General features: G+C 46.5%; 37 protein-coding genes. 8 read left to right on the top strand and 29 right to left on the bottom strand.

From position 1 onward, the window contains the following. Window positions 1-420 precede the first annotated feature (420 nt). Entirely contained in the window at window positions 421-3144 is a 2724-nt protein-coding gene (gene secA, locus EKG38_RS23685; protein WP_126523359.1) for a preprotein translocase subunit SecA, read from the bottom strand. Between the two features lie 59 nt (window positions 3145-3203). After that, complete coding sequence (locus EKG38_RS23680) at window positions 3204-4103, bottom strand: M23 family metallopeptidase (protein ID WP_126523358.1); 900 nt, start codon at window positions 4101-4103, stop codon at window positions 3204-3206. A gap of 27 nt (window positions 4104-4130) precedes the next feature. Here EKG38_RS23680 and EKG38_RS23675 point away from each other — a divergent pair, with 27 nt between their 5' ends. Beyond that, entirely contained in the window at window positions 4131-4583 is a 453-nt protein-coding gene (locus EKG38_RS23675) for a DUF721 domain-containing protein (RefSeq protein ID WP_126523357.1), read from the top strand. Window positions 4584-4624: 41 nt separating this feature from the next. Here the strand turns inward: EKG38_RS23675 and lpxC are convergent, their stop codons facing one another. The 15 genes from lpxC to mraZ form a co-directional block, all read right to left on the bottom strand. Then, window positions 4625-5542, bottom strand: a complete 918-nt coding sequence (lpxC, locus tag EKG38_RS23670; RefSeq protein ID WP_126523356.1) for a UDP-3-O-acyl-N-acetylglucosamine deacetylase — start codon at window positions 5540-5542, stop codon at window positions 4625-4627. 201 nt (window positions 5543-5743) lie between these two features. Then, window positions 5744-6913 (bottom strand): cell division protein FtsZ, encoded by a 1170-nt coding sequence (gene ftsZ / locus EKG38_RS23665; RefSeq protein ID WP_126523355.1) that lies wholly within the window; start codon window positions 6911-6913, stop codon window positions 5744-5746. Between the two features lie 76 nt (window positions 6914-6989). Continuing rightward, entirely contained in the window at window positions 6990-8225 is a 1236-nt protein-coding gene (ftsA, locus tag EKG38_RS23660) for a cell division protein FtsA (protein ID WP_126523354.1), read from the bottom strand. 3 nt (window positions 8226-8228) lie between these two features. Next, the gene (locus tag EKG38_RS23655; RefSeq protein ID WP_126523353.1) at window positions 8229-8993 is read right to left on the bottom strand and encodes a cell division protein FtsQ/DivIB; all 765 of its coding nucleotides are present in this window, start codon (window positions 8991-8993) and stop codon (window positions 8229-8231) included. A 131-nt stretch (window positions 8994-9124) separates the two neighbouring features. Then, window positions 9125-10594 (bottom strand): UDP-N-acetylmuramate--L-alanine ligase, encoded by a 1470-nt coding sequence (murC, locus tag EKG38_RS23650; RefSeq protein WP_126523352.1) that lies wholly within the window; start codon window positions 10592-10594, stop codon window positions 9125-9127. Between the two features lies 1 nt (window position 10595). Beyond that, entirely contained in the window at window positions 10596-11693 is a 1098-nt protein-coding gene (murG, locus tag EKG38_RS23645) for an undecaprenyldiphospho-muramoylpentapeptide beta-N-acetylglucosaminyltransferase (RefSeq protein ID WP_126523351.1), read from the bottom strand. After that, window positions 11693-12907: a cell division protein FtsW gene (gene ftsW, locus EKG38_RS23640; protein WP_126523350.1), complete on the bottom strand. Its 1215-nt coding sequence runs from the start codon at window positions 12905-12907 to the stop codon at window positions 11693-11695. The genes murG and ftsW overlap by 1 nt, the downstream gene beginning before the upstream one ends. Next, a complete protein-coding gene (gene murD, locus EKG38_RS23635) occupies window positions 12900-14231 on the bottom strand; it encodes a UDP-N-acetylmuramoyl-L-alanine--D-glutamate ligase (RefSeq protein ID WP_126523349.1) in 1332 nt (443 codons plus the stop codon). Before murD ends, ftsW begins: the two co-directional genes overlap by 8 nt. 72 nt (window positions 14232-14303) lie before the next feature. Further along, window positions 14304-15386 carry a phospho-N-acetylmuramoyl-pentapeptide-transferase gene (gene mraY, locus EKG38_RS23630; protein WP_126523348.1) on the bottom strand — a complete coding sequence of 361 codons (1083 nt, stop codon included), beginning with the start codon at window positions 15384-15386 and terminating at the stop codon, window positions 14304-14306. Further along, entirely contained in the window at window positions 15386-16753 is a 1368-nt protein-coding gene (locus EKG38_RS23625) for a UDP-N-acetylmuramoyl-tripeptide--D-alanyl-D-alanine ligase (protein ID WP_126523347.1), read from the bottom strand. Before EKG38_RS23625 ends, mraY begins: the two co-directional genes overlap by 1 nt. Beyond that, window positions 16750-18231 (bottom strand): UDP-N-acetylmuramoyl-L-alanyl-D-glutamate--2,6-diaminopimelate ligase, encoded by a 1482-nt coding sequence (gene murE / locus EKG38_RS23620; RefSeq protein ID WP_126523361.1) that lies wholly within the window; start codon window positions 18229-18231, stop codon window positions 16750-16752. The genes EKG38_RS23625 and murE overlap by 4 nt, the downstream gene beginning before the upstream one ends. Further along, a complete protein-coding gene (locus EKG38_RS23615) occupies window positions 18231-19967 on the bottom strand; it encodes a peptidoglycan D,D-transpeptidase FtsI family protein (protein ID WP_126523346.1) in 1737 nt (578 codons plus the stop codon). The genes murE and EKG38_RS23615 overlap by 1 nt, the downstream gene beginning before the upstream one ends. A 79-nt stretch (window positions 19968-20046) precedes the next feature. Continuing rightward, window positions 20047-20361, bottom strand: a complete 315-nt coding sequence (gene ftsL, locus EKG38_RS23610; protein ID WP_012140753.1) for a cell division protein FtsL — start codon at window positions 20359-20361, stop codon at window positions 20047-20049. Window positions 20362-20437: 76 nt separating this feature from the next. Continuing rightward, window positions 20438-21379, bottom strand: a complete 942-nt coding sequence (gene rsmH / locus EKG38_RS23605; RefSeq protein ID WP_126523360.1) for a 16S rRNA (cytosine(1402)-N(4))-methyltransferase RsmH — start codon at window positions 21377-21379, stop codon at window positions 20438-20440. 30 nt (window positions 21380-21409) lie between these two features. Next, the gene (mraZ, locus tag EKG38_RS23600; protein WP_012140751.1) at window positions 21410-21868 is read right to left on the bottom strand and encodes a division/cell wall cluster transcriptional repressor MraZ; all 459 of its coding nucleotides are present in this window, start codon (window positions 21866-21868) and stop codon (window positions 21410-21412) included. Between the two features lie 442 nt (window positions 21869-22310). Between mraZ and EKG38_RS23595 the strand changes: the two genes are divergently transcribed. Beyond that, window positions 22311-22613 carry a hypothetical protein gene (locus EKG38_RS23595; protein ID WP_126523345.1) on the top strand — a complete coding sequence of 101 codons (303 nt, stop codon included), beginning with the start codon at window positions 22311-22313 and terminating at the stop codon, window positions 22611-22613. 69 nt (window positions 22614-22682) lie between these two features. On the opposite strand, the gene glpK is transcribed toward EKG38_RS23595, so the two are convergent. The 7 genes from glpK to leuA form a co-directional block, all read right to left on the bottom strand. After that, window positions 22683-24170 (bottom strand): glycerol kinase GlpK, encoded by a 1488-nt coding sequence (gene glpK / locus EKG38_RS23590; RefSeq protein WP_126523344.1) that lies wholly within the window; start codon window positions 24168-24170, stop codon window positions 22683-22685. 57 nt (window positions 24171-24227) lie between these two features. Next, window positions 24228-24725 (bottom strand): nuclear transport factor 2 family protein, encoded by a 498-nt coding sequence (locus tag EKG38_RS23585; protein ID WP_126523343.1) that lies wholly within the window; start codon window positions 24723-24725, stop codon window positions 24228-24230. A 245-nt stretch (window positions 24726-24970) separates the two neighbouring features. Then, complete coding sequence (locus EKG38_RS23580) at window positions 24971-26284, bottom strand: outer membrane protein transport protein (RefSeq protein WP_126523342.1); 1314 nt, start codon at window positions 26282-26284, stop codon at window positions 24971-24973. A 514-nt stretch (window positions 26285-26798) separates the two neighbouring features. Further along, window positions 26799-27404 (bottom strand): 3-isopropylmalate dehydratase small subunit, encoded by a 606-nt coding sequence (gene leuD / locus EKG38_RS23575; RefSeq protein WP_126523341.1) that lies wholly within the window; start codon window positions 27402-27404, stop codon window positions 26799-26801. A 13-nt stretch (window positions 27405-27417) separates the two neighbouring features. Further along, entirely contained in the window at window positions 27418-28818 is a 1401-nt protein-coding gene (leuC, locus tag EKG38_RS23570) for a 3-isopropylmalate dehydratase large subunit (protein ID WP_126523340.1), read from the bottom strand. Between the two features lie 3 nt (window positions 28819-28821). Further along, window positions 28822-29916, bottom strand: coding sequence for a 3-isopropylmalate dehydrogenase (gene leuB / locus EKG38_RS23565; protein ID WP_126523339.1), 1095 nt, complete (start codon window positions 29914-29916; stop codon window positions 28822-28824). A gap of 56 nt (window positions 29917-29972) precedes the next feature. Further along, window positions 29973-31544, bottom strand: coding sequence for a 2-isopropylmalate synthase (gene leuA / locus EKG38_RS23560; protein ID WP_126523338.1), 1572 nt, complete (start codon window positions 31542-31544; stop codon window positions 29973-29975). A gap of 498 nt (window positions 31545-32042) precedes the next feature. Here leuA and EKG38_RS23555 point away from each other — a divergent pair, with 498 nt between their 5' ends. Further along, a complete protein-coding gene (locus tag EKG38_RS23555; protein ID WP_126523337.1) occupies window positions 32043-33794 on the top strand; it encodes a tetratricopeptide repeat protein in 1752 nt (583 codons plus the stop codon). Between the two features lie 5 nt (window positions 33795-33799). On the opposite strand, the gene recQ is transcribed toward EKG38_RS23555, so the two are convergent. Then, window positions 33800-35623, bottom strand: a complete 1824-nt coding sequence (recQ, locus tag EKG38_RS23550) for a DNA helicase RecQ (RefSeq protein ID WP_126523336.1) — start codon at window positions 35621-35623, stop codon at window positions 33800-33802. 298 nt (window positions 35624-35921) lie between these two features. Between recQ and EKG38_RS23545 the strand changes: the two genes are divergently transcribed. Together EKG38_RS23545 and rarD are read left to right on the top strand one after the other, a co-directional pair. Further along, the gene (locus EKG38_RS23545) at window positions 35922-36386 is read left to right on the top strand and encodes a thioesterase family protein (RefSeq protein ID WP_126523335.1); all 465 of its coding nucleotides are present in this window, start codon (window positions 35922-35924) and stop codon (window positions 36384-36386) included. 232 nt (window positions 36387-36618) lie between these two features. Further along, window positions 36619-37515: an EamA family transporter RarD gene (rarD, locus tag EKG38_RS23540; RefSeq protein WP_126523334.1), complete on the top strand. Its 897-nt coding sequence runs from the start codon at window positions 36619-36621 to the stop codon at window positions 37513-37515. Between the two features lie 163 nt (window positions 37516-37678). Here rarD and argA read toward each other — a convergent pair whose 3' ends face one another. The 4 genes from argA to radC form a co-directional block, all read right to left on the bottom strand. Further along, the gene (argA, locus tag EKG38_RS23535) at window positions 37679-38998 is read right to left on the bottom strand and encodes an amino-acid N-acetyltransferase (RefSeq protein ID WP_126523333.1); all 1320 of its coding nucleotides are present in this window, start codon (window positions 38996-38998) and stop codon (window positions 37679-37681) included. Window positions 38999-39287: 289 nt separating this feature from the next. Further along, window positions 39288-39461: a 50S ribosomal protein L33 gene (gene rpmG, locus EKG38_RS23530; protein ID WP_011494790.1), complete on the bottom strand. Its 174-nt coding sequence runs from the start codon at window positions 39459-39461 to the stop codon at window positions 39288-39290. A 6-nt stretch (window positions 39462-39467) separates the two neighbouring features. Continuing rightward, complete coding sequence (gene rpmB, locus EKG38_RS23525; protein WP_126523332.1) at window positions 39468-39704, bottom strand: 50S ribosomal protein L28; 237 nt, start codon at window positions 39702-39704, stop codon at window positions 39468-39470. A 127-nt stretch (window positions 39705-39831) separates the two neighbouring features. Further along, window positions 39832-40509, bottom strand: a complete 678-nt coding sequence (gene radC / locus EKG38_RS23520; protein WP_126523331.1) for a RadC family protein — start codon at window positions 40507-40509, stop codon at window positions 39832-39834. A gap of 145 nt (window positions 40510-40654) precedes the next feature. Here radC and coaBC point away from each other — a divergent pair, with 145 nt between their 5' ends. The 3 genes from coaBC (at window position 40655) to slmA (ending at window position 43050) form a co-directional block, all read left to right on the top strand. Beyond that, window positions 40655-41857, top strand: coding sequence for a bifunctional phosphopantothenoylcysteine decarboxylase/phosphopantothenate--cysteine ligase CoaBC (coaBC, locus tag EKG38_RS23515; protein WP_126523330.1), 1203 nt, complete (start codon window positions 40655-40657; stop codon window positions 41855-41857). Further along, a complete protein-coding gene (gene dut / locus EKG38_RS23510) occupies window positions 41854-42312 on the top strand; it encodes a dUTP diphosphatase (RefSeq protein ID WP_126523329.1) in 459 nt (152 codons plus the stop codon). The genes coaBC and dut overlap by 4 nt, the downstream gene beginning before the upstream one ends. Before the next feature lie 144 nt (window positions 42313-42456). After that, window positions 42457-43050: a nucleoid occlusion factor SlmA gene (slmA, locus tag EKG38_RS23505; protein WP_126523328.1), complete on the top strand. Its 594-nt coding sequence runs from the start codon at window positions 42457-42459 to the stop codon at window positions 43048-43050. The last annotated feature ends 65 nt before the right edge of the window (window positions 43051-43115 follow it).

The raw sequence follows: 43115 nt of genomic DNA, 5'->3' as shown, positions 1-43115 counted from the left end.
AACTCTTAAAGGGTTTCTGCCTGAGATATCTTTCGTTAAAAAGTTAACTCAACTTCAACTGCACTCTCTTACGAGATGTAGGCTGTATGCCTGCTGTGCCGTGTCAGTGGTTGCGCATTATAGGGATCTCAGAGCAGAGCACAACCCCTTTTTATCGAAAAAATGATATTTTTTCGATCTTTTAAGATAGCCACATAATACCCACCAATTACCCCCAGCCTTATCCACAGAACACCTTGAATAAGTCGAAATAACCAACAAACAAGCAGGATTACAGATACTGTGAAATTCTGGTAAACGGCAGCACATATGGAGCGTGGAGTTAATATTATTCATACATGCCGCTCATGCGCTAGTCTGATAAATGAAAAAGGCCACTCATTGAGTGGCCTTTCATAATCTTCTATCGAATAGAGATGCTTATGTCAGCTTGCCGTGACATTGCTTATACTTACGGCCTGAACCACAAGGACAAGGATCATTACGGCCAACCTTTTCACCTTCCCGTACAACGGGAGTGTGTGCAGACAAAGCTTCCGCTTCCTCAGCTCCGACTATAGCCTCTGCTGAAGCATGTTGGTAATCACGTTGGATTTTGGCATCTTCCTGACGGCGACGCTCCTCCATCTCTTCAACATCTGACTGAGCTTGTACTTGAACCTTAGATAGAACACTGATGACATCGTGTTTCAGCGTTTCTAACATCTGCTGGAACAACTCAAAAGATTCACGCTTGTATTCTTGCTTAGGGTTCTTCTGTGCATAACCACGTAGATGAATACCTTGACGCAGATGATCCATGGCAGCCAAATGCTCTTTCCACAAACCGTCGAGTGTTTGTAGCATGACAGCTTTTTCAAATTGACGCAGAACTGGCTCGCCAACCATCTCTTCTTTAGCCTGGTATGATTTCACCCAAGTATCGACAATTCGCTCACGAAGCGTTTCTTCATGAAGATCATCTTCTTTATCCAGCCATTCCTGTACAGGCATTTTCAACCCATACTCTTGCTCCAGACGCGTTTGTAAGCCAGGGACATCCCATAGCTCCTCAACAGATTGCTGAGGAATATATTGATCGACGAGACCATTAACCACATCGGCCTGAATATTAACGATTGTGTCCTGGATAGTCTCAGCATCCATCAGTTCATTTCGCTGTGCATAAACAACTTGACGCTGATCGTTAGCTACATCATCAAACTCAAGTAACTGCTTACGAATATCGAAGTTACGTGCCTCAACTTTACGTTGTGCATTTTCAATCGCTCGAGAAACCCAAGGGTGCTCTATCGCCTCACCTTTCTCCATACCTAACTTCTTCATCATTGAAGAAACACGGTCCGAAGCAAAGATACGCATCAGGCTATCTTCCATTGAAAGGTAGAAGCGTGAAGAACCGGCATCACCTTGACGACCAGAACGACCACGTAACTGGTTATCGATACGGCGAGACTCATGACGCTCTGTACCTAGGATATGCAATCCCCCAGCATCAACAACTTCATCATGTCGAATCTGCCAATCGGTTTTGATCTTAGCTTTCTGTTCAGCACTAGGATTATCGAGCGCTTCAATCTCCATGTTCCAGTTACCACCTAGCACGATATCGGTACCACGACCCGCCATGTTGGTTGCAATGGTTACCGCACCGGTTCGACCCGCTTGGGCAACAATATCGGCTTCACGTTCATGGAATTTTGCGTTCAATACTTCGTGAGGGATCTTCTCTTGCTGCATTAAGCGTGCAAGTAGTTCCGATTGTTCAATTGAAACGGTACCCACAAGCACTGGCTGACCACGTTCACGACAGCCCCGAATATCCTCAATAATCGCAGTGTATTTTTCATCAGGAGTTAAATACACAAGATCGGCATGGTCTTTACGAACCATAGGTCTGTTGGTCGGAATAACTACCGTATCTAATCCATAGATGTGTTGGAATTCGAACGCTTCAGTATCTGCTGTACCTGTCATTCCCGCTAACTTCTCATATTGGCGAAAGAAGTTCTGGAAAGTAATAGATGCAAGGGTTTGGTTTTCATTTTGAATATGAACGCCTTCCTTCGCTTCTACCGCTTGATGAAGACCTTCAGACCAACGGCGACCCGGCATAGTACGACCGGTATGCTCATCGACAATGATAACTTCGTTATCCTGGACGATATAGTCGACATCTTTTTCAAAAAGAGTATGAGCACGCAGCGCGGCATTCACATGATGCAGTAGAGAGATGTTTGCAGCTGAATAGAGGGAGTCGCCTTCGGCCAACATTCCGCGTTCAGTAAGCAGGACTTCAACTTTCTCTTGCCCACGTTCAGTCATGTGAACTTGTTTAGCTTTCTCGTCGATAGAGTAATCACCATCGCCGATCTCCTCTTCCGTATCTTCTTTGTCTTGACGAATAAGATGCGGAATAAGGGTATTAATTTTGGTATAGAGCTCAGAGCTGTCTTCTGCGGCACCAGAGATGATCAATGGCGTTCTGGCTTCATCGATAAGAATCGAATCGACTTCATCGATCAGCGCATAGTGAAGTGGGCGTTGAACACGCTCTTGTGGCGAAAAGGCCATATTGTCACGGAGATAATCGAAACCAAATTCGTTGTTGGTACCATAAGTAATATCGGAATCATAGGCAGCTTTCTTCTCTTGCTGGCCCAGACCCGCGACATTAATACCAACAGAGAGTCCAAGAAACTCAAAAAGCGGACGGTTATTTTCAGCATCACGACGTGCCAAATAATCATTGACCGTAATAACGTGAACACCTTTACCCGTCAAACCATTCAGGTAAGCCGGTAGTGTTGCGGTAAGAGTTTTACCCTCACCCGTTCTCATCTCAGCAATACGGTTACTATCAAGTACCATACCACCCAGCATTTGAACATCGAAATGACGCATTTCAAAAACACGCTTAGACGCTTCGCGTACAACGGCGAAAGCTTCAGGCATCACATCATCTAAAGTCTCACCAGACTCTAAACGACCACGAAAGGCAGTAGTCTTAGCTTTTAACTCTTCGTCAGTCAGCTTTTCATATTCATCTTCAAGTGCATTAATCTGTGTGACATTTTTGCCAAGAGATTTAAGTGTGCGATCGTTACGACTACCAAATAATTTTGTCAGTATTTTACCAAACATCTGAACCACTTTTTATGTTGTTGGCCAAGTCCCGATTGAGTCAAAAGCCTAATTTTATATTAACCTGCTTTGCGGTAGACAAATTTCTGCGGATCTATCTGCTGTCCACCCCGCAACACTTCATAATGCACATGGGGTCCGGTCGAGCGCCCGGTACTTCCCATTTTGGCGATATTCTCGCCTTTGGCGATGACATCACCTACGGTAACTAACAAAGACTTATTGTGTCCATAGCGAGTTCGTAAACCATTTCCATGATCTATCTCTACAAGCTCACCATAGCCAAACATTCTGCCTGCCCATGTGATCACACCGCCAGCGGTGGCGACCACATTGGTTCCCTCTTTTCCGGCGAAGTCGATGCCTTTATGCACAGTTCTCCGCCCATTAAAAGGGTCATTTCGTAAACCGTAGGGCGATGATAACCATCCTTTTTGGATGGGCCGCCCAGATATATAACGTTCTTCATCTATATGGAGATTAGATGATACTGTTTCAAGTATTGAAAGCTGAACATTATTATTATCTATTCGTGATACTAACTTATCCATGTCTGAGATAAGCTGGTCTAGCTCGATATTGGCGCCTAATTCACTCAGGCCACCCACACCGACTTCGGAAGAGAAATCAAATTGATCTTCTAATTGATTATTTTTTGCAACTTGCTGACCGAGAGCCTCAAGACGCGTCACCTTCGCTTGTATGCGGGCAACATGGGTTACGAGCATAGCCAGTTGGGCTTCAGTCGCACCTTTAAGCTCTATGAGCTCGTCTTTTTGCGCTTCACGCGCAACTCGCTCATTATCGACATTGGTCTGCTGTTGCAGAATTTGTTTGGCACTGTGCTGGTATAGACCTGAACCTGCTGCTATTAATAGAACAGGTAACAACAGCCAACGTTTACCAGGCTGCCATCGAGAGGCGCCATTTCGACCTTGAATAAAAACTGTTACACTCATAGCCTAATTAAGCCATTTTGTTATCATATGAAAAAGCCCCCGCAGGACCTAAGCCAATTACTGCATCAGCAAGGGCAAATGCCTAATCTTGCTGAAAAAGCAGAACTTCTATTACACTTGAATCATTACGTGAAACAGGTGTTAGCAGGTCCGGTGTCGCAGCAACTAAAAGTTGCGAATCTTCGACAGGGTGTTCTTGTTATTGAAACGACTTCAGCTGCATGGGCCGCAAGAATAAACTTCCAGAAAGCCAAAATTTTACAACAGCTACAAGCCGAAACGCTACCCATGCTCTCCGCTATCGAAGTTAAAGTCAACCCGAGTCTGGTTTTGTATGAAACAAAGCCCAAAATCCCTCAACATCACATCAGTGAAACAGCAGCTTCCCATATTGAAGCATTGGCCGAACATACGGAGGGTTCTTTAGCAGAGAAACTAAAACGGCTGGCTGCATTAGCCAGCCGTTCAAGGCAATCTTAGCGTTAGCAATTAAGTAACTCTGAGTTCTTTTAATCTATCGATTAAGCGAACACTGCACCTGCTGGTACAGAGAAGCTCACAGGTGCTTCGTCTTTTTCGAAGCTGACCAGTTCCCAGGCATCTTGCTGCGCTAACAAAGCACGCACTAATTGGTTATTTAACGCATGCCCGGTTTTGAATGCACAGAATTCACCAACAATGGCATAACCAGCAACATAGAGATCACCGAAAGCATCTAAAATCTTATGTTTAACGAATTCATCCTCATAACGCAGACCATCGGGGTTGAGGACACGATATTCGTCAAGCACAACTGCATTTTCCATACTTCCACCCAGGGCTAAATTGTTAGCTCTCAAGTATTCGATATCACGCATAAAGCCGAATGTTCTCGCTCGACTTATATCGCGCACAAATGCTGAAGTAGAAAAATCCATTACCATGTGTTGTTGACTACGGGCGATTTCAGGGTGATTAAAGTCGATTGCAAAATCGACTCTAAAACCTTTAAAGGGTTTTAGTTCAGCCCATTTATCACCATCTTCAACACGCACAGTGTTTTTGATTCTTAGGTATTTCTTAGCCGACGCTTGCTCTTGAATCCCAACTGATTGAAGTAGGAATACCCATGGGCTGGCGCTGCCATCCATGATTGGGATCTCCGGGGCATCGACTTCAATAACAGCGTTATCGATACCTAGGCCCGCAAGTGCTGCGAACAGATGCTCAATTGTTGAGATACGTACACCGTCATCATTGACAAGTGCCGTACACATAGTCGTTTCACGAACTAAATCTGCTTTGGCTGGAATAGTCACTGCAGGTTCAAGGTCGGTACGCACGAGTACAATCCCTGTATTAACGGGTGCGGGTTTGATGCTCAAAGTCACCTTATTGCCGGAATGCAATCCGACTCCAGTGGTTTTAACCATTTCTTTAACAGTTCTTTGAAAAATCATTCTATTACCCGTTCATCTCAACAAAAAAGCTCAAACCTGTAATAGGATAGTTCTCTATATACAGGCGCGGCTGGTCGGATATGCTAACATATCTTTGCAAATTAGCCAAAATTCTACTACCCATCACCATCGCGAAACTGAAAAAAGTCGCCTTAGCAAAACGTAGACTGCTTAATTAAAAGCTGTACACCAAAACTACATTTAATCAGCTTGCTTACGCAAGAATGCAGGAATATCCAGATAATCAGCTTCATTTTTTGGTGCTGGTGCAGTTTGAGCAACTGGCACAACATTTCCTGTCGCCATTGGCTGAGCTATAAATTCTTCAGATACTGTCTCTGGACGAACTTCTGGTGTCACGATAGGCTCTGGACGCGGAGCAGGTTTAGTCACCAACTGAATATCAGCCTTCTTTTCTCCGCCAATTCCGGTAGCAACGACGGTCACACGCAACTCATCGCTCATTTCAGGATCGATTACCGCTCCCACGACGACTGTAGCATTATCAGATGCATAAGCTTTAACGTGGTTACCCACTGTCTCAAACTCTTCAATACTCATGTCCATACCGGCCGTAATGTTAACAAGTACACCACGAGCACCGGCAAGATCGATATCTTCCAGTAGAGGACTGGCAACAGCCGCTTCTGCTGCTTCTTCCGCACGGTCTTCACCACTGGCTACACCCGTACCCATCATGGCATTACCCATCTCAGACATCACGGTTTTCACGTCTGCGAAATCCACGTTGATCAAACCAGGTCGAGTGATCAGCTCTGCGATACCTTGGACTGCACCTAGCAATACGTTATTTGCCGCGGCAAAAGCATCTAACAATGACGTACCACGGCCTAATACTTTAAGTAGTTTCTCATTAGGAATGGTAATTAACGAATCCACAGACTTGGCAAGCTCAGCGATACCTTGATCGGCATACGACATGCGCTTCTTTCCCTCGAATGGGAAAGGCTTAGTTACAACAGCAACGGTTAAGATGCCTTCTTCTTTAGCAACTTCAGCAACAACTGGCGCAGCACCTGTACCCGTACCGCCACCCATACCTGCGGCAATAAAGATCATGTCAGAACCTTTAATGGCATTTCTGATATTTTCTTTATCTTCCTCGGCTGCCAGGCGCCCAATTTCTGGATTTGCCCCTGCTCCCAACCCTTTAGTGATATCACGTCCAAGTTGAATGGTTGATCCTGCTGAAGATTTTCTTAATGCTTGTGCATCTGTATTGGTTGCAACAAACTCAACACCTTCGATGTTGTGTTTAACCATATGTTCGATGGCATTGCCACCGCCGCCACCGACACCGATGACCTTGATCACCGCTTCATCAGTATGACTATCCATGATCTCAAACATGGTCTTCTCTCCGTTTTGCCTGCGTTATATGTAAAATAGTTAATCGATTAAGCCTGTCGCTCATATTCTTAAACTATTAAAACTCACCTTTAAACCAGCTTTGAACCCGATTCCAAAGACTGGTAACCCCTTGACGCTCAGGACGCTCGAACTGTCGCTCGACGACCCTTCTTGCTCCGTAGTGTAACAAGCCTACCCCTGTCGAATAGATAGGTTGATCCACATATTCAAATAACCCTTTCACCGGTAGTGGTGTTGCTACTCTCACTGGCATACCAAATGTGGCTTCAGCCACATCTACCGCCCCTTCAATGGAGGATGTTCCACCTGTTAGGACGATACCAGCTGCGATCTGATCTTCTAATCCTGAATCTCTTAACTCTTTGAGCACTAACTCAAATAACTCTTGATACCTGGGCTCAACCACTTCTGCCAATGTATGTCTGGACATGGTTCTGGATGGCCGTCCACCGACAGAAGGAACTTCAATACTGTCTTCACGGCTAACCATGGAGCTACGAGCACTGGCAAATTGAACCTTAATTTGTTCCGCATGAGAAAGTGGTGTTCTGAAAATTTTTGCGATATCGTTAGTCACCTGATTACCGGCAACTGGCACCACAGCGCAATGACGCAATGCACCGTTGGTATATACCGCCAGATCTGTTGTCCCACCACCGATGTCGACTAGACAGACACCTAAGTCCTTCTCATCATTAGTCAAAACTGAGTCCGCAGAGGCGATGGCAGAAAACACTAAGTCATCCACCTTAAGTCCACATCGCTCGACACTCTTGGTAATATTTTTTGCCATATCATTCGCGCATGTCACGATATGAACCTTCGCCTCCATACGCATGCCTGACATACCGATAGGGCTCTTAATGCCGTCCTGTACATCAATTGCATACTCTTGTGGCAACACGTGCAATATGCGGCGCTCAGTAGGAATTTTTACCGAACGCGCCGTGTGAATCACATTGTCGACGTCATCCTGCGTGACCTCTTCATCATTGATCGAGACCATACCATTTTCATTCTGACAATCGATATGTTTACCAGAAATACCCAAATATACCGATGAAACCTGGCAATCGGCCATCAACTCGGCCTGATCTAACGCTCGCTGTACACTGCGCACAATAGAATCGAGATCGTTTACACCACCTTTGTCCATGCCTCTGGACTGATGATTCCCCAACCCGACAACACTGATCTCACCATCGGGTAGCACTTCACCTATGATCACAGCAACCTTTGAGGTTCCTATGTCTAATCCAACGATCAGATTTCTATCTTGATTCTTGGTCATTATTTACTGGCTCTCTTTCTGTGCATTTTCCCAACCTACGGCTAATCCGGTGTCGTAGCGCAAATCTACCTTGGCAACTGGCTTTGGCTGCTTAACCAGTGTCGGATACACATTGATAAATCTTTGTATCCTTGCCATTTTATCTTCTCTGCCTAATTCGAGCATAATTCCGTTATCTAATGAACCATGCCATGCATGTCTCGGACTCAAACTTAGACTGTCTAACTTGAAACCATTTATCTTCAACAACTCGCTAACTTGCCGATATGTGGTTAATACCACTTTCGATTGCCCTTCCGGGCCAGCAAGCAGAGGCAAAGGCCCAGTATCAGACCTTTTAGGTGCATCAAATACCTGCCCATGAATATTGAGCCAGGCATCTCCATTCCAATGAGCGACGACTTGTTGCTCAACCAGGTAAACCTTTAGCTTTGCAGGCCATTCACGCCGTACCGAAGCCTGGTAAACCCATGGCAACGCCTCTAATGCATCCTGCACTTGATTGACATCTGCCGAGAAAAAGCTTCTCTTCATTAAGTCCTGCAGTGCGACCTGTATCTCTTCATCAGAGGTTCTGGCACGCTCTCCTCTGATTGCCACCGCCTCGATAGGCAATGCCTCGGCGTCATTAACAATCAGATTAAGTTTCCAAGCTCCCATTGATAAACTGAGTACTACCAAGAGCAAAAACAGGAGCCCAAGACACAGATACCAATCGACCTGCACCAGCCTCAATTTCCACCTTTGACCTATCTCAGCCCAAGACACAGATATTCAACCCTAATCTAGATTTTAACGAAAACGTTAATATACTAATGAACCACAGAAAACCGGCCATTATATAGACCTTATTCGTGGGGTCAAAATCCGATACATCGGCAATGAGATATCTTTCAAATTTATTCCTTACCCGTTCCTGAAGCCGCTAAATCGAAACCTAAGCTAGATTGAGATAACTGTTTAGCTATCGTTCCGATATTTCCTGCTCCCTGAGTCAATACAAGATCTCCCGCTTGGAGAACATCCGGTAGTAAACTGAGCAGTTGCTCACTATCGGAGACAAAAATAGGGTCGAGCTGACCTCGTTGACGTATCGACCGACATAATGCACGGCTATCGGCTCCGGGGACAGGAGACTCTCCCGCGGCGTAAACATCCAGTAACAACAAGCAATCCACTTGAGATAAGACTTCGACAAAATCATCGTAGAGATCCCGAGTACGGCTATACCTGTGAGGTTGATAAATCATGACCAAACGTTTATCCGGCCAACCGGATTTAGCCGCTTTAATCGTCGCAGCAACTTCACTCGGATGATGACCATAATCATCAACCAACACCATCTCACCCTTATTGGTATCGAAACAGCCTAATTGTTCAAACCGGCGGCCAATCCCCTGAAAATCTGCGAGTGCCTGTATAATTGCCGCATCTTCAATGTCATCTTCTGTAGCAACGGCAATCGCAGCCAACGCATTGAGCACATTATGTTGGCCGGGTAAGTTCACCACGACTTCAATATCTTCAGTTCCAGCTCTTCTTAGCATGAAACGGCTGCGATACGCTTCTTGCACGAAGTCGAGGGCTTGAATGTCTGCATCATCGCTAAAACCATAAGTCACTATCTTACGGCCTACCCTAGGCAGTAACTCGCGCACAACCGGGTCGTCGATACACATTACTGCTACGCCATAAAAAGGTAGGTTATGCAGGAAATCGATAAAGGTAGATTTCAATTTTTCAAAATCTCCCCCATAGGTGTCCATATGATCCGCTTCAATGTTGGTTACAACGCTAACCATAGGCTGCAGATGTAAGAAACTGGCATCACTCTCATCCGCTTCGGCGATCAAGTAACGGCTGCTACCCAATCTGGCATTGGTACCGGCACTGTTTAGCAGGCCACCAATAACGAATGTAGGATCGCGCTCAGCTTGTCCATAAACACTGGCAATTAAACTGGTCGTCGTGGTTTTACCATGGGTTCCCGCAACGGCGACACCATGACGGTAACGCATTAACTCGGCAAGCATCTCTGCCCGCTGGACAACCGGGATCCTCAACGCCTGAGCCTCTAATAACTCAGGGTTATCGGCGCTAATCGCCGTCGATACCACTACAACGTCTGCGCCATGTACCTGCTCTTCTCGATGCCCTATATGGATCTTGGCACCCAGAGAGACAAGTCTTTGTGTCACAGTATTCTCAGCGATATCGGAACCGGATAGCTTGTACCCCTCATTAACGAGTACCTCAGCAATTCCGCCCATACCCGCACCGCCGATTCCGACGAAGTAGATATGCTTAACTCTTCTCATCTCCGGGATGATGCTTCTTAACTGTGAATACTTCTCTTGATTCTTACTCATCTCAATCCTTTCCAGCTAATCTGATGCAGACGCTCGCAACTTTCTGTGTTGCGTCCAATACCGCTGCACTTTTTGCTCGTAGGCCCATCTGAGCTAATTCGTTTCTATCAGAGGCTAGAATTTGCAACTTTCCAATCAGCTTATTTGCATCTAAAATTGTCTGCGGCAGCAAAAATGCCCCCCCAGCCTGCACCAAAACCTGCGCATTTTTGGTTTGATGATCGTCGACGGCATGTGGATATGGCACTAACAGGCTCGGTAGGCCAACGGCTGCCACCTCTGAGACGGTTAATGCCCCAGAGCGGCACAGCACGACATCGGCCCAGCGGTACGCCGCTTCCATATCATCGATAAATTCGGCAACATTAACACTGCCATCTTGTCCAAGGTGTTGGTACTCACCCTTGACCCCTTGAAGGTTACCCTTACCTACCTGGTGCCATACGGTAATCGAGTGCGTCTTACTCACCGCTGCAGTCACACTCGGCATCAGGTCGTTAAACACTTTAGCGCCTAAGCTTCCACCAACGACTAATACCTTTAATGCGTCATCGGTAACCGGGTCAACATTGCTATCGCCCAAGGCGATCAGCTCTTCTCTTATCGGGTTTCCAACAACCTCAGCCTCTACATTGTCAAACGTATCTTCGAAGGCACATAAAACCTGACTGGCAATTCGAGCAAGAATTTTATTGGTCATTCCCGGTATTGCATTTTGCTCATGCAATACTAAGGGGATCCCCGATAGTCTGGCAGCCACACCACCGGGTCCACTGGCAAAGCCTCCCATGCCTAAGACCACATCAGGCTTGAACTCTTTAATCACAGCCCGGGCTTGCATGATCGAACGTATCACCTTAAAGGGGGCAGCCAGCTTACGCAGCAATCCGTTTCCACGCACCCCTTTGATATCGATAAAATCGATATCAAATCCATGCTTAGGAACTAACCTTGCTTCCATACGCTCAGCGGTTCCTAACCACCTGACTTGCCAGCCTTGCTGGCAAAGGTATTTTGCGACTGCTAGCGCAGGAAATACATGACCTCCAGTACCTCCGGCCATAATCAAAATACGTTTATCAGTATTCACCGTTGTCATTAACTTTTTTTCCCCTGCACAGCTTGAATAGAGCTTAAGCGTCGCTCATGATCGATGCGGATCAATATCATAGCTGCGGCGGTCATAACCCAGAGACTACTGCCTCCATAACTAATAAAAGGTAGAGTGAGTCCCTTCGTTGGTAGCATTCCAATACTTGCACCCACATTCACTACGGTCTGAAAACAGAACCAAATACCGATGGCGTAAGCAAGGTAGCCTTCGAAAGGCTTATCTATCTCAATACACAAATTGCCTAATTTGATCGCTCTAAGGGCAACAAAAAGCAGCACCGACAGCACCACAATGATGCCAATAAAGCCCAATTCTTCGCCGACAACGGCAAAGATAAAGTCCGTATGTGCTTCGGGCAGGTACTCTAACTTCTGAATACTGTTACCTAAACCTTGTCCGAACCAATCGCCGCGTCCATAAGCCATCAAAGATTGGGTTAACTGATAACCGCTACCGAAAGGATCTTGCCAGGGATCCATAAAAGAGGTGACTCGACGCATCCTATAGGGCTCTAAAAGCACCAAGGCCACAAATGCCATCACACCAGTCAATATCAAGGCAAAAAAGTCCAGTAAGCGGGCACCGGCTAAGAAAAGTAAGCCAACCGTTCCCACAAATAACACGACGACAGTACCTAAATCGGGTTGCATCAAGATCAGAAACGCATAAACCGCAAATACGGCAATCGGTTTGTAGAAACCTTTGGCATTTTCCCTGATCTCCTGATGACGTCTGACTAAATAACCTGCCATGTAGATGGTAAAGGCAAATTTAGCGAGTTCAGCCACCTGTATTCTAATCGGTCCCACAGATAACCAACGGGTCGCACCATTCACCGACGTACCAACAAGTAGTACGGCGACTAACATGATGCCAACGATCAATAGCAAGAGCGGACTAAACTGTTGCCAGCGGCACATCTCGATGCGCAATACCACTGCAGCGATAACAATGCAGCCCACAAGGTAAGCAGAGTGCCTGATAACAAAATGGAAAGGGTTACCCGTCAGGCTTTGCGCTTCAGGCATTGAAGCTGACATAACCATCACAAACCCAAAGCAGATCAGAGACAAAACAGCAAACAGCAAGCTGCGGTCATATAACTGCATGCCGGGAGCTTCTCGCTCTTTGAACAAATTTGGCCAACTCCAATTCACACTGGTGCCAAATAAGTTGAGTTGCCTCTCTTCGCTACGCATTTAACGCCTCGGCGCTTAACCCTTCCGCTAGCTGACGGAAATCATCGCCTCTCTCCATAAAATTCTTGTACATATCCAAACTGGCACACGCCGGAGACAACAAAACAATATCTCCGGCTATGGCTAACTGGGCGGCTTTGTTGACCGCATCGGCCATTGAATTAACCCTAATCGAGTGTTCGGACAGGGCGGCGATCTTATCTCCATCTTTACCTAATGTAATGAGATGGCTCACCGCTTTTAACACTGGCACCAAAGGTTTGAAATCCGCTCCTTTCCCATCACCACCGGCAATTAAAATGATATCTCCCAGATGCTGACTCAGCCCCTCAATAGCCGCCACAGTAGCACCGACATTTGTCGCCTTAGAGTCGTTAATGTAAGCAACACCATTGTGGTTAACGACCGTCTCAAACCTATGCTCGAGCCCGGTAAACTTTGAAGCAACCTCAACCATTGCCGCTTTTTCTATATCTGCTTGATAAGCCAGCGCCATAGCCGCAATCAGATTGGCATGATTATGACTGCCAACCAGAGCAACATCCTGAAGACTGATAATCTCGGCATTACCGTGTACTATCTTGCCCTCACAGACTCCCCACTCATCATTGTCAGGTAGAGATAAACCGAAACTGTTCTGGTTCATCGGATCTTTGGGCTCTGTCTGCTCATCTTCACGGTTAAACAAAGCAAACCGGGTTTGTGAGTACAACCTCAGCTTAGCCTGCCGATACGCTTCGATATCGCTGTACCTATCCATATGATCTTCACTGATATTAAGACAAGTAGCCGAAATACAGTTCAGGCTGTGAGTTGTTTCTAATTGAAAACTAGATAGTTCCAATACATACAGCTCAATATCGCTCTGGAGTAGATCTAAAACAGGAATACCAATATTGCCACCAACGGCATAATTGATACCCGCCGCCTTAGCCATCTCAGCCACTAAGGTAGTAACCGTAGACTTTCCATTCGACCCCGTGATACCGATAACGCAAGCGTCCCGCTCTTTGATCGCTCTGGCAAAGAGTTCGACATCGCCGATAACCTCAATATCCATATCTATCGCGGCTCGGATTTCCGGTGTATCGATAGCGATGCCAGGGCTGACAATGATCTGAGTAGCCTGCACCAGATATCGGCAGTCGAAACCACCACTGATCAACTCGACATCGGGAAACTCAGCCGCCAACGTATCCGCACCAGGAGGATTCTGACGACTATCCATAACCAAGGGAGTGATCCCTTGACCATGCAGATAACGCACAACCGAGAGGCCTGTGGCTCCCAATCCCAATATCAGGTGCGACTTGTGGTTAACCATATTCAGCTACCCTTTTCTGACGATGCAAAGTTCAGCAACAAACTGCAATATCTTATCTAAATCCATACCCGACTACCTTAATTTCAGCGTGGCCAGGCCAAGTAAAACTAAAAACAGAGAGATAATCCAAAAACGAACAATCACTCTAGGCTCTGGCCAACCTTTCAACTCATAATGATGATGAATGGGGGCCATACGGAAAATTCTTTGTCCACGTAACTTGTATGAACCAACCTGCAAGATGACCGACACCGTCTCCATAACAAAGACACCCCCCATGATCACCAGCAGGATCTCCTGACGTACCAATACGGCTATCACACCAAGTGCAGCCCCTAACGCCAGAGAGCCTACATCCCCCATAAACACCTGTGCAGGGTAGGTATTAAACCAGAGAAAACCTAAGCCGGCACCGACGATTGCGGTACAGACAATCACCAACTCTCCTGCACCTGGCAGGTACGGCAGGTGTAGGTAATTTGCAAATTGAACATGACCCGAAAGATAGGCAATTAACGCAAAAGCCGCGGCGACCATAACGGTAGGCATGATCGCTAAACCATCAAGCCCGTCGGTTAAATTGACGGCATTACTCGACCCCACTATGGTGAAGTAAGCCAAAACGATAAAGAAGCCACCGAGTTGAGGCATAATATCTTTAAAGAAAGGCACTACAAGCTGGGTTTCTCCGACTAAATCCGCTGATGCATAGAGATAAAATGCGATGATCAATGCGGCAAGTGACTGTAAGATATACTTCCATCTGGCGATCAAACCTTTGGTATCTTTTCGAACCACTTTACGATAATCATCGATAAAGCCAATCAAACCAAAGCTTGCAAGCACGAATAGCACGACCCACACGTAACGGCTGGCAAGGTCTCCCCAAAGCAGCACACTAATAAATACACCGGCTAAGATCAGAATACCGCCCATCGTCGGCGTGCCACGTTTACTGAAATGAGATTCCGGACCATCATTTCGTACAACTTGGCCGATCTGTAGCATCTGCAGACGTTCAATCATCTTCGGTCCCCACCAAAGACTAAATATCAAGGCAGTCATCAGGCCTAGAATGGCTCTAAACGTTACATAAGAAAAAACGTTAAACCCAGAATAAAACTGAGTTAAATACTCCGCCAGATAAACCAGCATTAAACAAACTCCCCGCGCCCATAGGCAACTATTAAGGCCTCAACCACGCGTTCCATTCCGGCACTGCGTGAGCCCTTGACTAAAACCGTCACATTACCTTGCAACCGATTAATATTATTAACTAAATTACCCACTACTTGCTCAAACTCTTGATGATGAACACCACCAAAGGCGGTACTGGCATTTTCGCTTAGTTCACCCAATGAAAACAGCGCATCTATCCCGCTATTTTTTGCAAGCTCACCCAGCTCAGTATGCAAAAGGGACGCATTGTCGCCTAATTCTCCCAAATCACCCAGCACTAAACAGCGATATCCATCAATTTCTTGAAGCCAGTCAATTGCAGCGCTAACCGATGCAGGATTTGCGTTATAACTATCGTCAATCACTCGCACCCGACCGAGCTGAGTTGGTAACATTCTACCTTTCACCGGCTCGAGCAAAGACAAGCCTGAAACGATCTCACTCAGAGGTAGGCCCAAGGTTAAACAGATCCCTGCGGCGGCAAGTGCATTGCTCACTTGATGGCGACCAGACAAGGGCAATGTCACTGAAACTTGTTGGGTCAGGTAATTCATCTTGAAGCAATAGCGACCCAGCAGATCGGGTTCGAGCTCGCTTCCTTGCAGATCGGCTGCAGCTTCAATAGCAAAACTTAGCTGCTTATGTTCACTTGCCGCCTCTTTCATCACCTGAGCGAATGAATCATCGGCATTAATCACTGCCGTCCCGTCACAACTGAGATGATTAAATATCTCAGACTTGGCAGCAGCGACTCCGGCTAATGAACCAAAGCCTTCGAGGTGAGCCGAGGCAACATTATTGACTAAAGCAACATCGGGCTTAACCAGTGACGAGGTGTAGTCGATCTCGCCGCGATGATTCGCCCCAAGTTCGAAAACACCAAACTCATCTCCCTCCTCCAAACGGAGCAGGGTAAGGGGAACACCAATTTCATTATTAAAATTGCCGGCAGTGTAGAGCACCTTGTGTCTCTGGGATAGGATGGTCGCAACCATCTCCTTCACACTCGTTTTTCCATTTGAACCAGTGAGCGCTATCGACTTAGGCTGAATCACCTCTCGAAGGTATGCCCCTATCTCTCCCAAGGCTTTCTGAGTGTCTTTCACTATCAGTTGGGGGAGATCCAGAGGTAATTCATGAGTCACAAGAAGCGCATCAGCGCCATTTTCGACCGCTAGATGTGCGAAGTTGTGACCGTCGAATCTCTCGCCTTTCAGTGCAACAAACAAAGTCTGGGACGGAATGGTTCTGCTATCACTGCAAACATGGGCAATTTCGGTATCGGGACCGATGAGGCGCGCATCTAATCGATGACTCAATTGCGATAACGTTAACGGGATCATACTTGAGCCTCGGCAAGTTCACGTGCCAGCGCACGCTCATCATATTCCCGGCGAACTCCAGCCATTTCCTGGTAGGTTTCATGCCCTTTCCCGGCTAGTAACACTAAGTCTCCCGCCTTGGCATTTGCCACCACTTGACGAATAGCCACTTCACGATCCACCTCTGTTAACGCCTTATCGGGTGCGGTTAACCCTTCCAGAATATCGTTAATGATGACATCGGGTTGCTCACTTCTGGCATTGTCACTGGTCACCACCACTCTATCCGCATATTTTTCTGCGGCTTGCGCCATCAATGGTCGCTTGCCTTTATCACGATCGCCACCACAACCAAACAGACACCAAAGCTCACCGTCGCAATGACCTCTTAATGCCTTAAGGGCCTGCTCGATGGCATCGGGGGTGTGTGCATAATCGACGACAATAGTGACATCACCCGGAGTCGTAAATCGCTCCATGCGTCCTGCAACGGCTTGTAACTTAGGCACCACGGAAACTAATGCATGCATATCGAAGTCAAGCAGATACAAGGCTCCCAGCGCGGCAATGAGGTTCGACAGATTAAATGAGCCTAATAGTGGTGAGCGCAGATCGGCGTGGCCACCAGGCCAGACTAATCTTGCATCGACCCCCTGATGATGGAAATGGTTATTTTGGGTGTAGATTGCTTTTGAGTTTTCAATTGAAGCCGACTCACCATGAATACTGAAACTGGTATATTTCCCCGTATCGTGTTCGGCTAGCCATTGCTTACCAATCTCATCATCAAGATTGATCAAGCCAGAGCTTAACGAGGGAAAGTTAAATAATAGTTTCTTCGCATCGCCATAAGCCTGCATGGTCCCATGATAATCCAGGTGATCACGGCTTAAGTTGGTAAATACCGCCACATCGAAGGGAACAGCCTCGACTCTTCCCTGAATCAAACCATGACTCGAGACTTCCATCGCGCATAACTCGGCGCCTTGAGCATCAAACTCCTGAAGCTGAGCCATCATGGTGATTGCATCGGCTGTCGTATTACCGCTATCGACTAAGTCACCCCAAAGGCCATTGCCCAGGGTTCCCATGACCGCACTCTGTTTTCCCAATAAGGCAACCAGCTGGGCCATAAGTTGGGTTATCGATGTTTTGCCATTAGTGCCTGTTACACCGACCAGCTTTAAACGTTCTGCGTTAAGTGGATATGCTTGAGCCGCTAGAGCTGATAATTGGCGATTAAGCTGGAAGAATAAGATCTGTTTTCCTTCATCATCGACAAGTTTTCCATGGCACTCGGGATCATCGGTGTGAACCAGAGATGCCACAGCACCTTGCTGTACGGCAGAACTAATATATTTTCGGCCATCGGCTTGATGACCGGGGATGGCAATAAAAAGATCCCCCGGGCCCACAGCCCTACTATCCAGAGTCAGCTTATTGAAGCTTTCTGAACCCGCATAATGGAACCAAGGGGCTAACAAATCACGTAATAGCATCACTCAGTTCTCCTCGTTGTACCCGCTAGACGTACCTTTTCTCTCGACGAAATAGGTTCAATATTAAGCATCTGTAAAGCACCCGACATAACTGCGGCGAACACAGGAGCGGCAACATCACCACCGTAATACCTGTCGCCCTTCGGCTCATTAACAACGACAACAATCGCTAATTCAGGGCTATGTACAGGGGCTACACCCGCAAAAATGGCAACATAATCCTCACCGTAACCACCGGCAACCGCTTTACGGGCCGTACCCGTTTTTCCTGCTACCGGATAGCCCTCAATATGGGCTTTGGTCGCCGTGCCGCCTTTTTCAGTGACACCGATGAGCATCTCCATCACGCTCTGTGCAATCTCAGGTGAAATAACCTGCTCTCCCTCGGGTTGCTGCTTGAGCTTTAAGATAGAGACGGGGTATAAGACACCTTTACTTCCTAAGGTGGCATACAACCTGGCTAATTGAAGCGGTGTTACCATAAGCCCATAACCAAATGAAAGCGTCGCACGTTCAAATTCAGACCAACGCCTGCGATCATGGATAAGCCCGGCACTCTCACCCGCAAGATTGATACCGGAGTAATTACCCAGTCCCATTGTCTGGTAAGCGCCCAATAGCTCCTGAACTGGCATTGAAAGCGAAATTTTGGCCATGCCGACATTACTCGAATGCACCAGCACATCGGCAAGCGAGAGATCGCCATAATATCTGGAGTCCCGTACAACCTTGCCACCAATCCTCATTCGGCCTGGATAGGTCTTAATGATTTGATCTGGCTGGATGGTTCCGGCTTCGAGTGCGGCAGCAACAACAAAAGGCTTAATTGTCGAGCCTGGCTCATAGGAATCGGTAAGCGCTCGGTTTCGCATTCTGAACGCTTGAAGATTATCTCGGGAGTTAGGGTTATAAGATGGTGTATTAGCCATAGCCAATACTTCCCCCGTGTGTACATCGAGAACAACGATAGAAGCCGAGGTCGCTTGATTTATCTCCGTCGCTTTTTTCAACTCACGGTATGCCAACTGCTGAATGCGCTGATCCAGACTAAGCACGAGGTCGTTTGGACTATCTCCATCCTGCACGATATCCAGACGTTCGACGACATGACCATCTCTCGATTTACGTACTTTCTGTTTAGATGGGGTACCGGTTAACCAGTCATTATAGGAATTCTCGATACCTTCTATGCCAATATCATCGATGTTAGTGATCCCCACTAACTGAGCCGAGATTTCACTGGTTGGATAGTAGCGGCGGGATTCAGATTTCAGATAGACACCCGGTAGCTTTAACTTACTGATATATTCCGCAACAGCCGGTGTGACCTGACGTTTAAGATAGGTAAAACGTTTCTTTGGATTTGATTGAACCCGCTTCAGTATCTTCTCTTTAGGCTCATGAAGAATATCGGCCAACGCTTGCCAGCGCCGCATATCGACAAAACCATTACGGTCGTGGACGACCTTGGGATCGGCATATACCGCCTTTACCGGCACACTCACGGCTAACATCTCACCGTTACGGTCGGTGATCAGTCCACGCTGTACCTCTCTACTGGTGGTACGAAGCGTACGCATATCACTTTCATGACGTAGCTTTTCCGGCTCTATGATTTGAATATAAGCAGCACGACCGATAAGACTGGTAAACAGCAGGCATACGAAGGCAACAACGACATATAAACGCCATTCGATTAACTGCGGTTTCTGCTTACGCTTTGCCTGTTTGCTCATTATACCCTCAACAACACTCCACATTAAACTTTATGGAGCTAACCAACTCTTTTTCTTTGACTTTCTTATTAAGAATCTATCATGGTACTCTTACCACAATCTCTTCTTTAGGCAGTGGTCGGCTCATCTCGAGCTCTTTGCTCGCAATACGCGTGATCCGGCTGTGCTCAGACTGAGACTGCTCCTCAAGAAGTAAATTACGCCATTCAATGTCCAACCTATCCCGCTCTTGCAGCATCTGATCCCACTGAGTGATGTACTTGCGGCTCACGTGGCTTGTGTATACAACGGCAATGGCATTCACCATTACGGCTATTGCGAGTAACAACACCCACTTGTGATGCCACAAGTCCAGTAAAACGATTCGAGGCAGATTCAATTGAGATTTACTCAAATCAGGCTCCCTCTATCGACAGCCTCGAGTCTGGATAAGCAAGGTAATAGCAATGAAACTGCTATTTCGCCTGCCATTAATACTCCAATCGCTCCGCTATGCGTAACACAGAACTGCGAGCTCTAGTATTACGCTCAACCTCCTCCTCAGAAGGTTTGATTGCTTTACCTATACTTTTGAGTAAACGGGTTTTATTGATCTCAGCCTCTGTTATTGGCAGGCCATGTGGCACGCTTTCACCTTGGCAGTGTCTGCGAATGAAGCGCTTGACCATTCTGTCTTCCAAAGAATGAAAACTGATCACAGATAAACGTCCATGGGGAGCAAGCACGCTTAATGCCCCCTCTAAAGCTTGATCTATCTGTTCTAATTCACTGTTGATATAGATTCTAATCGCTTGAAACACTCGAGTTGCAGGATGCTTGTTGCGCTCTTTATTTTTACTGATCCTGGCAATCAAATCGGCCAACTCTTTGGTCCGTAAGAAGGGCGTTTTTTCTCTATCGGCGGCGATACAACGAGCGATATGTCTGGAGTTCTTCTCTTCGCCGTAGGTTTTAAATACCCAAGCCATATCTTCTATCTCTGCACGAGCAATCCAGTCGGCAGCCGTTTCACCTTGAGAGTTATCCATTCGCATATCGAGTGGACCGTCACGTAAAAAACTAAACCCACGTTCGGCATCATCGAGTTGCGGAGACGAGACGCCGAAGTCCAGCAGCACGCCATCGATCTTGCCTTTCAAGCCAAGATCTTCCACATAGGTGGCCAGCTGACCGAAGCCACCATGAACGATGCTAAATCTTGCATCATCGGCAAACTGTTCGGCTGCAGCAATCGCCTGAGGATCTCTATCGATAGCGATTAAACGGCCATTTTCGCCCAAATGCTTAAGCACCTCACGAGAATGACCACCACGGCCAAATGTGCCATCGATGTAGATACCGTCTTCTTTAATATTTAGGCCTGCTACCGTTTCAGTTAGCAGTACCGATAAGTGTGCAAATTCTTGGCTCATCATTCTCTTCTATCTATTTAGCTTCACTGATCACAGTGAGAAATCGGCAAGACGTTCATTATCAGCAAACTCTTCGCTTTGAATCGTCTCTCGGCTTTGCTCTATCTGCTTCTGCCAAGCAGTTTCATCCCAAAGTTCAAACTTATTCAACTGCCCCACTAACATTGCTCGCTTCTCTAAATTGGCATATTGACGAAGCGGTGGAGGTAGTAATATCCTACCGTTCCCATCGAGCTCACACTCATGGGCATAGCCCAAAAGTAGCCTTTTCATGGCTCTTTCTGTAGCCCGGGTATCGGAGAGTAGTAGTAATTTTGCTTCGATCTTGCTCCATTCATCGAATGGATAGAGCAAGAGGCAGGGAGATTGAAAATCAACGGTTATCACTATTTGGCTATTAAATTCAGCGTGCAGGGGCTCACGGTAGCGCTTTGGAATAGCGATCCGTCCTTTTGTATCAAGGTTAATAGCACTGGCCCCACGAAACACGTTAGCTTATCCTTGCCGTAAACAGTAAGCGATCCACAAATATCCACAATTTCCCACAAGACCTAAGTTTAGAGATAGAACGCAAGCCTTGTCAAGGGCGCGAACTATTTATAAATCCAGCATTCAAGCGGGTTAGCAGCAAATTTAAAATATTGTAAAAACAGGAAATAATGAGGGGAGAAAGTGGATCTACATCCCTAAAAAGTAGAAAAAATAGACAGGTGCGACACTCTATTTATCATTAATTAATATTTAAGTGGTGATAGCGTCCCATTTTATTCCCAGATTTTGCTGATCTGACATAATTTGTTCAGGAATTAAAATACCTTCCCCTCCTATTCTGTGAACTCATTAAAAATTAACTAAAAATCATACAGTGCGGTATAAATATTGACCATCGCTTGCCGATAAAGGAATATATACTTAAGAGAAAGGAGGAAATATGGTTGGTTTAGACAGTCTATACGCCATGCTGGCTCGCCCCGTTCCGCCAGTGATAAAGCACAAGCGGGTCGTAGAACAGACAGAATACATCAAAGGTATTGCGGCAGACAGCCATGAGGCCCCTCAGTCACAACTTCCACCAAACCTTGAACGTCGCCACGCAATTGAAGACAGACGCGACTCACCGCGGGGCGATCGCCGTGGTCAAAAAGAAAAGGAGAAAGAGCAAGAGGAAGAGTTAGCTAAAGCGCAGCAAGAAGCCATCGAGTCTCCCCTTCCCCATATCGATATTGATGTTTAACTCACGAATAAACCACAGATTTGATATACGCTTAAAGTCGTCTGTTTCCTCGGCTGTCGAGTAAAAACATCAAGCTTTAATCGTTTGAGCAACAGCAGCATTCCACCCCGAATACAGTTCATCACACTTCTCAGTTGATATAGATGGCATAAATGTGCGCTCAATATCTGCTTTATATTTTAACTCGGAGGTCGAGCTCCAAAATCCCACGGCCAATCCGGCCAGGAATGCGGCCCCCATAGCCGTAGTTTCGGTAATGACAGGCCGCTGTACTTCTACATTAGTGATGTCAGCCTGAAACTGCATCAAGAAATCGTTAGAGACGGCCCCACCATCAACCTTTAGCTGTTTGAGCATGACACCGCTATCTTTGGCCATTGCATCGAGCAGATCTCGACTTTGATAAGCAATAGCTTCTAAAGCGGCGCGGATAATATGATTACGATTCGAGCCACGCGTTAACCCAACCAGAGCACCACGAGCATTGGGATCCCAGTATGGCGCGCCTAAGCCAACAAAAGCCGGGACTAAATAGACCCCATTAGTATCTTCCACCTTTGAGGCAAAATATTCGGTATCCTGCGCATCCCTGATAAGGCCCAGTTCATCTCTGAGCCATTGAATCGTCGCGCCTCCCATGAAAACTGCGCCCTCTAAGGCATAATTAACTTCACAATCGGCGCCAATCGCGACAGTGGTGAGCAAACCATGGGTAGATTTAACGGCTTGTTTACCCGTGTTCATCAACAAGAAACAACCGGTACCATAAGTATTTTTTGCCATTCCCTCATCGATACAAAGCTGTCCGAACAAGGCTGACTGCTGATCGCCCGCAATACCTGCAATATTGATTTCACCGCCCTCACCCGCAATACGGGTCTTACCATATACCGCACAAGAAGGCTTAATGTCAGGAAGCAGAGACCTTGGAATATCTAGTGCTTCCAGTAATTTACTATCCCATTGCTGAGTATGGATATTAAATAACAGAGTACGACTGGCATTGGTGGGGTCGGTAACATGCACTTTTCCCTCTGTCAGCTTCCAAACCAACCAGGTATCGATAGTGCCAAACAGTAACTCACCTTTTTCAGCTCTCTCTCTGACGCCCGCAACATTATCCAAGATCCACTTAATCTTGGTTCCTGAAAAATAGGGGTCGAGCAGTAAGCCTGTTGTCTCACGCACATAATCTTCCAGCCCCTGCGCTTTTAGCTCATCACAGATATGACTACTGCGACGACACTGCCAGACAATAGCGTTATAAACTGGTTTACCGGTTAACTTATCCCAGATTACGGTCGTTTCACGTTGATTGGTGATCCCAATCGCAGCGACCTCACTACCATGGATCCCGGACCGAGCAAGCAGTTCGATAAGGGTAGAGCTCTGTGAGGCCCATATCTCCATGGGATCGTGTTCGACCCAACCGGCCTGAGGGTAAATCTGAGGAAACTCTCGCTGTGATACAGAAACAATATTGGCATCATGATCGAATATGATCGCTCTTGAACTTGTTGTCCCCTGATCTAATGCCACCACATACTTTTTAGCCACAACTGATCCCTATTACTGCGCGCACTTTTACCGTCAATATTACGGCCTGAAAAATGATTATTGTTGAGTCTCTTGCAAAACACCGATCTCGGGCTCTACAACATCTTCTTCAATCGTCTCCAGTGGGGGTTGTTCATCACAAGCATGGGCTGGGAAATACCAAAATTCGGCTAACTTTCCAGCCTTTACCCTAAATGTACCGATACTGCATTGGCTAAGATGCTCACCGTCGTTATCCCAGGTCACTCTTTCGACCGTACTAACATAACTTCCTGAATTGATGATCTGGAGAATGGTGGCATTGGCATCTTTAAGAGTCTCAAAATAGTCGGTCATCGCCGCACCAAACTCTGTTCGGTCTGATGTTTCCACCTCCACTTTGGTGCCTGTGATATGCATCCAGCGTACAGTCTCACTCGTATGCTGCACCATTAATTCAACGTCATGCTTGTTGTAGGCCTGGATGAAGCTTTCGACCACTTCAGTGGGGGTCGGAGCTGCTTGTGAGGTAAAGGATAGGAAAGTTAAACTGGCGGCGAGTAGATAAGACCTCATTGTACACCTCATATTTTGTTACGGCATATCGGCCCAATGAAGTCCGACACACGTATTGCACTTTAAAGCGTAGATAAAGCTCTAAAGTGCTTAGCTAATAGGGTAATCCATTAGATGAATATAATCTTATGAAGTTCATTTTGCTAACAAAATATTTACTTCGCTGATAGAGAAGGTACTTTAAAGGTGTAAAAAAGGGGCCAGAACATAAGCCCTGACCCCTTTATTCAATAAGCGCTATACAGTTAGAAGCGGTAGCTTGCCTGTACCCCCACCAGCATTATATTGCCGCTGGTAGTACCACTGAATGTGCCGCCAAATAGTGCTGAAGAACGATCAGACTCAATCCCTGGACGAGGCTCAACCACAGGCGACTCATCGGCAAAGATGTATGTCACACCGAAGTCTAAGTCGAGATTATCGCTATAGTGGTAACCATAACCGGCACTCAACCACAAACGATCCATCTCCGGAATAGTCAGGGTACGGTTGGCGTCAGAGACAGCTGATTTATCATAAGCGATACCCGCACGCAGGGTCGATTTTGAACTCAAATCATAGGTAGTACCCAGAGCGAAGCGGTAGCTGTCTTTCCAGTTTTCCTGCTTCACCAGCTGTGTAGGCTCAGATAAGGCAGGAATAACGGCTTCCAGCTTTTCAAATGAACTCCAATCGGTCCAGTTAATGCTGGCATGAATGGCTAACGTCTCAGTCACCTGATGGAAAGAAGCAAGCTCAGCGGTTGCTGGCAGAGATAACTCCATGGCGCCATCCAACTTCAAGTTAGGATCCATTGGGTTGAAGGCTAGACCGTTGGCCTCACCTTCCAGATTTTGATCGACGGCAGAACGGTAGTTCACGCCAATACGGTTACTATCATTAATCTGCCAAGCACCGCCGAGTTGCCAGCCCCAAGACGTATCATCGCCTTCCATGTATTTTAGCGTGGTTCCTTTAGGTACCGGCAGGTTCCCCATAGGCGTTGGCAATACAGAATCGGCAGAACTCATAGCCCCTATGCTACCTTCGCCAATAACGAAGCGAACACCCGCACCGACACTGAACTGCTCATTGATGCGATATGCGATATTTGGATTGATCTCTATGGTAGTAACAGAAGCCTCATTACCAAACTGAGTGCCCCGGAAGCTGTCATCCAATTCCGTTGCCATGCCAAAGTTACTGCCCAAGGCTAAGCCTAAGAACCACTGCTCATTGAGCTGATGAGTCACATAGAAATTTGGCACAACGGCATCATCGGCAATATCGGTCGCAGAGGTGGCATTTGTGCCATCGATGAAAGTCACCTCTCCATTAATATCGATATTTGGCATGACCAAGATCGCACCCGCAGACATTTGCGTACCAGGCAGATAAGTCATCATGGCTGGATTGCGAAATTGTGCCGCGGCATTATCAGCCATAGCAGCTTCTCCGGCGAATGCACGGCCGAGCCCGGTTGCTGAGTATTCTGCTAACTGAAACCCTGCAGCCTGAACTTGAGTAACCGATCCAACAATCGCCGCAGCCACGGCCATAGATAAAATGCGCTTGTTCATTGTCTCTCTCATTTTCAAAGTCATTATTGAATTTATTGATCTTGGCGTTATTTAGAGCAATAGCTCAAAACCATTGTGGGCGGGAGTGTACCCATGCAGCATATCTTTGCAAGCAAAGAAGGTTAAACGGTATAAAACACTAGAGTTGCAACAAAAACCAACGACAGAACAGAGCAAATGACTTTTAAAACGTTTTTTGCTATAACACTTATGAAGTAAGAGTCGCCATAAATTATTTGAACAAGATCATGTTTATTACAAAGCCGTTATATATCAATGCTTAATACGGAAAAATAATAGAAACAAGTGTTCGCCAAAATAGAGTTAAAACCACAGGACAAATAACTAGTCAGGTCTCACGCTGTCACACAATGTCAACACCAAGAGTGTTATCCCATTATTTTTCAATTACTTAAAATCCATGCAAACTCAATTAAAACAAAAGCCGAATGGACAAAAATCCATTCGGCTTATCGGTTTTAACAAGCTTGTACAAACGTACGCTTAAAACTCTTTATGCTTTCCAAGTCGGTAATTGTGCCTCATAGCGGGCTATCTGATCCGCACAAGCCAAGCTCAAACCGATAGCATCCAGGCCATTAAGTAGGTTATGCCTCGCCGAACCGGCTATCTCAAAGTTAAATACCGAACCCGATGGGGAGGTAACCGTGAGAGCCTCAAGGTCGACGGTTACTTCTGCGCCTTCATTCGCCTCGACTTCATCCATCAACTGCTGCACTTCAACATCGGTCAGACGAACCGGAAGCAGGCCGTTATTGATGGAGTTACCATAAAAAATATCGGCAAAGTTCGGGGCTATGATGGCTCGAAATCCAAAATCGGCTAATGCCCAAGGCGCATGTTCACGACTCGAACCACAACCAAAATTTTCTTTAGAGATCAGGATAGAGGCGCCTTGGTATCTTGGCAGGTTGAGGCTGAAAGCGGGGTTTGGCTCATCGCCTGCCTCATCGAGATAGCGCCAATCATGAAATAGGTGAACCCCAAAGCCATCTCGGGTCACCTTAGATAAAAACTGCTTAGGAATAATTTGATCGGTGTCGACGTTAGCACTATCGATCATCACTGCAAGCCCGGTGTGTGAAGTAAATGGATTCATGACTCTGATGCTCCTAGTATGCTTTACGAATATCGACGAAATGACCGGCTACTGCCGCAGCTGCAGCCATAGCAGGGCTCACAAGATGAGTACGACTGCCTCGCCCCTGACGCCCTTCAAAGTTACGATTGCTGGTAGAAGCACAGCGATCGCCGGCTTCTAATCTGTCATCATTCATCGCTAAGCACATAGAACAACCCGGCAGACGCCATTCAAACCCTGCCTCCAGAAAAATCTTATCTAATCCCTCAGCTTCTGCCTGCTCTTTCACTAAACCAGATCCAGGCACGACTATCGCAGTGACACCCGCGGCCACTTTACGGCCTTTGGCGTGTAGAGCCGCATCACGCAGATCTTCGATACGAGAGTTAGTACATGAACCGATAAAGACCTTGTTAATGCTCACATCAGTCATACAAGTTCCAGCACTAAGCGCCACATATTTCAGTGCCTTTTCTATGCTGGCCTTAACCGTTGCATTAGACTCATCTTCTGGGTTTGGTACTAAGCCATCGATAGCGACAACTTGACCCGGATTCGTTCCCCAGGTGAGCTGAGGAGCGATATCTGATGCCTCAAGTACCACACTTGCATCGAATACGGCATCTTCATCTGTTTTAAGCTCGGCCCATGCGGCAATAGCTTGTTCCCATGCGTCTCCCTTAGGTGCAAATTCACGACCCTTAAGGTACTCGGCAGTGCTCCCATCCGGAGCGACCATGCCGGCTTTGGCTCCCATTTCGATAGCCATATTACACACCGTCATACGGCCTTCCATAGAAAGTGCTTCAATCGCCTCACCACAGAATTCGATCACATAGCCAGTACCGCCATCCATACCAATCTTACCTATGATGGCCAACACGATATCTTTAGCGGTAATTCCAGCTCCGACATGACCACGCACTTCGATTTTCATCGTCTTGGCTCTGTTTTGGCGCAATGTCTGTGTCGCCATCACATGCTCGACCTCAGAGGTGCCGATACCGAACGCCAAGGCACCAAATGCACCATGGGTTGCGGTGTGGGAATCACCACACACGATTACCGTGCCAGGCAGAGTGATCCCAAGCTCTGGCCCCATCACATGGACGATACCTTGGTTTTTATGATGAATGTCATACAGGCGAACACCAAACTCTTTGCAGTTATCCTGCAGGGTTTCAACCTGGATTCGGGCCATGGGACTCAATGCATCGAGGGTTGCACTCTTAGTCGAAGTATTGTGATCCATGGTGGCGAAGGTTTTTTCCGGTGCACGCAATTTGCGACCCGCGACCTTCAGACCGCTGAATGCCTGTGGAGATGTCACCTCATGAACCAAATGTCTGTCCACATAGATTAATGGTGCCTCACCTTCGTTTTCAACCACCACATGGCTGTCCCATACCTTTTCATATAATGTCTTTGCCATGACTCAGATACCTTCCTTTACCAGCTTGGTAATGTAATCACCCATCTCAGAGGTCGATTTAGCATTGGCTCGCTGCGATGCAGGCAGTAGCTCTCCGGTTAGATAACCATCACTAAGGGCTTTACCTACGGCCGCTTCAATCGCCACTGCCGCACTTTCTAACTTCAGGCTATGACGAAGCAGTAATGCAGCTGATAGGATCTGAGCAACAGGGTTAGCAATGCCTTGCCCGGCGATATCGGGAGCGCTGCCGCCGGCAGGCTCATACAAACCAAAACCTTTACTGTTCATACTCACGGATGAAAGCAGCCCCATAGAACCCGTTAACATGGCGATCTCATCTGAGATTATGTCACCAAACAGGTTAGAGCAAAGCATGACATCGAATTCATTAGGGCGACGAAGCAGTTGCATGGTGGCGTTATCGATATAGATATGTTCAAGCTCGACATCCGGATAGTCTTTAGCGACCTCTTCGACAACTTCTCGCCACAACACCGAACATGCCAACACATTGGCTTTATCAACAGAGGTCACCTTCTTACGACGACCCTGCGCCGCTTCGAAGGCGATGTTTGCGATACGTCTAATCTCTTTGCGGCTATAGCGCATGGTATCGAACGCTTCTTCCTCTTCTCCTTCACCCTGACGCCCTTTAGGCTTACCAAAGTAGATACCGCCGGTTAACTCACGAACACAAAGCACGTCGAAACCTTTCTCTGAGATATCGCTGCGTAGCGGCGACATATGCTCTAAACCTACATGTAATTTTGCGGGGCGCATATTACAGAACAACTCAAAATGACCACGAAGTGGTAATAATGCACCACGCTCAGGTTGATCATTGGGTGGCAGGTGCTCCCATTTAGGACCTCCGACCGAACCAAATAAGATGGCATCGGCCGCTTCACACCCTTTCAAAGTAACCTCGGGCAGCGGACAACCATGATTATCGATAGCTGCGCCACCGATATCATATTCACTATATTCAATAGCAAGCTCGAACCGCTCCTCTACAGCACTCAGCACTTTACGCGCCTCGGCCATCACTTCAGATCCAATTCCATCTCCGGCTAATACCGCTATTTGATAACTCATACGACACCTAACTCCTGCTCTTCAATTATAATTTTATCTATTCTGGCACGTAGGGGTTAAACACCACCCAGCTCACTACGGTCTTTTTGTATTTTTTCTTTACAGTCAGCCACTTTATCGGCTCTGGAAGTCAAGTTCATGACATGTACGAGCGCTTGAACCGACGCTTCTACCACGTCAGTCGCAAGCCCTACACCATGGAAGCTCTGCCCATTATAATTAGCCTCAATATCTACCTGCCCCAGCGCATTTTGCCCTTCGCCTTTCGCACTCAACTTATAACTGGTGATATTCACCTCGCACTGACTCGCTCTGGCAATCGCGTTATAAGCCGCATCGACAGGACCGTTTCCTGTCGCAGCCTCAGTGACCGTCTTACCGTCGATCTCTAATTTCACGGTTGCCGTGGCATTATCTTCGGTTGAGTCTGAGTGAACGACCAATTGTTCCAGCTTATAATCGGCTTCCTCTTCAGCCTGTGCCTCCATGAAGGTCAGCGCTTCAAGATCATAGTCAAACACTTGCCCTTTCTTATCGGCAAGCTGTAAGAAGGCCTCATACAGGGTATCCATATCGTAATCTTTATCGCCGTAACCCATCTCTGCCATACGATGCTTGATCACATGGCGACCCGAACGCGAGGTCATATTCAAATTATTACGATGCAAGCCTATGCTTTCAGGCGTCATAATTTCATAGGTATTTTGTGATTTCAGCATACCATCCTGATGAATACCGGATGAATGAGTGAATGCATTGGCACCGACTATCGCCTTATTAGCCTGAACAGGCATGTTGCAAAGTTGGCTGACCAAGTTAGAGGTGCGGTGTATCTCTTTGGCATTAATCCCGGTCTCAAGACCCAGTGAATCTTTACGAGTCGATAAGATCATCGCGATCTCTTCCAGTGAACAGTTACCCGCTCGTTCGCCGATACCGTTAACGGTACACTCAATCTGTCTGGCACCTTGCTGCACAGCCGTGATCGAGTTGGCGACAGAAAGGCCTAGATCATCATGACAATGAACAGAGATGATCGCCTGATCAATATTCGGGACTCGATTAAACAATGTCTCGATGATACCGCCAAACTCGCTAGGTATCGTGTAACCTACGGTGTCAGGAATATTGATGGTGCGTGCACCCGCCTTGATGGCTTCTTCAACCATGCGACACAGGTTGTCGATAGGCGTTCTACCTGCATCCTCACATGAAAATTCAACATCATCGGTGAATCGACGGGCATATTTAACCGCACTAACAGCCATCTCAAGCACTTGGTCGAAAGAGCGTTTCAATTTGCTCTCTACGTGAATCGTTGATGTAGAGATAAAGGTGTGAATTCTAAACTGATCGGCAACGGATAATGATTGCGCCGCAGCATCGATATCTTTTTCAAGCGCTCTGGCAAGGGCACACACCCGGCTATTCTTAACGGTATTTGCAATCGTTTTCACCGAGTTAAAATCGCCGGGAGAAGAAACTGGAAACCCGACCTCCATAACATCGACGCCAAGACGCTCCAATGAGAGTGCTATCTGTAGCTTTTCCTTAACCGTTAAACTCGCCGCTAAAGCCTGCTCGCCATCTCGTAGGGTTGTATCAAAAATAATCACTCGGTTAGACATCTGTTTTCTCCGTGGATACTTATATTATTGGCGCTTATAAAACAAAAAACCCCGCGGTTGTTAGCGCGGGGTTTGTGAATGCTGGTACTTCTATCGAGCGTGCAACACTACATCCTCCGCGCAGAATCTGCGAGAATGAGAATGAGGAGGTTGAGTAATGCACTTTTAATTTTCATTTTTTATCAAATAAGCATAACTAGGTATGCGTTCATTTATCGTTCGAGTACTTAATTTTTAACGTGTGAGCCTTCCGGTGTCAACCCCATTCTTTTCAATAACGACAGATTAGACCAGACAAGTCGATTTTTAATATCACCAAAATCTCTGCATACCATAGCTTTCACTAGACTTTAACCATTTATCATCCTTGAACCACCATTTTTGTAATCAAGTATCTATCAATCACTCTCAGCTGAATTTTTATGCAACATCTTATTTAAATTCGGTATAATGCAATACTTCATGGATATCTAAAAAAATAAACCGGAGCTGGCAAAAATGGATTTTCGTATCGTCGTGCTAAGCCTGACATTCTGGCTCGCGCCAGTGTGGGCGAGTACATCTATACCACTCGATACGATCGATACCCTCCTCTATCAATATCCAAGTGCAGCGTTAATTGAGATAAACGATCTCGAAGCCATCTCCTCTCCGGTAAAACTCTCTGAAACAGAAAAGCTCAGACTTGCCCTATTCAGGTGTGAAACCTTTTTACAGCTAGGTGAGAACGAGGCCGCGATTAATCTAGCCAGGATCAGCGAAGCCAAAGCAAAGATCCTTAAACTCGATCAGGCACGCCCTTACTTTCTGAACTGTATGGCGGGGGCATTTACGAATTACGGCGACTTCAGGCAAGCCCTTCCCATACTCGACTCATCAATTTTGTTGTCCAGAGAGCTCAAACAGCCACAATCTTTAGTCAACGGTCTAAGGTTGAGAGGCGTCATAGATACACAAGTTGATAGCTATAGCAGCGCATTCGAAGATCTAACTTTGGCTATCGATATTTACCCTGATGCACTGAATCAAGAACAGGGTTGGACTCTGCCTCCTCTCATCTATATTCAGCTACCACTCAGTAAGCTACTGGCAAAGAAGAGTAAGATCAGACAAGCTTTTGAGATTATTGAACGCGCCGCAGACTCAAAGGAGTTTCAAGGCAAGGTCCGGGTCGTGCTTACAACCCACATGGCTAAGATGGCACAGTTGAATCAATACTCTTCGAGTGACGACTTAATTCAGCAAGCCAAAACGCTACTTCCCGAATTAGGTACTGCGTTTGAGCTGGCAATCAGTTACACAGAGATGGCCCAACTCGAATATAAGAGAAAAAATTTCATCCGTGCGATTCAATTACTCGAGATCAGCCTGAATACCTTTAAAAAACAGAAAAAGACCATTGAGGAGTTAAGAGCACAGCGCTTATTAGGGGAAGTGTTGCTGGCAAGCGGTAACGCAGATAAAGCACTAAAGTTAATCAACAAATCAATAAGTGCAGGATTGCGAACATCTCACTACGCAGAGTTGATACTCAGCTATCAAGTATTAAGCAGCTATTATGCGAGTATTGGAGACTTTAAACAGGCTCACCAATACCAACTAAAGCGTTTCGATGCCTCTGAGAACTCGTTTAACTTCATCAAAGATACTCGCCTGCTTCAGTTAAATGCCAGAGTCAGCAGACAACAGCAGGTCTTTAAAACTGAGTTATTACAAGGCAACTCATCGATGAACGTTGGCTTCGGGTTTAAGTCCGGCTATATCGCAATTCTACTGACACTGTTATTTGGCTTTATTTTAGGTGTCATAACTATCAGGTACAAAAAGAGAACAATCCAGGCTCCACTAGTCATTGAACCACTGAGCCGAGAACATAAAATCGAGCGGTTAATCAGTAATAGTAAACAGGGTGGATATCCCCTAAGCCTCATCGTCATTCACACTGCAGATGTTTATCAAACCGATCTTCCACTACTCATCTCCAGAATCGAGAACTTACTGCGAGATCAGGATTTGGTGATAAACAGAGAGGATGGGGAACTCTTGCTATTGCTTCCCCATACTAAGGAGAGTGGTACATTAAGGGTTATCGAGCAGATAAAGGAGATCATCACGCCTTTATTGAATGGCAATAAAACAAAAATTGGTTATGCTCGCATGCAACAACATGACGGCCTGAGCTCATTGATAAAACGTGCCCATATACAACAACTCAGACAAACTAAAATCGATAAAGAACCGACAGGATGATACGGTTAACTATCGGCTAAGTAGTTAGCAATTTCATCAAGGAATTCACCACCAAAACGGCTCAATTTACGCTCACCGACACCGTTCACGGCCAGCATCTCTCCCGGACTCGTAGGCATCATGGCAGCCATTTCAGCTAAGGAGGCATCGTTAAAAACCAGATAAGGTGGAACATCCAACTCCTCGGCTAATTGACGCCTTAGCTGTTTAAGTCGGGCAAATAACTTGCGGTCATAATTTAATGGCGCGCGTGTACTGCTCCCTCTTCGTTTGGTCGTTTGCAGTACGATCCTCGGCTCTGCGAGTAACAGCTCAACTTCACCTTTCAATATTGAGCGGGCCGAAGGGTTCAACTTCACCGAAGAACCACGGGTGATATCTTGGCTGGCAAAACCTAAATGTATGATCTGTCTTATAATACTGAGCCAAAATTCATGACTTTTATCTTTACCTATTCCCCATGTCGATAACTTGTCATGGCCACGTTCGAGCACTGTCGCAGCCTTAGAACCTCTCAAGACTTCAATCAGATGATTGATCCCAAAGCGTTGATCCAATCGATAGATACAAGAGAGCACCTTCTGAGCATCTTGCATTCCGTTATAGCGTTTGGGGGGATCTAAACAGATATCACAGTTACCACAGGGCTCAAGCGCACTTTCATCAAAATAATGCAGCAGGACCTGACGACGACACGTTTGCGCTTCGGCGAACGCGGCCATGGTATTCAGTTTATGGAACTCGACCTGTTGTTGTGGCCCGGGCTCAGACTGCTCTATCAAGTGACGAACGCGACCGATATCGGCGGGGTCGAATAGCATCAGCGCTTCGGAATCTAAACCGTCACGTCCAGCTCTGCCGGTCTCCTGATAATAGGCCTCAACACTCTTGGGTATATCGTAATGAACCACATAACGCACATTCGATTTATTAATCCCCATCCCAAATGCCACGGTAGCGACCACAATATCGAGCTGATCTTTAAGAAAGCGATCCTGAACATCGGCTCGCTCTATCTGTGTCTTCCCTGCGTGATAGGCTTCTGCGTTGTGTCCCTGCAATCTCAGTCGTTCGGCCACCTCATCGACCCGGCGGCGACTGCTACAGTAGATAATACCGCTGGTCCCTTTTTGATCCGTAACAAACTGGCGCAACTGATTCGCTGCATTGAGCTTCTCCGCCACCGTATAGCGAATATTAGGACGATCAAAACTGGTAAGCAGCGAAAATGGATTGATGGTTAAACGATCGCAAATATCTTTTCTGGTTGCCTGATCAGCCGTAGCCGTTAACGCCATGATCGGCACGTGAGGAAAAACCTCCCTAAGCTTTCCCAAGGCGGCGTATTCGGGTCTGAAATCATGTCCCCATTGAGAGATACAGTGAGCTTCATCGATAGCAAACAACGAAATATGCAACTCATGAAGCCTGTCGATAAAGTGACCCTGTAAGAGGCGCTCTGGCGACACATACAAGAGCTTTATTTCGCCCTTGTGCATCTGTTGTAAGATTTTGGCGCTCTCTTCTCTGGGCAGAGATGAATTAAGATAAGCAGCCGAAACCCCCATCTGAGTCAAACTATCGACCTGATCTTTCATCAAGGAGATAAGCGGTGACACGACAATGGTTAATCCAGGCAGTTGCAGAGCAGGAAGCTGATAGCAAAGACTCTTTCCGCCACCCGTTGGCATAATGACTAAACAGTCATAACCCGAACAGCTTTGTTCTATCACCTCTCTTTGGCCCTCTCTGAATGTCCGGTAGCCGAAAACAGATTGCAGAGTAGAAGAGAGCGGATCTAATTGAGGTTCGTCTATCGCTTGTTCCATTGGCCATCAGAGTCAGAAATTGGGGGGCCTATTCTAATACCAATCAGATAAAATTGCTTGTCAAATAACGATAGACCAGCGCTATCATCGTCAGTTTTTACTGCATAACCTCGTCGATGCTCAGGCTGATTTAATAGCAGAATTAACTCGCTATAACCATATACCCAGTCGACACCCTAAGTTAATTTCCAATAAATTCAGTACTTTTTTGCCCTTATCGGTATTTAAATTTGCATTTCAGCATACATAAGCGATAGATTAATTACTCTAATAACAAACAGGTCTAAGAGGGAACTTTATGGCTAACCCTATTCAAGAGCAGACACTTCATCAAGTCGCCGAGGTATTCGATAAACAGGTTCCCTTTCATAATTTGCTGGGGCTCGATATCAAGCGCTATGATCTCGATGGCGTCGAGGTCGTTATCAACATGAAGCCTGAGCTCATCGGTAATATTCATCAGCAAATACTTCATGGCGGAGTCACCGCAACGGTACTCGATGTTGTCGGTGGTCTCACAGCCTTTGCGGGTCTGGTTGCCAGCCGGGATGACTGGAGCATTGAAGACCTGCAAATTCGATTGCAAACATTGGGCACCATAGACCTGCGTGTCGATTACCTAAGGCCGGGGAGAGGGATGCAGTTTACCGGCACGGGAACTGTGATACGTGCAGGCAACCGAGTTTCCGTTTGTCGTATGGAGCTTCACAATGAGCAAGGCTCTCATATTGCTTTCGGAACAGGAACATACATGGTGGGGTAATGTCGGCATATGCTTGTCAGTTGAGCAAACTGAGTCTCTTATCTGACCTGGCAAGCCCTAAAGCGAGCTTATCCCTCTTTTAAAGGAGTAAAAGTGTCAGCTTTAGTTTCCTTGTGTCACTTTTACGAGACATGAATTAGATTCACTTTTTCTGACATATATTGCCGATGAAGTTGAGCCCGCTAGTCATGACGCATACAATAGGGCTCTCTCTTCTTTTGTAGTTATATTCATGCTTGACTCTGAACACCGCAAAGGCATCGCATTCGCGCTTTGTGCCTATACTTTGTGGGGCTTTGCTGCCCTCTATTTTAAATTACTCGATCACGTTTCAGCGACTGAAATTTTGATCCATCGTGTGATCTGGTCATTTGTTTTTGTGACCATACTCATGTTCATCTTTGGTGGGTTCTCCAGGCTGAGACAAGTATTGAAACGCCCGAAACAGCTGGCGGTACTCACACTGACATCCGTCCTGATCGCAGGAAATTGGCTGCTATTTATCTGGGCAGTGAATAATGACCACATGCTGGATGCCAGTCTTGGATACTTCATCAACCCTCTGGTTAATGTCATGCTAGGTATGGTTTTTCTTAGCGAACGGTTACGAAAGTTACAATGGTGTGCCGTAGCCTTAGCCGGGTCCGGAGTGCTGGTTCAGTTAATCTCGTTCGGCTCGATTCCCATGGTCTCACTGGGTCTGGCTTTCTCTTTCGGTTTATACGGATTATTACGAAAGAAAGTCAATGTCGATGCCAAGACCGGGCTATTAGTAGAGACCGCGATTCTCTTTCCTATCGCTATGATCTATCTGTTCGCCAATATGGGGGACGCACTAACTAATCTGATGACCAATACCCTACCTAACAATCTACTCTTGATGGCAGCGGGTATAGTCACAACCATACCGTTACTCTGTTTCGCCGCCGCAGCGGTTAGAATTCCGCTCTCCATGCTGGGATTCTTTCAATATATCGGCCCCAGTATCATGTTTATTCTCGCAGTTACGCTCTACAAAGAACCCTTTGATCTGGAGAAAGGGATCACCTTTGCTTTCATCTGGAGCGCATTGATCCTGTTTAGCATCGATATGCTCTATAAGCGTAAAAAGCCTCTGAGAGAGTCCTGAAACTTTCTCTGATGCTGTTTTAACGGCAAGATTAACTAAGGCTGTCTCATCTGTGACACTGGGCTACAGGCAATAAAGCCGATAGCGTTCCATCCATGGACTCTCGGCATAAATGTTCCAGACATAAAAAGGAGGTGATCACACCTCCTTTTTTATTGCCTGTTTACAGCTCAAGAGCCAGTATTTTAGACTTTCTCTGATAATTGTATAACTGCTTCTTTTTATCCGGTAACTCATCGACCTCAACGATTTCGAAGCCATGCTCCAGGAACCAATGAATGCTTCTGGTCGTCAATGCAAAGAGTCGTGAGTAGCCTCTAACCCTCGCCTGGCCAATGATATTGTTGAGTAAAATACTTCCTCTATCCGCATCGCGATACTCAGGGTGCACGACCAGACAAGCAAATTCACCGGCATTATCCTCTTCAAACGGATAGAAGGCGGCGCAGCCTATTACTAAGCTATCACGCTCAATCAACATAAACTGTTCGATCTCCATCTCCAGCTGTTCACGTGAGCGGCGCACTAATATACCTTTCTCCTCTAACGGACGGATAAGGTCTAAAATGCCACCAATATCACCAATGCCCGCTCGGCGCAAACGTTCTGCGCTCTGAGTAACTATTTGCGTACCCACGCCATCTCTGGAGAACAACTCCTGAAGCAGGGAGCCATCATCGAGATAGCTGACAAAGTGGCAACGGGATACACCATTTCGACAGGCATCGATACTGGCTTTTAGAAATGCCTTGGTCCCCAAGCAGACATGAGATTCCTGATTAATATTATTGAGGATCTGCTGGGCTTCGTTTGGCATTAACTCGGCCAACACCTCACCAAAATTATCCAGAATCCCCTTCTGAGAGCTAAAGCCAATCATCTTGTCGGCCTTCAGTTTGACCGCAATTTGAGTCGCGACCTCTTCCGCAGTTAAATTAAAGCTCTCACCCGTTACCGACGCCGCGACCGGACCAAGTAACACTATGCCATCATTGCCTAACTGAGCCTTAAGTCCCTGAACATCGATTCGCCTTACTTTGCCACTGAGGCAATAATCCACGCCATCATCGACGCCTAAGGGCTGAGCAATAACGAAATTACCACTGACCACATTAATTTGAGCACCTTGCATGGGCGTATTACTCAAACTCATGGAAAGCCTTGCTGTAATATCGAGTTGAAGACCACCCACAACCTGCTTGATAACCTTGAAAGCATCCTCTTCGGTGATCCGCACTCCATTATAATATTCAGGAGTGATGGACTTCTCAGCCAGCGCTTCATCGATCTGTGGTCTGGCACCGTGCACCAGAACAATCTTAATACCTAAACTATGCAGCAAGGCAATATCGTTGATAATCGAGCGAAATTGATTTTGGGCCAAGGCTTCACCGCCTAACATCACGACAAAAGTCTTACCCCGATGAGAGTTAACGTAGGAGGCAGAATGACGAAATCCATCAACGAGTTCAGTGGTACGCACGAGTAATATCTCACCTTAATTCATCAAATATGCAGTCATTTGAAGTATGACATGGTAATAAAACCATATTATTGCATTTTAATGCAATAATAAAGCATTTATTTTCACTGTGAAATATAGGGTAAATAACTAAAAACAGGAGAGAATGGAAATAAATAGCAGGTAAACAAGAGGTGTGCAATATGAATTTTTATTGAGTAACAATCAAAAAGTATTTGTTCATAACATAGAAAAACAGGCAAAAAAAAGCCCCTGAAACAGGGGCTTTCTCGAAGTAAGAATCAAGCAATTACTTGATTTTAGCTTCTTTGTACATAACGTGCTGACGAATAACTGGATCAAATTTCTTGATTTCCATCTTTTCAGGCATGTTACGCTTGTTCTTTTCAGTCGTGTAGAAATGACCAGTTTTAGCGCTAGAAACTAGCTTGATCTTCTCACGATTACCTTTAGATTTAGCCATGGTTTATTATACCTTCTCGCCGCGGGCACGAAGTTCAGCAATAACAACTTCAATACCTTTCTTATCGATGATACGCATACCTTTAGTAGAGATACGTAGCTTAACGAAACGCTTTTCGCCTTCTAACCAAAAACGATGGTTTTGTAGGTTAGGTAAAAAACGACGACGTGTCGAGTTTTTCGCGTGTGAGCGGTTGTTACCAACCATTGGTTTCTTGCCAGTTACTTGGCATACTCTTGACATGTCAAACTTCTCCAAAACAATATATATAACGCTCGAGCATTAATGTACCTCGAATATGGCCGTCGCCTGAGGCACACAACAGAGGGCGCATTTTATACAGGATCTAAAAATAAAGATCAAGGGATAGTTAATCTATCCATCCCCGCTCTGCAAATGAAACTATCTCGCGATCGCCTACAACCATATGATCTAGCAAGGAAACATCTATGGTTTCGAGTGCAGATTTCAATCGCTCAGTAATTCGCCTATCGGCCAGACTTGGCTCCGCAACTCCTGATGGATGGTTGTGGCAGACAATCACGGCCGCGGCCTTTTTCTCAAGCACCAGGCATACCACATCACGCGGATATACCGAGGCTGAATCTATGGTGCCACGGAATAATTCGACAAACTGAATTACTCTATGTTGGCTATCCAACAATAAAATAGCGAACACTTCATAGGCACGATCTGCTAATTGTCTCATTAAATAGTCCCGAGTTAAATCAGGATCACTCAATATTTTTCCTCTTTTTAAATTTTGTTGGGAAATTCGCTTGCTTAACTCGGCTGCCGCCTGAAGTTGAGCAAACTTTACCGGCCCCATACCTGGCATTCTGCACACCTCAATCTCAGAGGCAGTGAGAAGCTCTCTAAGCCCGCCGAATTGGCCAATCAAATTCCGCGCCAGCTCAACAGCGCTTAAGCCCTGTACGCCATTTCTAAGAACGACAGCAAGCAGCTCCGCATCGGATAATGGTCCAACACCTAATTTTAAAAGTTTTTCCCTTGGCCCCTCTCCATCGGGCCAATCTTTAATCCCCATCACGACCTCCCTGTGTGATTTTTTTATCTGTTCTTGAGTATGGTCGAGTTTTTAAAACTTGTGTCCTCCACTTCACCAGGTTTGTGATATGTTAGGCGGCAATTCAATTTAGCGACTGATTTCACCTCTTAATGAGCCATCTCTTATGAACCAGAGTCTGACAAATAAACAAATTTTACTAGCCATAGGTGGCGGTATCGCGGCCTATAAATCTGCCGATCTTATTCGTCGCCTCAAAGAGCGTGGTGCAGACGTTCGTGTTGTCATGAGTCAAAGCGCTAAAGAATTTATTACTCCGCTGACATTACAGGCACTCTCCGGATATCCTGTCGCATCCGATCTCCTCGATACCGCCGCCGAAGCCGCTATGGGCCATATTGAGCTGGCACGCTGGGCGGATCTGGTAGTGGTTGCTCCGGCGACAGCCAATTTAATTGCACGAATCAATGCGGGTATGGCCGATGAACTCATCACCACAACTTGCTTAGCCACCGAATCTCCAGTGGTCATCTGTCCGGCGATGAATCAACAGATGTATCGCAATCAGGCAACACAGGACAATATCAAGAATTTATCTGAGCGAGGGCTCACCATCTGGGGCCCGGCTACGGGTAGCCAAGCCTGTGGCGAGGTAGGTCCGGGTCGTATGCAAGAGCCTCTGGAAATAGCCATGCAAGTCGAGCAGTTTTTTGCGCCGAAGCTTCTTGCTGGTCGCTCACTGCTGCTCACAGCGGGTCCGACGCGAGAAGCGATAGACCCCGTACGTTATATCTCGAATCACAGCTCCGGGAAAATGGGCTTTGCCTTGGCTAAGGCCGCTGCCGATATGGGAGCCAATGTCACCTTAGTCTCAGGCCCGGTTAATCTGCCCACCCCAACAGGCGTGAACAGAGTCGATGTAGAGTCGACCGATGATATGCTCAATGCCGTCATGGCCCAAGTCGATTCCCATGACATTTTTATCGGCTGTGCTGCAGTCGCAGATTATCGCGTTGCCGATATCGCCACAGACAAGATAAAGAAATCAGCGACTGAGATGCAGCTTTCACTGGTGAGAAATCCTGATATCTTAGCCGGTGTTGCGAGTCATACCCCACGACCGTTTACTGTGGGATTTGCCGCTGAAACTCAAGATGTTGCACGCTACGCCAAGGATAAACTTATCCGCAAAAAGCTCGACATGATTGCGGCAAACGATGTGTCCAGCCCAGAACTCGGTTTCAATGCGGATAGCAATGCACTAAAAGTGATTTGGGAAAAAGGAGAGCAAGATCTCCCCGCAACGGATAAACTAACCTTAGCCACTCAATTGCTCACCCTGATAGCGAAGCGAATAGATAACGCATGAAGACTCCTATAGAAGTAAAAATCCTCGACTCACGCATTGGTTCTCAATTTCCTCTACCCGCCTATGCGACACCCGGTAGTGCCGGCATGGACCTTAGGGCCATGCTCGAAACCAGTATCCAGGTGGCTCCCGGAGAAACGATTCTAATTCCAACTGGCATCTCAATTCATGTCGCCGATTCAAGCCTTGCCGCTGTGATACTCCCTCGCTCAGGCCTGGGCCATAAACACGGCATAGTGTTAGGTAACTTGGTTGGTCTTATCGATTCTGATTATCAAGGCGCACTAATGGTCTCATGCTGGAACAGAGGTAGTGAGCCATTCACCTTAGAGATAGGAGACAGGTTGGCTCAACTCGTTTTTGTTCCGGTCGTTCAGGCCGAATTTAAACTCGTTGATGAATTTGATAACTCATCTCGTGGTGAAGGTGGTTTCGGTCATTCTGGCACCAAATAACCTGACACACCGTCATCTTTGAGGCTGAACAGATCGGCCTCGACTCTGTAAACAATAAAAAGTGAACCATTGCCAGCATCCGCTTTTGGACGAAGGCAAAGCGATCACCTAGCTCCTGCCGTATTTTGAGTGAAGGAAAACTAAATGGCTGTAAGCCCAAAAATCAATCGCCGCGAACATATCCTCCAATGTCTGGCAACTATGCTGGAAACCAATCCTGGACAGAGAATAACAACGGCAAAACTCGCTGCCGAAGTTGGCGTATCTGAAGCCGCGTTATATCGACACTTTCCAAGTAAAGCGCGCATGTTTGAAGGTCTAATCGATTTCATCGAAGAATCACTCTTATCTCGCATCAACCTCATCATGACGGAAGAGAAGGACACCATGAAGCGATGCCAGTTGCTACTGCAGCTTCTGCTTATCTTCTCCGAACGCAATCCTGGGATCTCCAGAGTGCTAAATGGTGACGCCCTGCTTGGTGAGAATGAACGCCTTCGTAGCAGAGTCAGTCTCATTTATTCAAAAATTGAAACTCACCTAAAGCAAATTTTACGCGAGAAAACGCTAAGAGAGGGCAAAGGCTTTAATCTTGACGAAGCCATTCTGGCCAACCTGTTGCTCGCCATCGCAGAGGGCAGAATCGCACAATTCGTTCGCAGTGAGTTCAAACAAAAGCCAACCGAACACTTCGAACAGCAATGGGCCTTCATCCAGCAGCAGTTACTTCAAAGCTAAAATCATTTATACAGATACCAGCCCGACTCTTACCTATAAGACGGGCTGTAATTTTCCCATCAGAG

This window comes from Shewanella canadensis, assembly GCF_003966225.1.
Classification (GTDB): domain Bacteria; phylum Pseudomonadota; class Gammaproteobacteria; order Enterobacterales; family Shewanellaceae; genus Shewanella; species Shewanella canadensis.
Note: the sequence above shows the minus strand (reverse complement) of the source record. Positions and strands in the feature narration are given on the sequence as shown.

Bases quoted from the DNA above. Each gene is read 5' to 3' on its own strand.
- secA (WP_126523359.1), bottom strand. From the start codon at position 3,144: ATGTTTGGTAAAATACTGACAAAATTATTTGGTAGTCGTAACGATCGC.
- EKG38_RS23680 (WP_126523358.1), bottom strand. From the start codon at position 4,103: ATGAGTGTAACAGTTTTTATTCAAGGTCGAAATGGCGCCTCTCGATGG.
- EKG38_RS23675 (WP_126523357.1), top strand. From the start codon at position 4,131: ATGAAAAAGCCCCCGCAGGACCTAAGCCAATTACTGCATCAGCAAGGG.
- lpxC (WP_126523356.1), bottom strand. From the start codon at position 5,542: ATGATTTTTCAAAGAACTGTTAAAGAAATGGTTAAAACCACTGGAGTC.
- ftsZ (WP_126523355.1), bottom strand. From the start codon at position 6,913: ATGTTTGAGATCATGGATAGTCATACTGATGAAGCGGTGATCAAGGTC.
- ftsA (WP_126523354.1), bottom strand. From the start codon at position 8,225: ATGACCAAGAATCAAGATAGAAATCTGATCGTTGGATTAGACATAGGA.
- murC (WP_126523352.1), bottom strand. From the start codon at position 10,594: ATGAGTAAGAATCAAGAGAAGTATTCACAGTTAAGAAGCATCATCCCG.
- murG (WP_126523351.1), bottom strand. From the start codon at position 11,693: ATGACAACGGTGAATACTGATAAACGTATTTTGATTATGGCCGGAGGT.
- ftsW (WP_126523350.1), bottom strand. From the start codon at position 12,907: ATGCGTAGCGAAGAGAGGCAACTCAACTTATTTGGCACCAGTGTGAAT.
- murD (WP_126523349.1), bottom strand. From the start codon at position 14,231: ATGGTTAACCACAAGTCGCACCTGATATTGGGATTGGGAGCCACAGGC.
- mraY (WP_126523348.1), bottom strand. From the start codon at position 15,386: ATGCTGGTTTATCTGGCGGAGTATTTAACTCAGTTTTATTCTGGGTTT.
- EKG38_RS23625 (WP_126523347.1), bottom strand. From the start codon at position 16,753: ATGATCCCGTTAACGTTATCGCAATTGAGTCATCGATTAGATGCGCGC.
- murE (WP_126523361.1), bottom strand. From the start codon at position 18,231: ATGCTATTACGTGATTTGTTAGCCCCTTGGTTCCATTATGCGGGTTCA.
- EKG38_RS23615 (WP_126523346.1), bottom strand. From the start codon at position 19,967: ATGAGCAAACAGGCAAAGCGTAAGCAGAAACCGCAGTTAATCGAATGG.
- rsmH (WP_126523360.1), bottom strand. From the start codon at position 21,379: ATGAGCCAAGAATTTGCACACTTATCGGTACTGCTAACTGAAACGGTA.
- EKG38_RS23595 (WP_126523345.1), top strand. From the start codon at position 22,311: ATGGTTGGTTTAGACAGTCTATACGCCATGCTGGCTCGCCCCGTTCCG.
- EKG38_RS23585 (WP_126523343.1), bottom strand. From the start codon at position 24,725: ATGAGGTCTTATCTACTCGCCGCCAGTTTAACTTTCCTATCCTTTACC.
- EKG38_RS23580 (WP_126523342.1), bottom strand. From the start codon at position 26,284: ATGAACAAGCGCATTTTATCTATGGCCGTGGCTGCGGCGATTGTTGGA.
- leuD (WP_126523341.1), bottom strand. From the start codon at position 27,404: ATGAATCCATTTACTTCACACACCGGGCTTGCAGTGATGATCGATAGT.
- leuC (WP_126523340.1), bottom strand. From the start codon at position 28,818: ATGGCAAAGACATTATATGAAAAGGTATGGGACAGCCATGTGGTGGTT.
- leuB (WP_126523339.1), bottom strand. From the start codon at position 29,916: ATGAGTTATCAAATAGCGGTATTAGCCGGAGATGGAATTGGATCTGAA.
- leuA (WP_126523338.1), bottom strand. From the start codon at position 31,544: ATGTCTAACCGAGTGATTATTTTTGATACAACCCTACGAGATGGCGAG.
- EKG38_RS23555 (WP_126523337.1), top strand. From the start codon at position 32,043: ATGGATTTTCGTATCGTCGTGCTAAGCCTGACATTCTGGCTCGCGCCA.
- recQ (WP_126523336.1), bottom strand. From the start codon at position 35,623: ATGGAACAAGCGATAGACGAACCTCAATTAGATCCGCTCTCTTCTACT.
- EKG38_RS23545 (WP_126523335.1), top strand. From the start codon at position 35,922: ATGGCTAACCCTATTCAAGAGCAGACACTTCATCAAGTCGCCGAGGTA.
- rarD (WP_126523334.1), top strand. From the start codon at position 36,619: ATGCTTGACTCTGAACACCGCAAAGGCATCGCATTCGCGCTTTGTGCC.
- rpmG (WP_011494790.1), bottom strand. From the start codon at position 39,461: ATGGCTAAATCTAAAGGTAATCGTGAGAAGATCAAGCTAGTTTCTAGC.
- rpmB (WP_126523332.1), bottom strand. From the start codon at position 39,704: ATGTCAAGAGTATGCCAAGTAACTGGCAAGAAACCAATGGTTGGTAAC.
- radC (WP_126523331.1), bottom strand. From the start codon at position 40,509: ATGGGGATTAAAGATTGGCCCGATGGAGAGGGGCCAAGGGAAAAACTT.
- coaBC (WP_126523330.1), top strand. From the start codon at position 40,655: ATGAACCAGAGTCTGACAAATAAACAAATTTTACTAGCCATAGGTGGC.
- dut (WP_126523329.1), top strand. From the start codon at position 41,854: ATGAAGACTCCTATAGAAGTAAAAATCCTCGACTCACGCATTGGTTCT.
- slmA (WP_126523328.1), top strand. From the start codon at position 42,457: ATGGCTGTAAGCCCAAAAATCAATCGCCGCGAACATATCCTCCAATGT.